The organism is Kribbella sp. NPDC020701 (assembly GCF_055562215.1).
Window position 1 is genome coordinate 114,396 of the sequence record NZ_JBVHFT010000001.1, and the last position, 55,782, is coordinate 170,177.

At 69.0% G+C, this 55,782-nt stretch carries 57 protein-coding genes (2 of these 57 running past the window's edge); 34 read left to right on the forward strand and 23 right to left on the reverse strand.

Annotation, left to right across the window (positions count from 1 at the left end; translation table 11 throughout):
• On the reverse strand, positions 1–287 hold the beginning of the coding sequence (locus tag ACZ3HV_RS00505; protein ID WP_465679558.1) for an AMP-dependent synthetase/ligase. The gene continues 1,513 nt to the left of window position 1, outside the view; 287 of the gene's 1,800 nt are visible here — the first part of the coding sequence; the start codon lies at positions 285–287; its stop codon lies beyond the left edge, outside the window.
• 107 nt (positions 288–394) lie between these two features.
• Here ACZ3HV_RS00505 and ACZ3HV_RS00510 point away from each other — a divergent pair, with 107 nt between their 5' ends.
• The 7 genes from ACZ3HV_RS00510 (at position 395) to ACZ3HV_RS00540 (ending at position 6,095) form a co-directional block, all read left to right on the forward strand.
• The gene (locus ACZ3HV_RS00510) at positions 395–853 is read left to right on the forward strand and encodes a hypothetical protein (RefSeq protein ID WP_465679559.1); all 459 of its coding nucleotides are present in this window, start codon (positions 395–397) and stop codon (positions 851–853) included.
• Between the two features lie 4 nt (positions 854–857).
• Positions 858–1,289, forward strand: a complete 432-nt coding sequence (locus ACZ3HV_RS00515; protein WP_360380475.1) for an SRPBCC family protein — start codon at positions 858–860, stop codon at positions 1,287–1,289.
• A 4-nt stretch (positions 1,290–1,293) separates the two neighbouring features.
• A complete protein-coding gene (locus tag ACZ3HV_RS00520) occupies positions 1,294–2,619 on the forward strand; it encodes an ArsA family ATPase (protein ID WP_465679561.1) in 1,326 nt (441 codons plus the stop codon).
• Between the two features lie 106 nt (positions 2,620–2,725).
• A complete protein-coding gene (locus ACZ3HV_RS00525) occupies positions 2,726–3,115 on the forward strand; it encodes a hypothetical protein (RefSeq protein ID WP_465679562.1) in 390 nt (129 codons plus the stop codon).
• Entirely contained in the window at positions 3,106–4,077 is a 972-nt protein-coding gene (locus ACZ3HV_RS00530) for an ROK family glucokinase (RefSeq protein WP_465679563.1), read from the forward strand. Before ACZ3HV_RS00525 ends, ACZ3HV_RS00530 begins: the two co-directional genes overlap by 10 nt.
• Before the next feature lie 67 nt (positions 4,078–4,144).
• Positions 4,145–5,269, forward strand: a complete 1,125-nt coding sequence (locus tag ACZ3HV_RS00535; protein ID WP_465679565.1) for an ROK family glucokinase — start codon at positions 4,145–4,147, stop codon at positions 5,267–5,269.
• Between the two features lie 118 nt (positions 5,270–5,387).
• The gene (locus ACZ3HV_RS00540; RefSeq protein WP_465679566.1) at positions 5,388–6,095 is read left to right on the forward strand and encodes an endonuclease/exonuclease/phosphatase family protein; all 708 of its coding nucleotides are present in this window, start codon (positions 5,388–5,390) and stop codon (positions 6,093–6,095) included.
• Between the two features lie 96 nt (positions 6,096–6,191).
• On the opposite strand, the gene ACZ3HV_RS00545 is transcribed toward ACZ3HV_RS00540, so the two are convergent.
• From ACZ3HV_RS00545 to ACZ3HV_RS00570, 6 genes are all read right to left on the reverse strand, one after another.
• Positions 6,192–6,941 carry an enoyl-CoA hydratase-related protein gene (locus ACZ3HV_RS00545; RefSeq protein ID WP_465679568.1) on the reverse strand — a complete coding sequence of 250 codons (750 nt, stop codon included), beginning with the start codon at positions 6,939–6,941 and terminating at the stop codon, positions 6,192–6,194.
• A 184-nt stretch (positions 6,942–7,125) separates the two neighbouring features.
• A complete protein-coding gene (locus ACZ3HV_RS00550; protein ID WP_465679569.1) occupies positions 7,126–7,851 on the reverse strand; it encodes an SDR family oxidoreductase in 726 nt (241 codons plus the stop codon).
• Positions 7,852–7,913: 62 nt separating this feature from the next.
• Positions 7,914–8,327, reverse strand: coding sequence for a YybH family protein (locus tag ACZ3HV_RS00555; RefSeq protein ID WP_360365797.1), 414 nt, complete (start codon positions 8,325–8,327; stop codon positions 7,914–7,916).
• A gap of 66 nt (positions 8,328–8,393) precedes the next feature.
• Positions 8,394–9,623, reverse strand: a complete 1,230-nt coding sequence (locus ACZ3HV_RS00560) for an ornithine cyclodeaminase, nickel-pincer nucleotide-dependent (RefSeq protein ID WP_465679571.1) — start codon at positions 9,621–9,623, stop codon at positions 8,394–8,396.
• Positions 9,624–9,673: 50 nt separating this feature from the next.
• On the reverse strand, positions 9,674–10,378 hold the full coding sequence (locus tag ACZ3HV_RS00565; protein WP_465679572.1) for a hypothetical protein: 705 nt from the start codon (positions 10,376–10,378) through the stop codon (positions 9,674–9,676).
• Positions 10,371–11,135 (reverse strand): alpha/beta hydrolase, encoded by a 765-nt coding sequence (locus ACZ3HV_RS00570; protein WP_465679574.1) that lies wholly within the window; start codon positions 11,133–11,135, stop codon positions 10,371–10,373. Before ACZ3HV_RS00570 ends, ACZ3HV_RS00565 begins: the two co-directional genes overlap by 8 nt.
• Positions 11,136–11,431: 296 nt before the next feature.
• On the opposite strand from ACZ3HV_RS00570, the gene ACZ3HV_RS00575 reads away from it, so the two are divergent.
• Complete coding sequence (locus tag ACZ3HV_RS00575; RefSeq protein WP_465679575.1) at positions 11,432–12,196, forward strand: lysophospholipid acyltransferase family protein; 765 nt, start codon at positions 11,432–11,434, stop codon at positions 12,194–12,196.
• Between the two features lie 36 nt (positions 12,197–12,232).
• Positions 12,233–12,625, forward strand: coding sequence for a DUF2237 family protein (locus tag ACZ3HV_RS00580; protein ID WP_360365787.1), 393 nt, complete (start codon positions 12,233–12,235; stop codon positions 12,623–12,625).
• Between the two features lie 66 nt (positions 12,626–12,691).
• Here the strand turns inward: ACZ3HV_RS00580 and ACZ3HV_RS00585 are convergent, their stop codons facing one another.
• A complete protein-coding gene (locus ACZ3HV_RS00585) occupies positions 12,692–13,675 on the reverse strand; it encodes a type IV toxin-antitoxin system AbiEi family antitoxin domain-containing protein (protein WP_465679577.1) in 984 nt (327 codons plus the stop codon).
• Between the two features lie 167 nt (positions 13,676–13,842).
• On the opposite strand from ACZ3HV_RS00585, the gene ACZ3HV_RS00590 reads away from it, so the two are divergent.
• The 6 genes from ACZ3HV_RS00590 to ACZ3HV_RS00615 all read left to right on the forward strand — a co-directional run bounded on the left by ACZ3HV_RS00590 (position 13,843) and on the right by ACZ3HV_RS00615 (position 20,067).
• Positions 13,843–15,216: a class II 3-deoxy-7-phosphoheptulonate synthase gene (locus ACZ3HV_RS00590; protein WP_360365783.1), complete on the forward strand. Its 1,374-nt coding sequence runs from the start codon at positions 13,843–13,845 to the stop codon at positions 15,214–15,216.
• Positions 15,213–16,235, forward strand: coding sequence for a threonine aldolase family protein (locus tag ACZ3HV_RS00595; protein ID WP_465679578.1), 1,023 nt, complete (start codon positions 15,213–15,215; stop codon positions 16,233–16,235). Before ACZ3HV_RS00590 ends, ACZ3HV_RS00595 begins: the two co-directional genes overlap by 4 nt.
• A 49-nt stretch (positions 16,236–16,284) precedes the next feature.
• The gene (locus tag ACZ3HV_RS00600) at positions 16,285–17,262 is read left to right on the forward strand and encodes a ribose-phosphate diphosphokinase (RefSeq protein WP_465679579.1); all 978 of its coding nucleotides are present in this window, start codon (positions 16,285–16,287) and stop codon (positions 17,260–17,262) included.
• Between the two features lie 137 nt (positions 17,263–17,399).
• On the forward strand, positions 17,400–18,452 hold the full coding sequence (locus ACZ3HV_RS00605) for a Gfo/Idh/MocA family protein (protein WP_465679581.1): 1,053 nt from the start codon (positions 17,400–17,402) through the stop codon (positions 18,450–18,452).
• Positions 18,453–18,542: 90 nt separating this feature from the next.
• A complete protein-coding gene (locus ACZ3HV_RS00610) occupies positions 18,543–18,887 on the forward strand; it encodes a TraR/DksA family transcriptional regulator (protein WP_465679582.1) in 345 nt (114 codons plus the stop codon).
• A 58-nt stretch (positions 18,888–18,945) separates the two neighbouring features.
• Complete coding sequence (locus tag ACZ3HV_RS00615) at positions 18,946–20,067, forward strand: Gfo/Idh/MocA family protein (protein WP_465679584.1); 1,122 nt, start codon at positions 18,946–18,948, stop codon at positions 20,065–20,067.
• A 17-nt stretch (positions 20,068–20,084) separates the two neighbouring features.
• On the opposite strand, the gene ACZ3HV_RS00620 is transcribed toward ACZ3HV_RS00615, so the two are convergent.
• On the reverse strand, positions 20,085–23,225 hold the full coding sequence (locus tag ACZ3HV_RS00620; protein ID WP_465679585.1) for an amidohydrolase family protein: 3,141 nt from the start codon (positions 23,223–23,225) through the stop codon (positions 20,085–20,087).
• A gap of 162 nt (positions 23,226–23,387) precedes the next feature.
• On the opposite strand from ACZ3HV_RS00620, the gene ACZ3HV_RS00625 reads away from it, so the two are divergent.
• Positions 23,388–23,915, forward strand: a complete 528-nt coding sequence (locus ACZ3HV_RS00625; RefSeq protein WP_465679587.1) for a hypothetical protein — start codon at positions 23,388–23,390, stop codon at positions 23,913–23,915.
• A gap of 59 nt (positions 23,916–23,974) precedes the next feature.
• Positions 23,975–25,045: a glycoside hydrolase family 172 protein gene (locus tag ACZ3HV_RS00630; protein WP_465679588.1), complete on the forward strand. Its 1,071-nt coding sequence runs from the start codon at positions 23,975–23,977 to the stop codon at positions 25,043–25,045.
• Here ACZ3HV_RS00630 and ACZ3HV_RS00635 read toward each other — a convergent pair.
• From ACZ3HV_RS00635 to thiO, 5 genes are all read right to left on the reverse strand, one after another.
• The gene (locus ACZ3HV_RS00635) at positions 25,042–26,259 is read right to left on the reverse strand and encodes a glycoside hydrolase family 15 protein (protein ID WP_465679590.1); all 1,218 of its coding nucleotides are present in this window, start codon (positions 26,257–26,259) and stop codon (positions 25,042–25,044) included. The two genes, ACZ3HV_RS00630 and ACZ3HV_RS00635, sit on opposite strands and share 4 nt — an antisense overlap.
• A gap of 18 nt (positions 26,260–26,277) precedes the next feature.
• A complete protein-coding gene (locus ACZ3HV_RS00640; protein WP_465679591.1) occupies positions 26,278–27,168 on the reverse strand; it encodes a DMT family transporter in 891 nt (296 codons plus the stop codon).
• Between the two features lie 34 nt (positions 27,169–27,202).
• A complete protein-coding gene (gene pknB / locus ACZ3HV_RS00645; protein ID WP_465679592.1) occupies positions 27,203–29,152 on the reverse strand; it encodes a Stk1 family PASTA domain-containing Ser/Thr kinase in 1,950 nt (649 codons plus the stop codon).
• 99 nt (positions 29,153–29,251) lie between these two features.
• Positions 29,252–30,202 (reverse strand): lytic transglycosylase, encoded by a 951-nt coding sequence (locus ACZ3HV_RS00650; RefSeq protein ID WP_465679593.1) that lies wholly within the window; start codon positions 30,200–30,202, stop codon positions 29,252–29,254.
• 160 nt (positions 30,203–30,362) lie between these two features.
• Complete coding sequence (gene thiO / locus ACZ3HV_RS00655; protein ID WP_465679595.1) at positions 30,363–31,511, reverse strand: glycine oxidase ThiO; 1,149 nt, start codon at positions 31,509–31,511, stop codon at positions 30,363–30,365.
• Between the two features lie 163 nt (positions 31,512–31,674).
• Here thiO and thiE point away from each other — a divergent pair, with 163 nt between their 5' ends.
• The 3 genes from thiE (at position 31,675) to ACZ3HV_RS00670 (ending at position 33,300) form a co-directional block, all read left to right on the forward strand.
• Positions 31,675–32,322 (forward strand): thiamine phosphate synthase, encoded by a 648-nt coding sequence (gene thiE / locus ACZ3HV_RS00660; protein ID WP_465679596.1) that lies wholly within the window; start codon positions 31,675–31,677, stop codon positions 32,320–32,322.
• On the forward strand, positions 32,319–32,747 hold the full coding sequence (locus ACZ3HV_RS00665) for a guanyl-specific ribonuclease (protein ID WP_465679597.1): 429 nt from the start codon (positions 32,319–32,321) through the stop codon (positions 32,745–32,747). The genes thiE and ACZ3HV_RS00665 overlap by 4 nt, the downstream gene beginning before the upstream one ends.
• 118 nt (positions 32,748–32,865) lie before the next feature.
• On the forward strand, positions 32,866–33,300 hold the full coding sequence (locus tag ACZ3HV_RS00670; protein WP_465679599.1) for a barstar family protein: 435 nt from the start codon (positions 32,866–32,868) through the stop codon (positions 33,298–33,300).
• Here the strand turns inward: ACZ3HV_RS00670 and ACZ3HV_RS00675 are convergent.
• Positions 33,283–33,639 carry a DUF4180 domain-containing protein gene (locus ACZ3HV_RS00675; protein WP_360365749.1) on the reverse strand — a complete coding sequence of 119 codons (357 nt, stop codon included), beginning with the start codon at positions 33,637–33,639 and terminating at the stop codon, positions 33,283–33,285. The two genes, ACZ3HV_RS00670 and ACZ3HV_RS00675, sit on opposite strands and share 18 nt — an antisense overlap.
• A 76-nt stretch (positions 33,640–33,715) precedes the next feature.
• On the opposite strand from ACZ3HV_RS00675, the gene ACZ3HV_RS00680 reads away from it, so the two are divergent.
• The gene (locus ACZ3HV_RS00680) at positions 33,716–34,135 is read left to right on the forward strand and encodes a helix-turn-helix domain-containing protein (protein ID WP_360365747.1); all 420 of its coding nucleotides are present in this window, start codon (positions 33,716–33,718) and stop codon (positions 34,133–34,135) included.
• On the opposite strand, the gene ACZ3HV_RS00685 is transcribed toward ACZ3HV_RS00680, so the two are convergent.
• Positions 34,132–35,202 carry a polyprenyl synthetase family protein gene (locus ACZ3HV_RS00685; protein ID WP_465679600.1) on the reverse strand — a complete coding sequence of 357 codons (1,071 nt, stop codon included), beginning with the start codon at positions 35,200–35,202 and terminating at the stop codon, positions 34,132–34,134. The genes ACZ3HV_RS00680 and ACZ3HV_RS00685 overlap by 4 nt on opposite strands.
• A 57-nt stretch (positions 35,203–35,259) precedes the next feature.
• Between ACZ3HV_RS00685 and metF the strand changes: the two genes are divergently transcribed.
• Positions 35,260–36,177 carry a methylenetetrahydrofolate reductase [NAD(P)H] gene (gene metF, locus ACZ3HV_RS00690; protein ID WP_465679602.1) on the forward strand — a complete coding sequence of 306 codons (918 nt, stop codon included), beginning with the start codon at positions 35,260–35,262 and terminating at the stop codon, positions 36,175–36,177.
• Positions 36,178–36,181: 4 nt separating this feature from the next.
• Positions 36,182–36,712, forward strand: a complete 531-nt coding sequence (locus ACZ3HV_RS00695; RefSeq protein WP_360365741.1) for a SixA phosphatase family protein — start codon at positions 36,182–36,184, stop codon at positions 36,710–36,712.
• Positions 36,713–36,762: 50 nt separating this feature from the next.
• On the opposite strand, the gene ACZ3HV_RS00700 is transcribed toward ACZ3HV_RS00695, so the two are convergent.
• From ACZ3HV_RS00700 to ACZ3HV_RS00710, 3 genes are all read right to left on the reverse strand, one after another.
• A complete protein-coding gene (locus ACZ3HV_RS00700) occupies positions 36,763–38,967 on the reverse strand; it encodes a HelD family protein (protein ID WP_465679603.1) in 2,205 nt (734 codons plus the stop codon).
• Positions 38,968–39,058: 91 nt separating this feature from the next.
• The gene (locus tag ACZ3HV_RS00705) at positions 39,059–40,366 is read right to left on the reverse strand and encodes a phytoene desaturase family protein (RefSeq protein ID WP_465679604.1); all 1,308 of its coding nucleotides are present in this window, start codon (positions 40,364–40,366) and stop codon (positions 39,059–39,061) included.
• Positions 40,366–40,977: a DUF4126 domain-containing protein gene (locus ACZ3HV_RS00710; protein WP_465679606.1), complete on the reverse strand. Its 612-nt coding sequence runs from the start codon at positions 40,975–40,977 to the stop codon at positions 40,366–40,368. Before ACZ3HV_RS00710 ends, ACZ3HV_RS00705 begins: the two co-directional genes overlap by 1 nt.
• A 172-nt stretch (positions 40,978–41,149) precedes the next feature.
• Here ACZ3HV_RS00710 and ACZ3HV_RS00715 point away from each other — a divergent pair, with 172 nt between their 5' ends.
• Together ACZ3HV_RS00715 and ACZ3HV_RS00720 are read left to right on the forward strand one after the other, a co-directional pair.
• Entirely contained in the window at positions 41,150–43,072 is a 1,923-nt protein-coding gene (locus tag ACZ3HV_RS00715; RefSeq protein ID WP_465679607.1) for an N-acetylmuramoyl-L-alanine amidase, read from the forward strand.
• Positions 43,073–43,082: 10 nt separating this feature from the next.
• Positions 43,083–43,814 (forward strand): nucleotidyltransferase domain-containing protein, encoded by a 732-nt coding sequence (locus ACZ3HV_RS00720; protein WP_465679608.1) that lies wholly within the window; start codon positions 43,083–43,085, stop codon positions 43,812–43,814.
• Here ACZ3HV_RS00720 and ACZ3HV_RS00725 read toward each other — a convergent pair.
• Both ACZ3HV_RS00725 and ACZ3HV_RS00730 read right to left on the reverse strand, forming a co-directional pair.
• On the reverse strand, positions 43,807–44,277 hold the full coding sequence (locus tag ACZ3HV_RS00725) for a YbaK/EbsC family protein (protein ID WP_465679609.1): 471 nt from the start codon (positions 44,275–44,277) through the stop codon (positions 43,807–43,809). The genes ACZ3HV_RS00720 and ACZ3HV_RS00725 overlap by 8 nt on opposite strands.
• A gap of 10 nt (positions 44,278–44,287) precedes the next feature.
• The gene (locus ACZ3HV_RS00730) at positions 44,288–44,836 is read right to left on the reverse strand and encodes a DM13 domain-containing protein (RefSeq protein ID WP_465679611.1); all 549 of its coding nucleotides are present in this window, start codon (positions 44,834–44,836) and stop codon (positions 44,288–44,290) included.
• A 361-nt stretch (positions 44,837–45,197) separates the two neighbouring features.
• Here ACZ3HV_RS00730 and ACZ3HV_RS00735 point away from each other — a divergent pair, with 361 nt between their 5' ends.
• From ACZ3HV_RS00735 to ACZ3HV_RS00775, 9 genes are all read left to right on the forward strand, one after another.
• The gene (locus tag ACZ3HV_RS00735) at positions 45,198–45,770 is read left to right on the forward strand and encodes a DUF6504 family protein (protein ID WP_465679612.1); all 573 of its coding nucleotides are present in this window, start codon (positions 45,198–45,200) and stop codon (positions 45,768–45,770) included.
• The gene (locus ACZ3HV_RS00740; protein WP_360365723.1) at positions 45,767–46,240 is read left to right on the forward strand and encodes an SAV_6107 family HEPN domain-containing protein; all 474 of its coding nucleotides are present in this window, start codon (positions 45,767–45,769) and stop codon (positions 46,238–46,240) included. The genes ACZ3HV_RS00735 and ACZ3HV_RS00740 overlap by 4 nt, the downstream gene beginning before the upstream one ends.
• A 110-nt stretch (positions 46,241–46,350) precedes the next feature.
• Entirely contained in the window at positions 46,351–46,605 is a 255-nt protein-coding gene (locus ACZ3HV_RS00745; RefSeq protein ID WP_465679614.1) for a hypothetical protein, read from the forward strand.
• A 200-nt stretch (positions 46,606–46,805) separates the two neighbouring features.
• Positions 46,806–48,017, forward strand: a complete 1,212-nt coding sequence (locus tag ACZ3HV_RS00750) for a DUF480 domain-containing protein (protein WP_465679615.1) — start codon at positions 46,806–46,808, stop codon at positions 48,015–48,017.
• 142 nt (positions 48,018–48,159) lie between these two features.
• Entirely contained in the window at positions 48,160–49,197 is a 1,038-nt protein-coding gene (locus ACZ3HV_RS00755) for an ABC transporter ATP-binding protein (protein WP_465679617.1), read from the forward strand.
• Positions 49,194–50,006: an ABC transporter permease gene (locus tag ACZ3HV_RS00760; protein ID WP_465679618.1), complete on the forward strand. Its 813-nt coding sequence runs from the start codon at positions 49,194–49,196 to the stop codon at positions 50,004–50,006. The genes ACZ3HV_RS00755 and ACZ3HV_RS00760 overlap by 4 nt, the downstream gene beginning before the upstream one ends.
• Positions 50,003–50,854 carry an ABC transporter permease gene (locus ACZ3HV_RS00765; protein WP_465679620.1) on the forward strand — a complete coding sequence of 284 codons (852 nt, stop codon included), beginning with the start codon at positions 50,003–50,005 and terminating at the stop codon, positions 50,852–50,854. Before ACZ3HV_RS00760 ends, ACZ3HV_RS00765 begins: the two co-directional genes overlap by 4 nt.
• Before the next feature lie 102 nt (positions 50,855–50,956).
• Positions 50,957–51,703, forward strand: coding sequence for a methyltransferase domain-containing protein (locus tag ACZ3HV_RS00770; RefSeq protein WP_360365712.1), 747 nt, complete (start codon positions 50,957–50,959; stop codon positions 51,701–51,703).
• A 256-nt stretch (positions 51,704–51,959) separates the two neighbouring features.
• The gene (locus tag ACZ3HV_RS00775; RefSeq protein ID WP_360365711.1) at positions 51,960–52,376 is read left to right on the forward strand and encodes a DUF3040 domain-containing protein; all 417 of its coding nucleotides are present in this window, start codon (positions 51,960–51,962) and stop codon (positions 52,374–52,376) included.
• 225 nt (positions 52,377–52,601) lie between these two features.
• Here the strand turns inward: ACZ3HV_RS00775 and ACZ3HV_RS00780 are convergent, their stop codons facing one another.
• Both ACZ3HV_RS00780 and ACZ3HV_RS00785 read right to left on the reverse strand, forming a co-directional pair.
• A complete protein-coding gene (locus ACZ3HV_RS00780) occupies positions 52,602–54,956 on the reverse strand; it encodes a transglutaminase TgpA family protein (protein WP_465679621.1) in 2,355 nt (784 codons plus the stop codon).
• A 118-nt stretch (positions 54,957–55,074) separates the two neighbouring features.
• On the reverse strand, positions 55,075–55,782 hold the 3' portion of the coding sequence (locus ACZ3HV_RS00785; RefSeq protein ID WP_360365708.1) for a DUF58 domain-containing protein. 579 nt of this gene lie beyond the right edge of the window; the window shows 708 of its 1,287 coding nt (coding positions 580–1,287); its start codon lies beyond the right edge, outside the window; it ends in the stop codon at positions 55,075–55,077.

Genomic DNA, 55,782 nt, shown 5'->3' on the forward strand with positions numbered 1-55,782 from the left:
ATGCTCCAGATCGCGTAGTCGATCAGGGTCCACTCGTAGCGGGTCGCGCTGAGCAGGGCGACCCGGTCGCCGTGCTGCACGCCGGCCGCGATCAGGCCCTTCGCGACGGCGGTGACCTGCCGGGCGAACTCGGCCGCGGACACGTCCAGCCAGCCGCCCCCTGAATCGGCCCCTACCCGCCGGCTGAACACGGCGGTGTCAGGATGAGAGGACGCGTTCGCCCACACGGGGTCGCTCAGGCTCCCGGTGGGTGGCTCGGTCACAGCAGGAACGGTGTACTCACGCATCCGCGTCTCCTCAGTCGGTCACGAATTGTCGACTTCCGGCGCACGCTACAGTCACCTACCCAGAAGTAGCCAGGTTCATGTGACCCAAGGAACAGGTGCCTTCAGCAATGCCCACGCTCGACATCAGTTGCGACGACTTGGTCGTTGCTGATCCAGCCTACGTCGCCGCGCGCCTCGGTTCGGACACCCTCTGGCGCGAGTGGTGGCCGGACCTCATCCTGACCGCGGCCGAGCGGCGCGGCCTGGAGGGCGTCCGCTGGACCGTGGCCGGCGCGGCGATCGGTACGGCGGAATGGTGGCTGGAGGTGGTCCGCGACGGCGTCGTCGTGCACTGGTACCTGCGCGTCGACCCGGTGAAACCGGTCCGCGGCCAGGCCCTCGCCAGACTCAAGGAGCGGTACGTCGCGTCGTACCGGGAGCACCTGTGGCGGTTCAAGGACGAAGCCGAAGCGGGCCGCGCGGCGGGCGAACGCCGTCCCGGGTCCGAACCCGCGATAGTCTCCGGGGAGGACGCCGGCGCAGCGCCCGACGGTCCGAGTACGACGAGTCCCACAGCTAAGAGGTGAATAGATGGCGGATCAGACCACCTCGACCATCGTGATGAACGCGACCCCCAAAGAGATCATGGCGGTGATCGCGGACTTCGCGGCGTACCCGGAATGGGCCGACTCGATGCGGGAGACCCAGGTGCTGTCCACCGACGAGGCGGGCCGGCCGAAGCAGGTCCGGTTCAAGGTCGACGCCGGTGCGATCTCCGACGAGTACACGCTGGACTACGTCTGGTCCCGCAACGAGGTGACCTGGACGCTGGTGCAGGCCAAGATGGTGAAGGGGATGGACGGCGCCTATGTGTTGCGCGACCTGGGCGCCGAGGGGACCGAGGTGACGTACCGGCTGGCCGTCGACGTGGCGATCCCGATGATCGGCATGCTGAAGCGCAAGGCCGAGAAGGTCATCATCGACACAGCCCTCAAGGGGCTCAAGAAGCGCGTCGAGTCCTGATTCAGTGACTCGGGTTCTGCTGTACACGGGTAAGGGCGGCGTAGGCAAGACGACCTCCGCGGCGGGTACTGCCACGCTCGCGGCGCTGCGCGGGCTGCGCACGCTGGTGCTGTCGACCGATGCCGCGCACTCGCTGTCGGACGCGTTCGACTCCGAGGTCGGACCGGAGCCGACCGAGATCGACGATCTGCTGTTCGTCCAGCAGATCGACGCCCAGCGCAAGTTCGAGCGGTCGTGGGGCGACATCCAGTCCTACCTGCGGTCGGTGCTGCACATGGTCGGGGTGGACCCGATCGAGGCCGAGGAGCTGACCGTGCTGCCGGGCGCGGAGGAAGTGCTCGCGCTGCTCGAGGTGCGCGACCACGTCCGGTCCGGGCGCTGGGACGTGATCGTGGTGGACTGCGCGCCGACCGCGGAGACGCTCCGGCTGCTCGCGTTGCCCGAGGCCCTGAACTGGTACATGGACCGGATCTTCAACGCCGAGCGCAAGGTGATGCGGACCTTCCGGCCGTTCCTGAGCCGGGGGCCGGGGATCCCGATGCCCGATGACACCGTTTTCGACGCGCTGCGACGGTTGCAGAGCGACCTCTCCGACATCCGCACGCTGCTGGCCGGCCCGGACGCCTCGGTGCGGCTGGTGCTGACGCCGGAAGCCGTGGTCGTCGCCGAGGCCCGGCGGTCGCTGACGCGCCTGTCGCTGTACGGCTACCGCGTCGACGGCGTGGTCGCGAACCGGGTGTTCCCGGCCGCCGGCGCGGACTCCTGGCGACGGCAGTGGGTCGCCGCGCAGCGCGGGATCCTCGAGGAGGTCGCGGACTCGTTCCGGCCGCTGCCGATCTGGGAGTCGCCGTACCGGGTCTGCGAGCCGGTCGGCGTCGAGGAGCTGGCCGCGTTCGCGGTCGAGATGTACGGCGGGGACGACCCGTTCGCCCGGGCCACGGCCGAGACGTCGCTGTGGGTGGATCGGCACATCGACACGGACGGCCGGACCTACACGCTGACGATGCCGTTGCCGCTGGCATCTGCGAGCGAGCTGGAGCTGGCGCGGCACGGTGACGAGCTGATCATCACAGTCGGGTCCTACCGGCGCGTGCTGCCGTTGCCGGCGGCGCTGGCCCGCGGCGTGGTCGCGGGTGCGCGGCTGGACGACGGACGGCTGCAGGTGCGGTTCGCGCCGCGGGAGACCACGCGGCCGGTGCCGTCCGAGCTGCCGAGCGGGAGCGGACCGCTCGAGTCCGCGCAGGAGCTGGCCCAGGAACTGACGGCCGAGTACCACGCCCAGCAGCTCGCCCACGGCGCCGCGATCGGAGAGGGCCGGCGACAAAGTTGATGCCACGCCTCCGGCGCGGCGGGTCATGGGGCTTTGACTCCCGGCCTTCCCTCGTCGCCCCAGTCGCTTCGCTCCCTGCGCTCCTCAGTCCAGGCCGGGAGGCCCCGTGACCAAGGAGCCCATCGGGTCCGTGGCGGAGGAGGCAGCGAAGCTGTTCGCCGTGCTGCAACAGGCGGCGACCGACCCCGGCGGTACGACGCACGCCGAGGAGCCGGCGCAAGCACACGAACACAAGCTCGGGCCGGACTGCGTTTGGTGTCCTGTCTGCCAGCTGATCCACAAAGTCCGGAACACCAGCCCCGAGACGATCGAGCAGCTGTCTGCGGCCGCGGCCCAGGTTCTCGGTTCGGTGAGATCTCTGCTCGAGGCTGCCAACGACGCAGCTCGGCAGCCGCGGGAGGACGCAGCGTCGCGCACCGCGCCCCAGGAAGAGCAGCCGGTCCGGTCCCGGGTGGACCGGATCGACGTGAGTGAGGACCCCGAACCATGGGACTGACGATCGGCATCGATGTCGGCGGTACGAAGATCGCGGCGGGTGTGGTCGGCCCGGACGGAACAATCGGCGCCCGTGCGGTGCGCGACACCCCGGCGAACTCGGTGGACGACACCGCCGCGGCGATCTGTGACGCGGCGGCCGAGCTGATCGCCGCGCACGAGGTGGAGGCGGTCGGGATCGGCGCCGCCGGGTTCGTCTCGTCGGACCGCTCGACCGTGCTGTTCGCGCCGAACCTCGCCTGGCGCGACGAGCCGCTGGGTACCCGGGTCGCGAAGGTGCTGAAGATCCCCGTGGTCGTGGAGAACGACGCGAACGCGGCCGCCTGGGGTGAGTTCGCCTTCGGCGCCGCGAAGGACGTCGAGGACATGGTCTGCATCACGGTCGGCACCGGGATCGGCGGCGGGGTCGTGAACGACGGCGAGTTGCTGCGCGGTGCCAATGGCGTCGCGGCCGAGCTCGGCCACATGCGCGTCGTACCCGGTGGACATCTGTGCGGGTGCGGGGCGCGCGGGTGCTGGGAGCAGTACGCGTCGGGGCGGGCGCTGGTGCGCGAAGGGCGGGCGCGAGCGGAGTCGGGCTCGCTGCTGGCCGCGCAGATGCTGAGCGTGTGCGGGATCACCGACCCGGCCGAGCTGACCGGGCCGATGATCACCCAGGCGGCCGCCGCCGGCGACCCGTGCGCGGTCGAGCTGCTGGAGGACCTCGGGCACTGGCTGGGCGAGGGCCTGGCCAGTATCGCGACGCTGTTCGACCCTTCCACGATCGTGATCGGCGGCGGGGTGAGCGCGGCGAAGCACCTGCTGATGAAGTCCGCGCAGGTCGCCTTCGAGCGGAACCTGCCGGCCAAGGCCAACCGCCCGCACCCGACGTTCGGCGTGGCCGAGCTGGGCAACGACGCCGGCCTGATCGGCGCCGCCGACCTGGCCCGCCGCCCCGCGCCCGCCCCGGAGAAGACCCGATGATTCCGCCGACCGGGGATACTGGAAGTAGTCCGGCGGGGGCTGGGGGTACGGCGAGGAGGGTCGTGCAGTGGCTCTGACGCAGGCTTTGACGATCGGGATCGACATCGGCGGGACCAAGGTCGCCGCCGGGGTGGTCGACCCGGAGGCCAACATCCTGGACCGGGTACGGCGGGACACGCCGACCACGGACCCCAAGGAGACCGAGGACGCGATCGCGGAGATCGTCCGCGACCTGGAGTCGCGGCACGACGTGATCGCGGTCGGCATCGGTGCCGCCGGATTCGTCGACGGGACGCGGTCATCGGTGCTGTTCGCGCCGCACCTCGCCTGGCGGCACGAGCCGCTGCGGGACGCGGTCGAGCGCCGGCTCGGGCTGCCGGTCGTCGTCGAGAACGACGCCAACGCGGCCGCCTGGTCGGAGTGGCGGTTCGGCGGCGGCCAGGGCGAGAGCCATCTGATCTGTGTGACGCTCGGGACCGGCATCGGTGGCGCGATCCTGAACGACGGCGCGCTGCAGCGCGGGAAGTTCGGCATCGCGGGGGAGTTCGGGCACATGCAGGTCGTGCCCGGCGGGCATCGCTGCGAGTGCGGCAACCGCGGTTGCTGGGAGCAGTACGCCTCTGGCAACGCCCTGACCCGGGAGGCGCGCGAGCTGGCGCTGTCCGGCTCACCGGTGGCGCACAATCTGCTGCGCGCGGCCGGTGGCGATCCGCGCAAGATCAACGGCCCGATGGTGACCGAGCTGGCCAAGGACGGCGACCCGGTCGCGGTCGAGCTGCTCGAGGACGTCGGCCGCTGGCTCGGGATCGGGCTGGCCAACCTCGCCGCCGCATTCGACCCCGGCACCTTCGTGATCGGTGGCGGTGTGTCCGACGCTGGTGAGCTCCTGCTCGCGCCGGCCCGGGAGGCGTTCAAGCGGACGCTGACCGGTCGCGGCTTCCGTCCGGAGGCGCGGATCGTCCGGGCCGTCCTCGGCCCGGAGGCGGGTCTCGTCGGTGCGGCCGACCTGGCGCGCGAAGAGGCCACCTGGTTGCGGCGGGTCAGGGTCAAGACGACCGCGGTCACCGCGAAGACGGCCGCCGCCCGGAGCCGGTCGACGCGCCTCGAGCGCGCGGCCCGCAAGTCGGCCGGCCGTCGTACGGGAATGCGCGCCGCAGCAGACTCCGACCTGCACCCCGCCGACGAGGCATGAGTGTGCTTTTGGCCGGGCCTTCGGCGCCGGCAGGGTCATGGGGCCTTGGCTCCCGGCCTTCCCTCGTCGCTCCGGTCGCTTCGCTCCCTGCGCTCCTCAGTCCAGGCCGGGAGGCCCCATGACCGTGGGTCCTCGTGACGAGGGCCTGCGGGTGCTGTCGTACAACGTGCATCGGTGGGGCGACGACCGTACGGCGCTCGCGCGGGTGGTGCAGGCGTGTGCGCCGGACGTGATGCTGGTGCAGGAGGCGCCGACCTGGTGGGGGACCCGGCGGAAGCGGCGCGCGATGGCGGCGAGCTTCGGGATGCGGTACGTCGTCGGCTCGGCCCGCAACGCGATCCTGGTTGCCGACGGCACCGACCTGACCGAGCCGCTGCACTGGCGGATCTGGCGTCCGTTCGTCCGCCGGCGACTGAAGTTCATCGCCACCCAACTCCCCGGCGGTGCCGTCGGCGGCCACGTCACCCTAGGGACCGCGCGGCTCGCCCTCGTCGTCTGCCACCTCGGCCTGCACATCCGTGGCCGCCGGCACGAACTCGAACAGGTCCTGAAAGGCTGCCGCTCCTTCAACCTCCCGTACCTCCTCACCGGCGACCTCAACGAGGAGCCCGACGGCCCCGTCTGGAAACGCCTGGCCGAGGAGGGCCTCACCGACCTGGGCGCCGACGCCGGGCCCACCTTCAGCTCCACCAACCCCCACAAACGTATCGACGGCGCGCACCTCTCACCTCAGCTGACCGGCCGCATCCTGAAGACCCCCGCATCCCGCGAAGACCTGGCCGCCGCCTCCGACCACCTCCCGATGCTGATCGAGCTCACGGCCTGACGCTCGGTCAGCGCTCGCGAGCGTTCACCTGAGGAAGCGGTCGACCTGCAGGCCAGGATCCAGCAGAGGGCGTGCGACAAGGTCCCGAAGTAGCCGTTACCTCTTCTTGCGGTTCAGGAAGGCGAGCATCGCTTCCTGAGCCGCGGGGGAGCCGAACAGGCTCGCCGACAGCTCGGCCAGGTCCTTGCCCCGGTCGTCGATGTCGGCGAGCAGTTCGCGGTTGAGCAGCTTCTTCGTCTCGCGCAGACCCTGCGGAGCACCCTTCAGCAACGACGCCAGCACGGTCTCGACCGCGGCGTCCAGGTCGTCGTCGGGGACGGTGAGAGTGACCAGCCCGAGCCGCGCGGCCTCCAGCCCGTCGAACCCGTTGCCGGTCAGGAAGGTGTACGCCGCCCCGCGGTCGGTGAGCCGGGGGAGCACGGTCAGCGAGATGGTCGCCGCGGCCAGGCCCAGCCGGACCTCGGTGAGCGCGAACGTCGACGCCGCACCGGCGACACTGATGTCGGCCGCCGCCACGATCCCGATTCCGCCGGCGCGGACCGGACCGGCCACCCGTGCGACCACCGGCTTCGGGTTCGCGACGATCGCCCGCTGGACATCGACCATCCGCTGCGCCCCGACCCCCATGCCGACCGTGGTCGCCTCGGACAGGTCGGCACCCGAGCAGAACACCTCGAGCGCCGACCGGATCACGATCACCCGGACGGCGTCGTCCGTACCCGCCGCCTCGAGCTGCTCCAGCAGTTCACCGGTGAGCTGCTGCGAGAGCGCATTCTTGTTATGCGGCGAGTCGAGCGTGACGGTAGCCACGCCATCAGCGGTCGCGAGGTGCACGAGTTCGGTCATGAGGCCCATCCAACACCCATGTCACGCCACCTGGTGTACCCGGTGCGGACCGCGTACGCGGCGTGGGGAGTGCAGTAGGTTCGATCCGTGGCACCGAGCCGGTTCCGCGGGGCGAACGTCAGCCAGACGCCGAACGTCAACTGGAACGCGGCGGAGATCACGAGCACCGTCCCGACGTACGTCCTTATCCGAGGTGCTCCGCGAAGGTGATCCGGCCGTACGCCGGTCCGTCGACCATCGCGTCACCGTTCGCGAAGGCGCGGAAGACCTTGCCGCCCAGCCGCAAGGGCACGATGGGCCGGTGCGAGCCCTTCGCCTGCTTCCAGATCCGGGCCAGGTCGCGCACCGTCCGGCGTTCGGGCCCGCCGATGTCCGGCGCGCGACCTTTCACCGGCGGCTGCCCGACCAGCTCGGTCAGCCGGGCGGCCACGTCCTCGACCGCGATCGGCTGCAGCGAGATCGTCGGCGCGACGACGACCGGGAGGTAGCGCTGGGCGCTGAAGACGCGGTCGATCAGGTCGTGGAACTGGGTCGCCCGCTGGATCGTGTACGGCACACCCGACTGCTCGATGACCTGCTCGACCTCGAGCTTGGTCTTGTAGTACGAGAGCGGGATGCGGTCGATGCCGGCGATCGACATCACCACGAGGTGCTGGACGCCCGCGGCGGCCTCGACCAGGCGGCGGGTCTGCTGCGCGTCCTGGCGGCCGAGGCTGGTGGCCAGGTGCACGATCACGGCGGCGCCTTCGACCGCGGCCTCCAGACCGGTGCCGGTGGTGAGGTCCGCGACGACACGGTCCGGACCGTGCTTCCGGCTCAGCACGCGGACCTGGTGCCCGGCCGCGCGCAGTTGGCTGACAGTGGGGCGACCGAGGTGGCCGGTCCCGCCGGTGACAAGGATGGAGTTCATGCTGGCGTCCTCTCTTTACCACTAGAGATTCGGCAGCCCTCCGATTTGTGACAGCGAGGACGTCAGGGGGTGGGTGGCGGGCTCAGCGGATCTGCGTGGCGGTGGACGATTTTCCAGTCGGTGGTTTCCCGGCGGAAGACCATGGTTGCCCGAAGCGCGTGTGGGTGGGTGCCAGGGCGGTCGACGTACTGGACCGTGCAGCGCTCGAAGGCCACCGAGTACGCCGTGTCCGCGCCCACATGCTTGTCCAAGTACTCGAACTCGACCTCCGCGCCGCTCGGCCGAAACTGCCCCGACGCCCACCGATACCGCGGCCCGATCTGCGACCATCCGACCTCATGCCCGCCGAAGCCGCCGAAGATCGACGTCTGCTCGCTCCGCGACACCAACGGCAGCCACAACGACGGATCGCCGTTCATGAACGCGGTATTGGCCTCCTCGAACCGGCGCAGGAACGATGCGAAGTCGTCGGTCATCCGCGGTGAACTCCTGTCCGTCAGGCGAGGCAACCAGCCTCACCCGCGGACCGGGTCACGCGCAACCTACTTGCTCTCGGCGTACGCCGGGGAGAGCTCGCGGGCCAGGTGTTCGATGAACAGGCCGACATCGGTGACGATGCCGCGGGCGTGGGACGAGCCGCGATCGGCCAGCTTGGTCACCGTCGCCGGGTTGATGTCCACGCAGGTGAGCGGGATCGACGCGGGCAGGATGTTGCCAGTGGCAACCGAGTGCAGCATGGTCGCGGCCATCAGGCAGTAGCCGACCCCGGGCAGCTCGGCCCGCATCGCCCGCTGGCCCTCGAGTACGTCGGTGTAGACGTCGGGCAGCGGCCCGTCGTCGCGGACCGACCCGACCAGGACGAAGGTCTTGTTCCCCTTCACCAGCGCGTGCATCACACCGGAGGTGAGTACGCCCTGGTCCACCGCGGCCTTGATCGAGCCGGCCTTGCGGATCGTGTTGATGGCGCGGATGTGGTGTTCGTGCCCGTGCTCCACCCCGCGTCCCCGGGCCAGGTCGACGCCCAGCGACGTACCGTAGAGCGACGACTCGATGTCGTGGGTGGCCAGCGCGTTCCCGGCGAACAGGACGTCGACGAAACCGGCCTCGACCAGCGCGACCATCGCCGGCGCGGCGCCCGTGTGCACGATGCCCGGGCCGCCGACCCACAGCACCTTCTGGCCGTTCGCCTTCGCCTCGCGCATGCCGTCCGCGACCTGCTTCACCAGCACCCGCTGCGGCTTCTCGCTGGATACCTCCGAGTCCATGAAGCCGAACGCGTCCTCGACGTCCTCGATCAGTGGAGGCGTGACCTTGACGCCCTGGGCGCTCGTGATGATCCGCATCCCCACCTTCACCTCGGACATCGGGATGGTCCGCACAGTCTCACCCTCGACCAGGAGGCCGCAGTCCATCTCGGGGTTGCGAACCGGAATCCAGTGACCGCCGAGCCGGACGCTGGTCGGCAGGTTGGTGGTGGAGTAGAAGCCGTCCGGGAAGACGCCGTCCTGGGTCACCTCAGTGATGTCCGGAGTCCCGGGGTTGACCAGGTTCGCGCCCTTGGTCTGGATCCGCATCAGCAGCCGCTGCAGGGACTCCTCGTCCTCGGCGCCGACCGTCATCCGGACCGTGGACGGGTCGTCCTTGTCGTAGCCGAGGTCGAACTTGTCCAGCGTGTACTCACCGCCGTACCCGCGGATGTCGTCGAGGACCCGGGACAGCAGCCCGGTGTCCATCAGGTGGCCGGTGATCTCGACGGTCTCGGTGACCTGCACGGGTACCTCCCTCGGAAGTCGTCGGATTGTCCGACGATCCGCACTCTAACTCACACCACGGCCCCGTCATCGGGCGTGTCATCTGGTGGCAACCGATCCTTCATCCGGATCACCAGGGTGAGGAAGCCGCCGATGAAACCGACCACCGCGAGCGTGGTGATCCGGCCGGTGCCGAAGTCGAGTACGGCGGCCGCGATCAGCAGCAGCGGGCCGCCGATCAGGCCGAGCCAGGCGATCCGGCTGATCCAGTCCAGCCGCGGGCCGCGCGGCGGCTCCGGCGGGACGTAGTGGTCGTGCGGGTCGTCGGTCTTCTTCGCCGGCTTGTCGTCCTCGTCCTCGTCGTCCGACTTGTCCTCGATGGCCAGCCCGGCGGGTACGTCGATCAGCGGTTCGTACTTCTCGTCGACGTCCTCACTCACCGGCCACCGCGGCACCGACGGCTCGCCGCCGTCGTGGCCGGGTGCGGACGGGGCGTTGAACTGCTCCACCAGCGACGCCCACTCGGCGTCCTCCGTGCTCCGCTCGACGATCGGCCGGGCCCGTTCCGCCGCCTCCGCATCCACGAAGATCTCGTCGTACCCGACCGGTAGGTGGATCGGCTCCTCGGCCTCTTCCGGTGTGCGGGCCTCGCTCTGGCTCTGGCAGTACGCCGCTATGCCCGCCTCGGCGAGCGCGGTCAGCACCGGCTCGGCGATCAGCGGGTCGATAGCACCGAGCGACGTGTAATCCGCGGCGGTCAGGCCGTTGTCACGCATCGGCCGCGACCCGGCGGATGAATGCTGTCGAGTCCGCGAAGATGCGCGGTGCGTCATTGTCCAGAGTTGCCACGTGATAGCTGTCCTCGAGCAGGGTCTCGGTCACGTCGCGGGACGAGATCGAGGCCAGTACGGTCCGGCCAGAGCTCGGTTCCACCACATGATCGACAGTACTGCGGAACATCAGCACCGGCTGTGTGACCTTCGCAAGATCGTCCCGGGTGACCTGCCACAGCTGCGACAACGAGTGCAGCGCGCGCAGCGGCATCCGGTCGTACGCGCCCTCGTCGGCACCCGGCTTCTTGATGTCGTTCGAGATGCCCGGGAACGACGGCACCAGCCGGGACAGCACCGGCAGCAGTAGCAGCCGCTTGTCGTCGGTCCGCACCGACGGGTTGATCAGGACCAGACCGGAAATATCCCCGCCGTGCTGCTCGGCCAGCCGCAGCACCAGGCAGCCGCCCATCGACAGTCCGGCCACGAAGACCTGGTCGTGCTCCTTGCGCAACCGCTCCAGCTCGTTGTCCAGGACGGCGTACCAGTCCGGCCAGCCGGTCTTGTTCATCTCCTGCCAGGTGGTGCCGTGACCAGGCAGGCGGGGCACGGCGACGCCGTACCCCTCGGCGGCCAGGTGTTCGCCGAACGGACGCATCGACTTCGGCGAACCGGTGAATCCGTGGCTGAGCAGGACTCCTACCGCGGCGTTCTCGCCGGTCCCGGGACTGCGGAACTCCTCCGCGTGGCCTTGCACTGGCACGTCGACTCCTCGCCGGTCACGGTCCTCACCGGCGGCCCCCGTTCACAGCCGGACCGCCGCAGGTCCCCATGGTCGCATCTGGGCTTCGTCCAGTCTGCATTCAGGTGACAACACGGTGAGCAACACCCGCATTCCTGGCGGTGACATTGCCTGAGGAGGAAGCTGGAACGTAGGGTCCTGCCGACGGGACGCGCGAGAACTGTCGCAACCGTCGCTACCGGCGGACACTGGTGCCCGGGTGAGAAGCATGCCGGAAAGTGCCGGCGAGTGCGCGGACGAGTGACGGAGGTAAGGCGATGCTGTACCTGTTCCTCAGGCGGTTCCTCGTCGCACCATTGGTGAAGCTGCTCTTCCGCCCTAAAGTCACCGGACTGGAGAACATCCCGGCCGACGGCCCGGCGCTCCTGGTCAGCAACCACCTGGCCTTCTGCGACTCGATCTTCCTCCCGGTCGCCGTCCCGCGGCAGATCGTCTTCCCGGCGAAGTCGGAGTACTTCACCGCGCCGGGGCTGAAGGGGAAGCTGGTCGCCACCTTCTTCCGGTCGGTCGGCCAGATCCCGATCGACCGCTCCGGCGGGCGGGCCTCGCTGGCCGCGCTGAACACCGGGCTGGACATCCTGAAGAAGGGTGAGCTGTTCGGGATCTACCCCGAAGGCACCCGGTCGCCCGACGGGCGGCTGTACAAGGGCAAGACCGGCGTCGCCCGGATGGCGATCGTGGCCGGCGTGCCGGTGATCCCGGTCGCGATGATCGACACCGAGAAGCTGCAGCCGCCCGGCACGCTCTGGCCGCAGTGGCTGATCCGGGAGCAGGGTCGCCGGCTGCCGCGCCTGGTCCGCCCGGGCGTCGCGATCGGCAAGCCGCTGGACTTCTCCCGCTACGAGGGGATGGAGCGCGACCGGTTCGTGCTGCGCTCGGTCACCGACGAGATCATGTACGCGATGATGGAGCTGTCCGGCCAGGAGTACGTCGACATGTACGCCGAGAAGGCCAAGGAGCTGATCAAGGCCGGCGAGTCGGTCGACGAGCACCTCCGCCTCGGCGACACCAAGGCGAGCTGACGGTCTTTCCGGGCCGGCCGGGTCAGGATTGTCGCCATGGACAGCGACCTGAACGTCCTCGGCGAACCGCTGGAGGAATGCGGGACCGACCCGGTCACCGGCTTCTACCGCGACGGCTGCTGCACGAGCGGCCCCGAGGACGTCGGTAGTCACACCGTCTGCGCCGTGATGACCGCGGAGTTCCTCGCCCACCAGGTCTCCGTCGGCAACGACCTCACCACCCCACGCCCCGAACTCAGCTTCCCCGGCTTGAAGCCAGGCGACCGCTGGTGCGTAGTCGCCGTCCGCTGGCTCCAGGCCTACCACGCCGGCGCCGCAGCTCCCGTAGTACTCGCGTCAACCCACGCCCGCTCCCTGGACACCATCCCCCTCACGGTGCTGCGCGAACACGCCGTCGACGTACCACCCGACCTCAGCGCCCTCACCTGACGCTTCGGCTTTCCGGTTCTAGGGGGGTTATCACCGAATAGCGCCAGAAACCCACCACGGAGGCGCTCAAAAGCCTCCTTTCACTGAGCAGGTCGGCGAGCACGGCGTGAGGATGCCGGGCCAGCCACGGAGGGTGAGCGCCGCGCCGATCTGGACGGCCGCGGCGCAGGGGTCGGAAACCAGTTGGTACCCGAAGCGGAGCGTGATTTTGCCTTGGAGCGTCGCAGCGTTGTCCCGGTGCATGTCCCGCCAGGTCGACGTGGCGTCAGCATGACCGGTACGACCGTCGAGCTCGGCGATCACGTCGTACGGAACGTACTCGACGTCGCGATAGTTGACCTGCTTGCCGTACGTCGCGCGGACTTGCCGGGTGGCAGCAGGCAGACTGTGGGCACGCTCGACCCGGATCAGGTAGGTCTGCTCGAGGAACGACTGCACACCGGACGCGGCATCCGAAAGAACCTGCAGCAGCATTGCCCGCCCACGGAGCCGCGGAAGGCGGGCCAACTCGGCGAGCAAGCGGTCCGGTGTCGTACGTCGTTGCCGGCAGACGTCGAGCACAAGCGAGGCCCGTCGATCCGGGGCAGCGCGACCGGCAGCCGCGGTCAGCACCGCGACCTCGAGCCGCACCACGCACGGCTCGCGCCCCTCCTGGAGCCACGCGGGGAAGTCTTGGTGACGAGTGATCCGGATGCCGGACCGACGCTCCAGCTTGCGGCTCTGCGGAACCGCGAGCTGGATCGTCCGGTCGTCCCAGTCGCCGCTGAGCCCGTGCCAGCGCAACGCGGTCTCACCGGTCAAGGCGGCTTCCGGGCCGCACGCCAGCCAAGCGGCCCATGCCTTGGTCGCCCACGGCAAGGGGCCGGTGAAGTCTACGTAGACACCCTGGTGGATCCGCCGGATCTGCCGATTCCGGCATCGCCGCGCCAGCGTGCTGTCGTCGATCCCGTTCGCTACCGCCTGGGCGCGGCTGAAAGCACCCTGCTGCCGACCGCGCAGCTCGACGAACCGCCGCACCAGGTCGTCGTCAGCCTGCTGTAATCCCTCCACACCGACAACATGCCCACGGCACCCCACCCGTTGGACGATGACTTGCACCCTGTGGACAGCCTCGCCGGACCTTGGTGGATTCTGCGGCGCTCAGGGGGTATTTCCCTCCTACATCGAGGGTGAGACGGGTTACTGAGGGGGTGGTGGGGCTGGCTTAGGCTGAGCGCATGCAATTTGCGACGTTGACTGCGGGGGAAGTGCCTGGGGTTCCGAGTCTGGACGAGTTGCGGGCTTTGAAGCCGCTGCAGCAGCCGGAGTGGCCGGATTCGGTGGTGCTGGACGAGGTGATCCGTGAGCTGCGGAAGCTGCCGCCACTGGTGTTCGCCGGTGAGTGCGACGACCTGACCACCAAGATCGGCGCGGTGACCCGCGGCGAGGCGTTCATCCTCCAGGGCGGGGACTGCGCGGAGACCTTCGACGGCGTGACCGCGGAGAACATCCGGGCCAAGCTCCGGGTGCTGCTGCAGATGGCCGTCGTCCTCCAGTACGCCGCCAGCGTGCCCGTCGTGAAGGTCGGCCGGATCGCCGGTCAGTACGCCAAGCCGCGGAGCTCCGGTGAGGAAACGCGGGACGGTGTGACGCTGCCGACGTACCGCGGGGACGCTGTCAACGGACTGGAGTTCACCCCCGAGGCGCGGATCCCGGACCCGCAGCGGCTGCGCGGCGTCTACAACGCGGCCGCCGCGACGCTGAACCTGACCCGCGCGTTCACCACCGGTGGGTACGCCGACCTGCACCAGGTGCACGCGTGGAACACGGACTTCGTGAAGTCGTCACCGGTCGGCCGGCGCTATGAGCAGCTGGCCTCCGAGATCGAGCGGGCACTCGCCTTCATGCGGGCCTGTGGTGCGACCTCGGACGAGTTCCGGACGGTCGACTTCTACGCGTCGCACGAGGCGCTCATCCTCGAGTACGAGCACGCCATGACCCGGATCGACTCGCGGACCGAGCAGCCGTACGACGTCTCCGGCCACCTGCTCTGGGTGGGCGAGCGGACCCGGCAGCTGGACGGCGCGCACGTGGAGTTCCTGGCCTCGCTGTCCAACCCGCTCGGTGTGAAGATCGGGCCGACGACGACTCCGGAGTACATCCGGACCCTGATCGACAAGCTGAACCCGAAGGGGATCGAGGGCCGGCTCACGTTCATCACCCGGATGGGCGCGGGCAAGATCCGCGCGGCGCTGCCGCCGCTGCTGGAGGCGGTCCGGGATCACGGTTCGCCGATCGCGTGGGTGTGCGACCCGATGCACGGGAACACCTACGAGACCCCGAACGGGTACAAGACCCGCAACTTCGACGACGTGATGGACGAGGTGCAGGGCTTCTTCGACGCGCACGAGCAGGTCGGGACGTGGCCGGGTGGTGTGCACATGGAGCTCACCGGCGACGACGTGACCGAGTGCCTCGGCGGCGGTGAGGAGCTGGTCGCGGAGGACCTCGTGAACCGGTACGAGACCGCCTGCGACCCACGGCTGAACCGGCACCAGTCGCTCGAGCTGGCGTTCCTGGTCGCCGAGCGGCTGCGCGCGGCGCAAGCATGATCGACCTGCGCTCGGACACGGTGACCCGCCCGTCGGCGGGGATGCTGGCGGCGATGACCTCGGCGCCGCTCGGCGACGACGTGTACGGCGAGGACCCGACGGTCAACCGGCTCGAGGAGACGGTCGCCGGGCTGCTCGGTCACGAGGCCGGGCTGTTCACCGTGACCGGTTCGCTCGCGAACATCCTCGGCGTACGGGCGCTTGTGCCGCCAGGCAGCGAGGTGCTGTGCGAGGCCAGCGCCCACATCGCCCGGGCCGAGCTCGGCGCACACGCCGCCGTCAGCGGGGTCACGACCCGGACCTGGTCCGCACCGGCCGGTCAGATCGACCTGGAGCAGATCCGCGCGTTGATCGCTGCGGACCTCGGGCCGTACTTCGTGCAGACGGCCGCCGTTTCGGTCGAGAACACGCACAACTTCGGCGGCGGCGCGATCCAGCACCAGTACGACGCTCTCGCCGACGAGCTGGACGCCCGTGGCCTGCCGCTTCACCTCGACGGCGCTCGGCTGTGGAACGCGTCCGTGGCGTCCGGTGTGCCGGTCGCGTCGTACGCCTCCCGGGCGGCGGCTGCCAGCGTCTGCCTGTCCAAGGGCCTTGGTGCCCCGGTCGGCTCGGTGCTCGTGGGTTCTGTCGAGCTGATCCGTGAGGCCAGGGTCTGGCGCAAGCGTCTCGGTGCGGGTTGGCGTCAGGCCGGCGTCTTGGCCGCAGCCGGTCTCTACGCCTTGGACCACAACATCGACCGTCTGGCCGAAGACCACGCGAACGCGCGCCTGATCGCGGAGACGCTGGCCGACGCCGCGCCCGGCTCGGTCAAGCCCGACCAGGTCGAGACCAACATCGTGGTCGCGGACCTGGCCGCCACCGGAAAGTCCGTAGCGGAGATCGTGGCAGCCGCGAAGGACCAGGGTGTCCTGGTCGGAGGCGTCGGCGCGACCCAGCTCCGCGTTGTGACACATCTCGACGCGTCGACATCAGATTGCCGCAAAGCCGCCGAAGCCCTCGCCCGCTTGATCAGCTGAGCACCGAGATAGGGTGCAGGTGTCGGGGTCGCAGCGTTCGGGGAGAGCCGTGCGAGAGATCGTCGTGTTCAGCGGAAGTGCCCACATTGGTTTGGCGGAGCGGATCTGCGCCGATCTCGGCGTACCGCTCTCACCGGTCGAAGTCCATCGTTTCAGCAACGACTGCCTGCAGGTGCAATTGCAGGAGAACTGCCGGCAACGCGACGTGTACATCGTGCAACCGCTGGTGCCGCCGACGCAGGAGCACCTGATGGAGCTGCTGCTGATGATCGACGCCGCGCGGGGTGCCTCCGCGCAGCAGATCACCGCGGTGATGCCGCACTACGCGTACGCGCGATCGGACAAGAAGGACGCCTCCCGGATCTCGATCGGCGGTCGCCTGGTCGCCGACCTCCTGGCCACCGCCGGCGTCGACCGCGTCCTGACCATGGCCTTGCACGCACCCCAGGTGCACGGCTTCTTCTCGGTCCCGGTCGACCACCTGACCGCGATCGGCGTACTCGCGGATCACTTCCGCAGCCGTGATCTCAGCGACACGGTCGTGGTCAGCCCGGACCTGGGCAACGCGAAGACGGCGACCCAGTTCGCCCGGCTGCTCGGCCTGCCGGTCGCGGCGGGCAGCAAGCAGCGGATGGCGGACGACCGCGTCGTGATCGACGCGATCGTCGGCGACGTCGCCGGCAAGCGGGCGATCATCCTCGACGACGAGATCGCGACCGGCGGCTCGATCATCGAACTGCTCGACCGCCTGAAGGACCGCGGCTGCACGCAGGCCGCGGTCGCCTGCACCCACGGCCTCTTCGCGGGCTCCGCAGTCGAGCGCCTCCGCTCCCACCCGTCCATCACCGAGGTCATCAGCACCGACACGGTCCCGCGCGCGGCCGGCTTCCCCGAACTCCAGGTCAGCTCGGTCGCCGGCCTGTTCGCCGAAGCCATCAAGCGCATCCACGAGGGCGAATCCGTCAGCAGCCTCTTCGACGGCGTAGACCCGACCCACGCCCCACCCCAACCCAAACTCCCCTTCTAGCAGCGGGTTCCCGCTCCTCTGACCGTCCGCTCCGCCACGGAGGCTGGCCGGAGGCGACTCGCGAGAGGTTGGCAAGCGCTTGCCACTCTGGCATAGGGTGAGTTGGTCGAGACGTTTTCCGAGTCGGGAGGATACGGGTGAGTTCCACTCAACCGGTCAGGTTCGCCGCCGTCGGGCTTGATCACGCGCACATCTTCGGTCAGATCGCGGGCCTCGTCGGGGCCGGTGCGGAACTCGTCGGGATGGCGACCGACGATCCGTCGGCCGCGATCGCGACCACGGTCCGGGAGCGGTATCCGGAGGTTCCGGTGGCTGAGAGTCCGGACGACCTGATCGGACGGGACGGGATCGACTTGATCGTGACCGCCGCCGTACCGGATCGACGGGGGCCGATCGCCGTCGCGGCATTGCGGGCCGGCAAGGACGTCGTGACGGACAAGCCCGGCTGTGTCAGTTTCGAGCAGCTGGAGGAGATCGAGAAGGCGGTCGGTCAGAGCGGGCGGTTCTGGTCGGTGACGTTCTCCGAGCGGTTGGAGGTGCCCAGCGTCATCAAGGCCGGTGAACTGGTTCGCGCGGGCCGGATCGGGACCGTGGTGCAGACTCTCGGGATCGGGCCGCACCGGATCGGGGACAGGGGTCACCTGGGCGGCGGGGCAGGCCGCCCGGATTGGTTCTACGACAAGAACCGGTACGGCGGAATCCTCACCGATATCGCCTCCCACCAGATCGACCAGTTCCTTTGGTTCACCGGCGCGCGGACCGCCGAGGTCGTGGCCAGCACGGTGGGGAACTTCGCCAACCCCGATAAGCCTGGCCTGCAGGACTTCGGTGAGATCCTGCTGCGCAGTGACCACGCCCAGGGGTACATCCGGGTCGACTGGTACACGCCGGCCGGTCTGCCGACCTGGGGCGACGGCCGCCTGATGATCCTCGGCACGGACGGCTACATCGAGTTGCGCAAGTACGTCGACATCGCGGGCCGGGATGGTGGCGACCACCTTTTCCTGGTCAACCAGGAGGGTACGCAGTACGTCGACTGCTCGCAGGTCGAGACCACCTACTACCCCGACCTGGTCCGCGACGTGCGGGAACGGACCACCTCGGCCGTGCCGCAGGAGCACACCTTCGAAACCATGCGCCTGGCGTTGACTGCCCAGCAGCGGGCAACTGTCCGCGGGGCGGCCCAATGATCTAGTGTCCTGAGTCGGAAGTTCGACGGCGCCTTCGGACTCAGGACACTAGTTGCCTTCCTGGGCGGCAAGCGGTGTCAGGATTGACGGATGGATGAGGCTCGCGAACTGCTCGAGGTGGAACGTCAGCAGGCGCTCCGGCGGCTTGCGGATCTGACCGGTGAATTCGATGAGGTGGTGGCGGCCTCACGCGATGCGAACGCCGACGACGAGCACGATCCTGAGGGTGCGACGATCGCGTTCGAGAGGTCGCAGGTCGCCGCACTGGTCTTGCAGGTCCAGCATCAGTTGGCAGAGGTCGAGGCGGCCATCGAGCGGTTGGCGGCCGGCACCTACGGGGTCTGTGAGCAGTGCGGACAACCGATCGCCCCTGCCCGGCTGGAGGCAAGACCGGCAGCACGCACCTGCATCAGCTGCGCCTCAGCAGCACGTTGAGCCGTCGGCATGCCGACGGCCGCCGAAGGTGTTCATCCCGCGTGGAAGGATCAGGAGTATGGCGGATACGGTGCGGATGGGTGTTGTTGGGGCGGGGAGTATCTCGGTTCGGGGGATTCTTCCGCATTTGGGGCAAGGGGATCTGGCGGGCCGGGTGAAGTTGGCCGCGGTGTGTGATCCGGTGCCGGGGCGGGCGGAGGCGGCGGCTGCGAAGTTCGGGGTGGAGCAGGGGTTCACGGAGTACGAGGACCTGTTGGCGCGTGGGGATGTCGACGCTGTCACGATCGCTTCGCCGATCGGATTGCACTACGAGCAGGGCAAGCTGGCTTTGCAGGCCGGCAAGCATGTGCACTTCAACAAGACGATGACGGTCACCGTTGCGGAGGCGACCGAGCTCATTGAGCTTGCCGCGGCCAACGATCTGCGGATCGTTGCCTCGCCCGGGGAGATGCTGCGGCCGCATCACGTGCGGACGCGCGAGCTGATTGCCGAGGGCGCCGTCGGCACGCTGTCCTGGGTGAGTTGTGGCGCGGCGTTCGGCACGTACCACGAGGACGAGTCCGTGCGCGGCGGCAGCGACGTACTGACGAACATCGATCCGTCGTGGTACTTCCGCAAGCCCGGTGGCGGACCGATGTACGACATGACGGTGTACGCGCTGCACTCGGTGACCGGGATCCTCGGTCCGGCCAAGCGAGTGACGGCGATGTCCGGCGTCCGGGTTCCCGTGCGCACGAGCGGAGGCGTGGACGTCCGTACGGACGCCGACGACAACACCATCGTGCTGATCGACTTCGGCGACAACCTGTTCTGCGTCGCGACCGGTACCGCCGCCGGCGGGATGCGGGGCGGCTTCAGCGGGACCTACTACGGAACGAAGGGCACGATCGACGGCCTGCTGGTCAACGACGAGCCGTTCGACTTCCCGAACCGCAACCCGGCCGAACTCTCGCCTCGCGGTCCGGGCAACCAGGCCCTCCTTCCGCACGTCACGGGTGTGCATCGCGACATCGAAGAGCAGCATGTGTACGAGGACGTCATGCAGCTGGTCGACTGGGTTCGCGAAGGCAAGCCCTCGATCGTCACCGCCGAACACGCGCGCCACGTGATCGACATCATCGAGTCCGCCTACCGAGCCTCCGCAACCGGCCAGACCCAGGACCTCACGACCACCTTCTGACAGACCTCAAGGGATCATCACCCCTCGCAGCACGCTCTGTGGAGCCACTCGGGCTCGTGCCACCAGAACTTGTCGTCGTGGGCGTGGGCTTGTTCTCGGGTAAGTGGTTGCGGGGCACTGGAGGAGTGGACCGCGGGTTGGGCTTGGGTGCCGGTGGCGTACGGGGCGAGGAGGTTGTCGACGGTGTGCAGCCGACCCGCGACCATGACGCGGTCGACCGCCGCCGCGACCCGGATATCCGCGAGCGGGTCGCCGTCGACGAACGACAGATCGGCTTGCGCGCCCGGTTCGACGACGCCGATCTTGTCCTCGAGGTTGAGCCAGCGCGCCGGGTTGTGGGTTGCCGTGGTGAGTGCCTCGTACGGCGTGAACCCGCCGGCCACCATCGATCGCAGATTGGCGTGCAGTGAGACCGCGATGTTGTCCAGTGGACTGTCCGTGCCGGAGATGACCAGTCCGCCACCGCGATGGATCCGCAGCACCATGTCGACGTTCCCGCGCAGCAACTCCCGGGTCGTCACACCCGCCGGGCCCTTCGCGGTGTTCACCTCGGCCTGCAGAGCGGCGTACTCCCAGGACGGGTAGAGCGTCGTCGTACGCCGGTCGGTGAGCAGCGACGGATCGTCGACATGCGCCATCGTCGAGTTGAACAGCGTCGGCGTCACCGACAATCCCGCCTTCGTGAACAGCGCGACGACATCTGCGTACGCGCGGCCGAGCCGGCTGACCGTGTGTGAGTATCCCAGCCGGTTCGTCGCGCCGGTGTGCTCCATCCCGTCCATGCCGAGGTGCTCGGCCGGGTAGAGGTAGTGCGACGACAGCTGCAGCCCGAGCCGGTGAACGGCGGCGATCGCGCGGCGCTGGAACTCGATCGGCAACCGTACGTACGTCTTCACCAGGTCGTACGCGAGCCCTTCGACCCGGTCGAGCTCGAGGCCGAGCTGCCGCACCGAGAGCGTCGGCCGCATGAAGTTGTAATAGACCCGCGACCCGTCGATCGCCTCACCGGTCGCGAAGTACCGCGGACCAGTCAGAGAACCGTGCGAGAGCGCTTCCCGGGTTTCCTGCATCTGGTAGACGGGATCGCCCGGTGATCGCGTGGTCGTGATCCCGTACGACAACCAGAGGTTGCCCTGCCGCGCGCCCCACGCCCGCCCGCGCAGGTGCCAGTGATTGTGCGCGTCGATCAATCCCGGCATCACCGTGAGCCGGGATGCGTCGATATCCGCTCGCCCCTGATGCGGCCGTACGGCGGCGATCCGCGACCCGTCGAGTACGACGTCGACGTCGCGGCGCAGCGTGGTCGCGCGGCCGTCCCACAGCGCGCCGGCGTGGATCGTCACGTGCTGGTTGATCGTTGCCCTGCGCCACTGCAGGTCGAGCTTGATCGTCTGCGGACGGGAGCCACTGATCGTTGTCCGGCGCAACCGTCCGTTGTTGAGGTAGAGCAGCGTCCCGGCGTCCTGCCAGACCGGTGAGTCCGTGACCTCGTCGGTGACCGCTCTCGGCTCGGCGGTGAAGCGACCGCGTTCGTCGACGGGTACGACGTACAGGAGGCTCTCGACGACGAAGGCGAGCCACTTGCCGTCGGGGGAGAAGACCGGGCCGTCGTCGCCGCGGGTGGCGAGTGAGCGGAACGGCATGGGTTCGACATACTCGAGCGCGGTGGTCGCGACGTCGACGTACAGGAGTTGGCTGGTGCCTTCGCGGAACCGCTTGGAGAACGGCTTGACCGCGGCGAGGACGAGCGTCTTCCCGTCCCGGGACCAGCTGACCCGACCGGGCTGGAAGAGCGTCGGGGTCAGCCGACGGACCTGACCGGAAGCGAGGTCGAGTACCGAGGCGATGCCGTCCTGGTCCTGGTACGCGACCTGCTTCCCGTCGGGTGAGAACCTTGGTGCGGTCTGTGCTCCGGGCAGCGACGAGAGCTTGCTGTCGGCGCCGGTGGCGAGATCACGCAGCCAGAGATCCGCGGTGCCGTCGCGATCGCTTGCGTAGAGCAACTTCTTGCCATCGGGGGAGAAGTCGGGATCGGAGTTGAAGTAGCCGTCGGCGACCAGTTCACGTGGTTGCCCTCGGCCACTCGTTGCCGCCAGCCACAAGGCGTTCAGGGCCCGGAACGCGATCCATCGACCGTCCGGTGACACCGTCGGACTCGCGATCCCGAGGACTGGCCTCCGGGCGGTCGACTCGAGGTCCGGCACCTTCGGCCGCGGCCGCTTCGCCGTGACCGGAACGGTCGCCGCGAACGGTACGACGGTGTGCGCGCCACCGACCCGGTGACGCATAACCTGCCCGTCGGCGGTGTAGAAGACGTCGGTTGCCGACGCCCACGACGGCGGGACGGCGAAGATGTCCTTCCCTTCGGTGACTTTCTGATTGTCGACAATCAGATCGCAGGTCGGGCCGGTGAGCCGGACATAGGCCAGCCGGCCGGCGGGGGAGTAGGCGGGGCCGAAGAGGCTGATGCCGGTCTGGGCGGCGACGAGCGTCGTGCGTACGCCGGTGGTGAGGTCGAGTTCGACGATCGACGTGGTGTCGACGGTGCAGGCGAGTTTGGTGCCGTCCGGCGAGACCGCGGGCTCGGCCTCCTCGGTGGTGTCGTCGGTGAGGGCGATGATCGTGCCGTCGGCGAGGCTGAGCCGGTGGATGCCGTAGCTGCCGTTCCGACCGCGGTCCGAGGAGAAGACGACCGACCCGCCGTCCGGGGTGAAGTGCGGCTCGCGATGGTCGTAGCGGCCGGTGGTCAACTGACGGAGGTCGCTGCCGTCAGGATTGATCGACCACAGGTGGAAGTTGCCGTCGCGGTACGACTGGAACACGATCCGGCGGCCGTCCGGGGACCAGCGTGGCCGGGTCGCGTCCTGCAGGTCGTCGGTCAGCCGGCGTGAGGTTCCACCCGCGGCCGGTGTCACCCAGATCGCCGTGACCAGGTCGAACGCCAGCCACTTCCCGTCCGGCGAGACCGACACCATCAGGTTCGTGCCCTCGGAGAGAACAGCTTGGTTGACGGTGCCGGTCTGTGCTGCCGTGCCGGCGGAGGCGTGAGGTGCGGTGGTCTGGACGGCGCCGGCTGCGGCGACACCGCCGCTGAGTTGGAGTGCGCGGCGCCGCGAGATGCTCCACGAACCGGGCGCTTCGGATTCGGTGTGGTCCACGGTGGGATCCAATCCCTCGGGGGCGGTGGGACGTGGGGTCGAATCTGCCAGGAGCGTCCGCGCTACACGATCCTGACCGGCGCGCCGATCGCTCAACGGGCGCTCCAGTGCGACGAACGGCGTACCGGCGGTGGCAGGGGTGCGGGCGTTATCGTCTGCGCCATGCAATCCGTGTCGCCGCGCGCCCGTGCCCTGCTCGCCGCCGGACTCTGCGTCGTGATCGCCCTCGGTGCGGCGCTGGCGGTGGACTCCCGGCTCGACCGGCACTGGATCCTGCGTGGGCTCACCTTGTTCCTCGCGCTGTGCTGCGCCGCGTTGCTGCTCACCGATCAGAGCCGGCAGTTCCGGCTGATCATCACCGGGATCGGCCTGCTGATGTTCGGTGTGGTCTTCCCGGTCACGACGACCACGTGGGCGACCCCGCCGGAGATCGACTTCGCCCTCGCCGTCGCCACCGACGCGAAGAACGCGGCCACCAAGGACGCGCGTAGCGCCGTCACGGTCAACGACGTGAAGGCAGCCGTCGCGGCCCGCGGTGGTGCGGTCGGCTCACTCAAAACGGAAAGAAGCCCGCAAGTCCGTGGCGCCGACGCCTTCCCGCTCATCCTCCGCGCCGACCCCACTCAAGGCCGGCCCCGAGCCTGCCTCTCCTTCCCCCACGGCCTGGACGCCAGGGTCCGCACCTGCTGAGTCCCAGCTGGTGGGCAATCGATTTCTCATGGACACGCCCCCGGCTTAAGGTCGCGGGTATGACTCTTGGGAATCTGTCCGGCATCAGCGCGCTCGCCGACGTCGAGTCGCGGTCCATCAGTCCGGAGAATCCGGCCGGCGAGCCTGGTCAGGGCGGGCGGCGGACCGAGGGGACCGGTGCGAAAGCGGCCCGGGATCTCGGTCAGGGCTGGAAGGTGTCGCCGTCGATCGAGATCGGCCCGGGGGAGACCGCCACGCTCGCCGACATCGCCGGCTCCGGCTGCATCACGCACATCTGGCTCACCACGCACGTCGACAACTGGCGGCGGCTCGTGCTGCGGACGTTCTGGGACGGCGACGAGGCTCCGGCGATCGAGGCGCCGGTCGGTGACTTCTTCTGCTCCGGCTGGGGCAAGTTCGCCCAGGTGAACTCGCTCCCGGTCGCGGTCAACCCGAACGGCGGCTTCAACAGCTACTGGGAGATGCCGTTCCAGACCCAGGCCACGGTGACGCTGGAGAACACCCGCGACGAGCCCGTGATCGTCTACTTCCAGGTGGACTACTGGCTGGGCGCCGTACCGGACAACTCGGCGTACCTGCACACGCAGTGGCGGCGGAGCAATCCGCTGCCGGCCAAGACCGTGCACACGCTGCTGGACGGTGTCGAAGGCCCGGGCCACTATGTCGGCACCTACATCGCGTGGGGCGTCAACAGCACCGGCTGGTGGGGTGAGGGCGAGATCAAGTTCTACCTCGACGGCGACGACGAGTTCCCGACCATCTGCGGCACCGGGACCGAGGACTACTTCGGTGGCGCGTGGAACTTCGACGTAGCCCACCTGGGCGGCTACACCGAGTTCAGTACGCCGTACCTCGGCATGCCGCAGGTGATCCGGCCGGACGGGCAGTATGCGAGCCAGCAGCGATTCGGGATGTACCGGTTCCACCTCCCAGACCCGGTCCGCTTCAAGGAGAAGCTCCGCGTCGACATCCAGGCCCTGGGCTGGCGCTCGGGCGGCCGCTACCTGCCGCTGCAGGACGACATCGCGTCGACCGCCTTCTTCTACTCGTCCAGGACCAGTACGAGGCGACCGGACGCGCCGACGCACGACGTGATGGAGATCTGCTAGCCGGGAGTCGGTAGCGCGTTCTGCAGAGCCGTGCCGGCGAGGACGACCAGGGCTGCGGTCCAGCTCAGCGGCGCCTCGCCGGCCGGCTCCAGGTCCCGATTGACCTTCTCGGGCAAGGCTCCGGTGCTGGTGCGATGGCGGTCGAGCCAGGTCAGCAAGTTGTCGGCGGTCGCGTGATCGCCTCGGGCCGCCGCACTCAGTGCGAACAATGCGGTCTGCGGTGTCCAGGAAACGCCGTCCGCACGCCAATCCTCACCAGGCGTCACGCCACCGTTCGGCTGGGTGAGTACGGCGAGCGCCCGGTCGATCGCCGTGGACACGACCGCCCGGGCCGGAGCGAACGGCGGGCCCAGGATCGTGACGATCGCGTCGGCGCCGGCGCCGAGCTGGATCGGGTCGACGCCGGGCTCCACGAAGCTCGTCGCTCGGCCCGGAGTGCGGGGATAGTCCGGCCCGAACACGCGATCAGTTGCCTGGGTCAACTTGTCGAGGGCGGACCGCCAGCGCGCGGCCTCGGCCTGCCGGTTCTGTTCGGTGGCCATCAGGACCGCGCAGCGGAGGCCGGTCAACAGTGGGGCGACGGTCCCGAGCGTCACCTGCGTCTCCGGCCGCTCCCAGTAGTCGGACGACGGCCCGGGCAGGCCGTCCGGGCCGAGCTCGGCGACGATCTGGTCGGCCGACTCGCGGACCAGCTCCCAGTACCTGCTGCCCGCCCGGCAGAACCAGGTTGCCCAGAGCACCCATCCGGAGCCGTCGAGCTGAGGCTGCCGGCCGTCGTCGACGAGCGCGCCGGTCTCGCTGTACCGGGCTTCCCACCGCCCCGTCGCCGGTCGCACGCGGTCGAGGAAGGACAGCACCTTGAGGGCTTCGTCGTACTGACCGATCGAACAGCGGGCCGCGGCGACGAACGACGCGTCTCGCGGCCACACGTACCGCCACGGGCCGTCCCAGCCCGCCAGCGTCGCGCCGCTCGGCAGGGTGAGGGCGTCGAGGTCGGCGAGGGCGTGGCCGATCAGGTCGTCGTACTGTTCGCCACCGCCACTCAGTGACGAGGCGGTGTGCTGCGCAGAGTGGCCGGGGACACCGTCCGCGACCAGTCGGGGCTGGGGGTTGCGGACCAGGTTGTTCGCCGCACCGGCGGCCAGGAACGCGAGCAGCACGACGATGACGACGGCCGGATACCACCGGCCGCGCCCCCCAGCGCTTTCCCGCATCGTCCCTCCCTGTCCCGCCTATTGTGCGAGGTGTTGCACCTCGGCCTCGAACTTGCGCCGCGGTGCGAGCTCCACCAGGTACATCGCCGACAGCACCAGTGCGCCACCGACCAGCATCCTCCACGTCACGCTCTCGGACCCGAACAGCACCGCGAAGGCCGACGCGAACACCGGTTCCATTGTCATCGCGATCGCCGCCCGCGTCGGGTTGAGGTGCGCCTGCGCCCAGGTCTGCACGATCAGCGCGAGCGCACCGGCGATCAGGGCCATGTAGATGACGCTGGCCCAGTCTGCACCGGAGCCCGGGACTGTGAACCCGCCGGGCAGCGCGCCGATCGCGCAGACCACGGTGATGACGAGCATCTGCAGGGACGAGAGACCGAAGGCGTTCTGCGGGGTGGACCAGGCGCCCAGACCGATGATGTGCAGCGCGTACAGGCCGGCCGACGCGAGTGTGAGCAGCTCGCCGGTGCCCATGCTGAGGCCCTGCAGGGACAGTACGCCGAGGCCGACCGTGGCGAGAATCACGGCGACCCAGGCCCAGCGGCCGATCTTGTGGCGCAGGATCACGGCGGCCAGCAGCGGGGTGAAGACGACGTACATGCCGGTGACGAAGCCCGACACGCTGGCCGATGTGTGCCGCAGGCCCTCGGTCTGGACCAGCTGGGCGACGCCGTAGGTGATGCCCAGGGCAGCGGCCCGGCCGCGGTCCAGGCGGCTCAGCCGGGAGATCGCCGGCGGGTGGACCAGGATGAGCGCGATCGAGGCGATCAGGAACCGCAACGCCAGGTAGTCGGCGACGTCCATCCTGGTGAGCAGGTCCTTGGTCAGGAAGAACGTCGATCCCCACGCCGCCGCCACCGCGAGCAGAGCGAGTACGGCGATGCGCGGGCGGTTCACGCCGGACATCTCATCAGACGTCCGGCGTAAGCACCAAAACGAGCTACAGGACTGTGATCGTGACAGTGCTGCCCGGTTGGGCCTTCTTGCCGGCCCCCGGGTTCTGCGCCGCGACGATGTTCAGCCCGAGGTTGAACGGTGCTTTCTCGACCTTCACGATGAAACCCGCGTCGGTGAGGATCTTCTGCGCGTCCGCGGTGCTCTTCTTCTTCACGTTCGGTACGTCGACCAGCGGCGGACCCTTCGACAGCACCAGCTGGACCTTGTCCTTGGCGAACAGCGTGCCGCTGTTGGGTGTCTGGCTGATCACATTGCCTTCGGGCACCTTCTCGTCGTACTGCTCGGAGCGGTCGACGACGAAACCGAGTTTGCGCAGGGCCTTGTTGGCGTCCTTGTAGCTCTTGCCGGTCATATCCGGGACGTTGATCGGCCGCTTGCCCTTGCTGACCGCGAAGTTGACCGCGCTGCCCGGCTTCACGACCGTGTTGAACCTCGGGCTGATCGCGAGCACCTTGCCCTGTGGCACGGTCTCGCTGTACTGCTCGTTGATCTGCCCGGTGTTCAGCTTGATCGGTGCGAGCGCCTGCTGCGCGGCATCCAGGTCCAGCCCGACCAGCTGCGGCACCCGGTAGCGCTCCGGGCCCTTGGAGACGGTGAGACCGATCTCACCCTTCTTCCGGATCCGATCACCCGGTGCGGGATCGGTCCCCATCACTTCACCCTTGGGGACGTCCTCGGAGAAGTTCTGATTGTCCAGCGTGGTCCGCAGACCCGACTCCTCGGCTTTTGCGGCCGCAACGGCGGGAGCCATGTTCACCAGGTCCGGCGTGGTCGTGTAGCGGTGGATGCCGTAGTACCAGGCCGCGGTGCCAATCCCGATGGCAGCAGCGAGGATGACGATCAACGCGATCGGCCCACGCCCACGCCGCTGTTGCGGAGGTGCTTTCGCCGGTGTTCCGGTCGGTCGGCCCTTCTCCACCGGTACGACGATCGTGTCGTGGCGCAGGGCGGGTTGTTCGGCCAACTGAGGGACTCCGCGCGTATAGCCGTCGTCGTACCCGCTGTCCTGCCGGATCTGCTGGATCGGCACGGTCAGGTCGCCAGTGAGCTCCGGGTCGTCCGGCAGCCCCTCATCGAGCGCACTGCGCACCCGGTGGACTTGACGGCTGAACACCCGCGCATCGGCCGGCCGCAGGTCCCGGTCCCGCGCGGTCGCGCGCTGCACGAGCGCATCGACGTACGGCGGGATGCCCTGCTGCTCCGACGACGGGGGAGGCACGTCGGCGTGGACATGTGCGTACGCGACCTGGATCGGGGTGTCACCGGAGTGCGGTTTGTTGCCGGTGAGCATCTCGTAGAGCAGGATGCCGGCCGAGTACACGTCCGAGCGGGCGTCGGCACTGCCGTCGATGACGAGCTCGGGTGCCAGATACGACACTGTGCCCATCAGGAGGCCCTGGGTGGCGGTATTTCCGGTCGCGCTGACCGCCCGGGCCAGACCGAAGTCGGCGACCTTCACCACGTTCTTGTCGGAGATCAGCACATTCTCAGGCTTGATGTCGCGGTGGACGATGCCCGCGTCGTGGGCGGCCGAGAGCGCGGACAGGATCGGCGCGAGCAGGTCGAGTGCCCGCGCGGGGGACAGCGGGGCCTGCTCGCGAATCACGTCACGCAGCGTGCGGCCCGGGATGTACTCCATCGCCAGGAACAAGGTTCCGTCGTCGTCACCCTGGTCGAAAACGGCCACCACGTTCGGGTGCGAGAGGCGGGCGGCGGCCCGGGCCTCGGCCACGAACCGGCGGGCGAACTGGGCGTCGTCACCGAGCCCGTCGTGCATCACCTTGAGCGCGACGGTCCGGTCCAACCGCATGTCGAGGGCCTGGTAGACGGTGGCCATGCCACCCCTGGCGACGCGCGCGCCGACGCGGTACCGTCCGTCGAGCACTCGCCCGACAAGGCGGTCGCTGACCTCCGTGTCCACGTCGTCCGTCACCTGCGGTGAGCCGCCTCTCCAAGCCGTTCTGCTCTGAGAGTGTAGATAACGCCTCAGCGTGACCGTGCCAGGCGCACCGCAACGGGGCTCACCGGCCGGTTACCGGAGTGGGTCCCAGCCGCGTTCCAGCTGAGCCTTGATCCGGAGCACGTTCTTCACATAGAGCTTCGTGTCCGGGTACATCCCGTTCTTCTTCACCCCGCCGAGGCCCTGGTAGTAGCCCGCCACCGCGATATCCAGCCGCGCGGCGCCAGTCAGGCGGCTCAGCAGCACCACGCCGGCGGTGACGTTGTCCTGCGGCTTGAGCAGGTCCAGATTCCGGCCGACGATGCTCGAGGTGAACTTGCCGGTCGACGGGATCACCTGCATCGCGCCGACCGCGTTGGCGGGGGAGACCACTCGCTGCTTCCAGCCGGACTCCTGCCAGCTCACCGCGAGCGCTAGCTCCGGGTCGACGCCGTACCGCTTCGAGGTGCTGGCGATCAGGCTGCGCATCTGGGCCCGGGTCGGCAGCTTGCGCTTCTTCAGCGCGGCGCGGTTGCGGTCGGCCTGCGCGACGATGTGGTCGGCGTACGTACGACCGGCGAAGGTGTTGTTCTTCTTGGCCGGCTTGGGCTTGGGCTTGATCTTGACCGGCACTTGCAAGGGCTTGCCGGCGTAGATGCGTGAGCTCGCGCGCAAGCCGTTGGCGGCGAGCAGGTTCGCCTGGGAGCACTTGAAGCGCTTGGCGATCTTGGTGATGGTGTCGCCGGGCTTCACGACGTACGTGACCCGGCCCAGCTGGGGGCGCTTGGCCGCGCTGGTGGTCTTCATGCCGGGGAGCTTGAGCACCTCGCCGGCGTAGATCGCGTTGCCGTTGCCGGGCAGGTTGTTCAGGGCAACCAGTGTCTTGACGCTGGTGCCGTAGCGGCTGGCGATGTGGCTGAGGGTGTCGCCGCTCTTCACCGTGTATGCGCCGAAGCCGGGCGAGCCGGCGGTGATCACCGCCGCGGTCAGCACCGGTACGGCGACTCCGGTCACTATTCGTACGACGTTACGCATCGCATCCATCTCCCCGTGTGAACGTCACTTGACCGTAAGTGTTGCTACGGATGTGACAACAGGGGTTGATGGGGTGCTTGTTACGCCTGTAACTCAATGTTTACAATTCAAGGCTGAACTACACGGATGTGGTTCACAAGCTGCCGTTGCTCACGGCAACCGGCAGGCCTCAGTGAGCGGACTGGCCGAACCGGCTGCCCAGGAAGGGCTTCCCCAGGTCGGGCAGGTCGCCGGTACGCACGGTGTCGGCCAGGATCTGTGCGGTGATCGGCGTCAGCAGTACGCCGTTGCGGTAGTGCCCTGTTGCCCACAGCAACCGATCCAGGCCGGACGGCCCGAGGATCGGCGCGTTGTCGGGAGTGGCGGGCCGGAGTCCGGCGATCGTCTCCACCAGTTCGAGCTCGTCCATCACCGGCAGTACGGTCCGGGCATCTCGCAGCAACGAGAACACCCCGCCTGCGAGCACTCGAGTGTCGTAGCCGAGCTCACTGGTGGTGGCGCCGACGACCAGTTCGCCACCCGGCCGCGGGACCAGGTACACCGAGAAGCCTCGCGCGGTCGCTCGTACGGTGTGCCGCAGCGCGGGCCGGTACGCCTCAGGCACTCGCAGTCGCAGCACCTCACCCTTGACGGGTCGCACTGGTGGCCGCAGCTCGTCGGGAACGCCTTCCAACTGCGATGACCACGGCCCAGCGGCACCGATCACGTGTCCGGCATGCACCGTGTCTCCGTTGTCCAGCAGTACGCCGACAGCCGTCGTACCGGAGGTGATCACGCGCCCCACGTGCTGGCGGATGAGCTGGACACCGGATAGGTCGATAGCCCGGAGGAGCGCCGCGACTGCTTGCCGGTTATCGACGGAGTGGTCATTCGGGACCCAGACGCCACCGGAGACCCCTGTGGCGAGCAAAGGCTCGCGTCGGCGGGCGTCGCGACCGGACAGCTCCTCGACCTCGAGTCCGAGCCGGCGCTGGTAGTCAGCAAGTCGACGGAGGGCTGCCGCGTCGTCGACGTCGTACGCGACCGACAGAGTGCCGGTCTGGTGCAGACCCGCCGACAGTCCGGTCAGCTCCTCCAGCTCTGCGGCGAAGGCCGGCCAGGCGTTGACGCCGGCCAGGTTGAGGGCCAGCAGGTCGTCCTCGCCGTACTCCACCTCGGTCACCGGGGCGAGCATGCCGGCGGCGACCCGGGAGGTCTGCGCGCCCGGCGTCGGGTCACATACCGTCACCTGGATACCGTCTGCAGCCAACCGCCAGGCGGTCGCCAGACCAATCAGCCCGGCGCCCACCACCACCACATCGGACGTGTGCTCGGTCATGGGGCCACCCGGTCTGGACTGAGGAGCGGAGGGAGCGCAGCGACCGGAGTGACGAGGGGAGACCGGGAGTCAAAGCCCCATGACCGCGCCGGCGCCGGAGGCCCGGCCATCAACAGAGCCATGCCGTAAGCCTACTTCTGGCGGGACATGGGAGGCTTTGGGTGTGACTGACTACACCGACCAGCTGGCCGACGCCCGCCTCTACCTGTGCACGGATGCGCGCGAGAAGCAGGGTGACCTCGAACAGTTCCTGGACGCCGCACTGGCCGGTGGCGTGGACATCGTGCAGCTTCGCCAGAAGGAGCTGGAGGCTGCGGACGAGCTGGCCGCGTTGGAGGTCTTCGCGGACGCCTGCAAGCGGCACGGCAAGCTGCTCGCGGTCAACGACCGGGCGGACATCGCCTTCGCCGCGGGTGCCGACGTACTGCATCTGGGCCAGCGGGACCTGCCCGTGCACGCTGCTCGGGCCATCACCGGTCCGGCGCCCATCATCGGTCGTTCGACGCACACGTTCAGCCAGGTGAACGCCGCGGTGGCCGAGCAGGGATCGGACTACTTCTGCGTCGGCCCGACCTGGGAGACGCCGACGAAGCCCGGCCGCCAGGCGGCCGGCCTGGAGCTGGTCTCGTACGCCGCGAGTCGCCAGCAATCGAAGCCATGGTTCGCGATCGGCGGTATCGATCTCGGCCGGCTGGACCAGGTGCTCGAGGCGGGTGCCACCCGGGTGGTCGTCGTTCGCGCGATCACGGACGCGGACGACCCGGCCGCGGCGGCCGCGGAGTTCAGCCGGCGGTTGCGGGAGGCCGGGTGATCAACAACCCGAAGACCGCGCGGATCGTCGCGATCGTGGTGATCGCCATGCTGGTGATCACGCTGGCGGCGTCGTTGTTCGGCTGTGCCGCTGCCAAGCCGGCGGCGACAACAACCGCCGGCGCCGATCCGGAGAGCGGTCTGAAGGTCGTCGCCGTCGCGGACCTGCCGAAGGAGGCACAGAACACGCTGAAGCTGATCGACCAGCGCGGACCGTATCCGTACAGCCGCGACGGAGTGGTGTTCGGCAACCTCGAGAAGCTCCTGCCGAAGCACGACCGCGGGTACTACCACGAGTACACGGTGAAGACGCCGGGCGAGAACGACCGTGGTGCCCGCCGGCTCGTGACCGGCAACGCCGGCGAGCGTTACTACACGGACGACCACTACAAGTCCTTCCGCCGAGTAGCGGGGGAGGCCCCGTGACCGTGTTTTTGGCCGGGCCTTCGGCGCCGGCAGGGTCATGGGGCTGGAACTCCCGGCCTTCCCTCGTCGCTCCGGTCGCTTCGCTCCCTCCGCTCCTCAGTCCAGGCCGGGAGGCCCCGTGACCGACCTGCGCACGCTGCTGACCAAAGGGCTGCGTCCGGGCGTCTATCGGTGGCAGTCCGACAGTACGACGGAGCAAGCGCGCCGTGATGTCGTCAGTGCGGGCTGGGACTTCGTACTGCTCGACACCACCGCGATCCACGACAAGACCGGGTTCCTCGATCTCTGTGCGACCGCCTTCGACCTGCCGCGGTGGTTCGGCCGGAACTGGGACGCACTGGCTGACTCACTCAGTGACCGCTCCACCGGCGAGCCGGAGATCGTCCTCTGGGCCGGTCTGCAGCATCTGCTCGAGCACGACCACGACACGGTTGACGTGGCCCTGCAGATCTTCACCGAAGACATCACGAACTCCGGCCAGCTCCGCGTCCTCGTCCACGAACCCACGGACGCCGAGACGCCGGGCTTGCTCAGCTCACTGCCCGTTCTGTAGCCGACCAGCCAGCGTGTCCAGGTCGGGCACGAACCACAGGTTCCGACCGCGGTTGGTCTCCCGGACCCAGTCCGCCAGGGACGTGCTCGTCGCGACCCTGTCCGCGATGTCCCCGACCACAGCCAGCCCCATCCGGTAGTCCACGAACTTCTGCGCGATCGCCCCGGCCCGCCCGGTCCGCAGCTCGAAGAAGTCGTCTCCGAGGTGCTCGGTGCGCAGGGCGACCCACTCCGCCTGGTGCTCGTAGTGCGCCGTCGCCATGAGCTGCACGGCGTCGCGATCGTCGCCCACCGGCGCTTCACTCACGAACACGCGCACCCCACTCAGCTCCTCAACCATGCCCATAAAGTACCCCAAAGTACCCTATCTGGCGATTTATAGGGAATTCTAAGGAAGCTGCCGTAGTCTGATCGGCATGCCCCAGGAGCTGTACTCGGTCGAGCAGGTGGCGAACCGGCTCGGTCTGCACGTCCGGACGATCCGGAACTACGTGCGTGACGGCCGACTCAAGGCCGTCCGGATCGGGAAGCAGTACCGGATCGCTCGCGAGGACCTGGAGGAGTTCACCGGCACCACCGTGGCCGCGCTCGAGGTGGACGAGACCGCACGGCACGTGGAGGCGTCGAGCATCGTGCACATCGACGCGATCGACCGGGCCGGCGCCGACCGGATCAGCACGCACGTGATCGGCTCACTCAACCAGAGCGGCATCGGCCGCCTCCGCGTCGAAACCGTCTACGACGAGGACCGCGCCGTACTCAAGGTCATCATCCTCGGCGACCTGGCCCCCACCGCCGAACTCCTCCGCCTCATCGACATGATGACGGCGCCCTAGAGCTGCCTGGAGGTAGCTGCAATCGCTAGGTCGGCCAGGGCTTTTCGGGCGGTGTCGTCGGCGAGGGGGGCGCGGTCGAGGGCGTCGAGGGCGTCTTCGGTGCGTTCGGTGATCAGGTCCTCGCAGGCCTGGACCGCGCGGGAGTCCTGCAGGATCTCGCGGAGCAATTGGATCTCGTCGTCATCCAGATCCGGCCGCCCGAACAACCGATCGAATTCGGCCAGCTGGACCTCCGACGCGTGATCGACCGCGTACGCGACGAGCACCGTCCGCTTGCCCTCACGAAGATCGTCACCGGCCGGCTTCCCGGTCAGCGCGGGATCGCCGAACACCCCGAGCAGATCGTCGCGCAGCTGGAACGCCTCACCGACCGGCAGTCCGTACGCCGACAACGACTCGACCAACCGTTGATCCGCCCCGGCCAACGCCGCGCCGACGTGCAGCGGCCGCTCGACCGTGTACGTCGCCGACTTGTACCGCAGGACGCGCAGGGCCAGGTCCATCTCGGACTCACCACTCGCCTGCGCGACCAGATCGAGGTACTGCCCGGCCGTCACCTCGACCCGGACCGCGTCGAAGAACCGCGATGCCCGAGCCAGTGCGGCCGCGTCGAAGCCGGAGGTGTGCAGTAGCTCGTCCGCCCAGATCAGGCAGAGATCGCCGAGCAGGATGGCCGCACCGATCCCGAAGCTGACCGGATCGCCACCGCGGCCGGACGCCTCCGAGCGCGCCCGCTGCAGGGCCTCGAACCGGCGATGGGCAGCCGGTGCGCCCCGGCGTACGTCGGAGGAGTCCATCACGTCGTCGTGCACCAGCGCGCTGACGTGCAGCATCTCCAGGCTGGCCGCGGCCTTGAGGATCGGCTGTACCGGATCACCGCCGGCGGCCCGGAAACCCCAGTAGCAGAAGGACGGCCGCAGTCGCTTGCCGCCGCTGGTCGCGTCTCGCGCGGCCTGCACCTGCTCGGTCAGCTCCGGCCCGATCGCCGCGAGTCGCTGCTCCTGCAGGTCGAGGAAACCGGTCAGTGCGCGCTGAACCTCGGCCGGGATGTCCACATCGGCATACACGTCTCGGAGCGTAGTCGGTACGAGCGCAGCGGTGGACACCGCGGGTAACCTGTCGCCATGGCGAACGGACTTCCCTCGACGCTTCCCGGCAACACGCCGATGATCCGCGAGCTCCTGGCCTCCGGGAGTCGGTCGTTCTCGTTCGAGTTCTTCCCACCGAAGACGCCCGAGGCCGAGGAGGTGCTGTGGCGTTCGATCCGGGAGATCGAGCAGCTGCACCCGACCTTCGTCTCGATCACGTACGGCGCCGGCGGGACGACCCGGGACGGGACGATCCGGGTCACCGAGCGGGTCGCGCAGGACACGTCGCTCACGCCGCTCGGCCACCTGACCTGTGTCGCGCACTCGCGAGACGAGCTGCGGTCGGTGATCGGTGCTTACGCGGGGTCCGGCGTACGCAACATGCTGGCGCTGCGCGGTGACCCGCCGGGCGGTCCGAACCAGCCGTGGGTCGCGCACCCCGAGGGACTGAACCACGCGATCGAGCTGGTCGAGCTGATCCGGTCGCTCGGCGACTTCTGCGTCGGTGTGGCGGCGTTCCCGGACAAGCACCCGGAGGCGACGTCGCTGGAGGAGGACGCGCAGGTGCTCGCGGCGAAGGCCGCGGCCGGCGCCGACTACGCGATCACGCAGATGTTCTTCGGTGCCGACGACTACTTCCGGCTGGTCGAGCGGGCTGCCGCGCTGGGCTGCGACATCCCGGTGCTGCCCGGCATCATGCCGGTCACCAACATCAAGCAGATCCAGCGGATGGCCGAGCTGACCGGGATGGCGCTGCCGACCGCGGTCACCGACCGGCTGCTCGCGGTCGAGGACGAGCCGGCCGCGGTCCGCGAGGTCGGCATCGAGATCGCCACCGAGCTGTCCGAAGCGTTGCTGGCCGGAGGAGCCCCCGGCATCCACTTCATCACTCTGAACAGGTCCACGGCGACCCGTCAGGTCTTCCTGAACCTGAGGTCGTCGGTCGTATCCTGACCTGATGGCTGACCCGTCGGATCTGCTCATCGACCGTACGCTCGTCCTGCTTCGGCACGCCAAGTCGGTGCCGCCCGAGACGATGGAGGACTTCGAACGCCCGCTGGCCGACCGCGGCCGCGCCGACGCCCAGGCGGCCGGTCGCTATCTCGTTGCCCAGGGCATCGAAGCTGACCTGGTCCTGTGCTCGCCGTCGAAGCGCACCCGGGAGACCTGGAAGTGCGCCACTCAGGGCGGGGCGACGGCGACCGACGTCTGGTACGACCGGCGCATCTACAACGCCGACACCGACGAGCTCTTGGACGTCATCCACGAGGCCCCGGCCGAGGTCCGCACGGTGATCATGATCGGCCACGGACCGGGCATCCCGTGGCTCGCCGACGAGCTCGCCCTGGACGGCACCAGCCCCGAGCGCACCGAGCTCACCCGGAAGTACCCGACCTCGGGCCTCGCCGTCCTCCACCTCACCTGCCGCTGGGCAGACCTCGGCCCCAACGACGCCGACCTCGTCTCGTACGTCGTACCCCGCGGTTAAGGTCGTGTCTGACGGTCCCCCGCCTACTGCGCGGGACCATCAGACACGACCTAAGGCAACCAGTTGGTGGTGCTGTTGACCGTGATCAGGCGCTGGGTCGCGCGGGTCAGGACGACGTACAACGCTCGGACGCCGCCCAGGGTGTCGGTGACGATGCGGTCGGGTTCGACCACTACGACGGCGTCGTACTCGAGGCCCTTGGAGTCCAGTGGGCTGACCGCGACGACGCGGGGGTCGCCGAGCTCGGCCAGGACCGGGTCGACGATCGGGCGCAGCTTCGGCGGCACGATCACGCCGACGGTGCCCTCGACCAGCTGGAGCAGCTCGACCGCCGCGTCGCCCGCGGCCTCGGCGACCTTGCCGTCGTCGACGATCCGGTGCTCGGGTTCGACGCCCGTACTTCGGACCGCGTTGGGCAGATCCGCGTCCGGGAGGGTCCGGCGGATCACCTCGCCGGCGAACGCGTAGATCTCGGCCGAGTTCCGGTAGTTGGTGGACAGCCGGAACGAGTGCCGCTGGAGGTGCGACAGCATCGAGTCCATCGCCGCGCGGGCCTCGTCCGGATCGGGCCACGAGCTCTGGGCGGGGTCGCCGACGACAGTCCAGCTTGCCTGCGGGCCGCGCCGAGTCACCATCCGCCACTGCATGGGGGAGAGGTCCTGTGCCTCGTCCACCAGCACGTGCGCGTACTCCTCCGGCTCCTCGGCCTCACGGGCCGCTGCGGCCCTCGCTCGGCGCTCAGAGGTGGTGAGCACCTCGTTGACGCCGTCGGACAGGCCCTCCAGCCAGTCGAACTCGTCGTCCTTGGCCTCCGTGATCGGTGCACGCCCCAGGAACGCACTCAGCTCGTCCAGCAACGCCACGTCGGCAATGGTGAACTCGTCCGTGCTGCGGATCGCCCTGGCGAGTGCATCGACCTCTCTGGGGGTCAGCTCGTTCCGTGCCCAGCGCTGCAACCGACGTGGGTCACCGAGCCAGCGCAGCACGGCCTCTGGCGTCAGCACCGGCCACCACTGGCTGAAGAACGTCCTGAACGCCGGCGTGTCGGTCACCCGGTCGCCAAACGCCTCACGGTCGCCGTAGACCCCGGTCCGCAGGTCTTCCGGGAACCGCTGCCACAGTGCGGCAACCAGACCCTTGCGAGCCTCGGCAGCGGCCTTGTTGCGAGGCGTCCGGCGCAGAGCGTTCCGGCGTACGTTGTCGAGCTGGTTGGCATCCACCTCGATCGTGGCGCCGCCGATGAACACCCGCAGGGTGGTCGGAGCGGTCGGCACGCGGTCGCGCGCGGCCCGCAACAGTACGCCGCGCATCCGCAGCGAGCCCTTGACCGCGGCTACGTCGGCCTCGTCGACCGCAGTGGCCTTGATGCCGTCCACCAGCTCGCCCACTGCCCGCAGGGACACGGTGTTCTCGCCGAGGCTCGGCAGTACGCGCTCGATGTAGGCCATGAACGCGGCGGACGGCCCGACGACCAGGACGCCGCCACGCTCGAACCGCCTGCGATCGCTATAGAGCAGGTACGCCGCCCGGTGCAGAGCGACCACCGTCTTGCCAGTACCCGGTCCGCCGCCGATGACGGTGACACCACGGGCCGGCGCCCGGATCGCCTCGTCCTGCTCGGCCTGGATCGTGGCCACGATGTCGCGCATCGTGTGACCGCGAGCCCGTGACAGGGACGCCATCAGCGCGCCTTCGCCCATCACGGGCAGGTCCTCGGGCGCACGCTCCGGCGCCAGCAGGTCGTCCTCGAGCCCGACGATCCGCGGGCCCTTGTTGCGCAACACCCGACGCCGGACGACCTTCAGCCGGTCCGTCGAGGTGGCGCGGTAGAACGGCTCGGCCGCCGGTGCGCGCCAGTCGATCACCAGCGGTTCGTACTCCGCGTCCCGGACACCGATGCGGCCGACGTACAACCTCTCGAGGTCCGCTGCGGCCTCGGCGGCCGGCTCGTCGTCACCATGGTCGGAGTCGAGCCGGCCGAAGACCAGGCCTTCGTGCTCGGCGTCCAGCTCAGCGATCCGGCGGGCCGCGGCGAACACCAGCACGTCGCGCTCGTACAGGCCGGTCTGCTCTTCCTCGCGGACCCGGCCGACGTTCTGCGCCTGTGCGCGCTGGTGCCCTTCGACGGCGATACGTGACGCCGATCGGGCGGCCTCCGCGACCCGGTCGTACACCCGGTCGACATGTTGTTGCTCAGCCGCCAGCTCAGCCCGCTCGACGTTCTCATGATCGGCCGGCGTGGGGGTTTGATCCACCGAGGTCCTCTCTACTGCCGGGCACCTTCCCGACACGGAACACAGGAACGATCAATCTTAGTGCGCCTGGTAACTCAACCCCAGACCGGTCTCAGGCCTTCCCGATGGCGTCGGCCACGATCGCGGCGCCGAGCGTCGTCGCGGGGACGCCGGAACCGGGGTGAGCCCCCGCGCCGACGCAGTACAGGCCCTTGATCGGGGACACGTTGGACGCGCGGCGGCGCGCGGTCCGGTAGCCCTCCCAGGCCACACCGGCCCACCAGGACGGCGACGTCTGCCGCGACACCACCTTGTCCCGGACAGGCAGTCCACGCGCGACCAGCAGGTCCAGTACGTCGTTTGTCGGGTAGCCGTGGACCAGTACGGACCACGCCTGGTGCCCGGCCGGTGCCAGTCCACCGGTCCTGACGACGACTGTCGGCGTACCGTGCAGCACTGTCTCGAACGGCAGGCTCGGCACCGGCTCCTGGAGTCCCAGGTGTACGACGTACGCCGCCTGCGCCTGGTGTGTCGCCTGGATCCGCTTACGCACCTTCTTGGCCGCGGGGTCATCCACGAGGTGCTCATAGAGCTCACGCGGGTCGATGTCACTCACGACGATGTCCGCGGGCAACTCTGTCCCGTCGGCCAGCCGTATGCCGGTCACACTGCCATCGGCTGTGGTGACTGCGACCACCTCGGCGCCGGTGTGGACGGTGACCTTCCGCTCGCTCGCCCGCTGCACCAGAGCGTCCGCCAAGGCGCCGAAACCGCCTTCAATCGTCCAGCGGCCGAACGTGCGCTCCAGGTACGACCAGACACCGACGTACCCGGGGGTGAGCTTCGCGTCGGATCCACTTTGAGCGGCGAAATGCCGCAGTACGGCGCGAGCTCTGTCGTCGGTCAGCTCGCGCTGCGCGACCTTCTCGAGCGACTGCCAGGGCTTGAGCGACCGGATGGTCTTGAGCGGCAGCTTGTCCTGCAGCGGTGGTTCGAGCGACGTCTTCCGCAGGATCTGCCAGGTCTCGCTGTACCCGTCGACCAGGGCAGTCCACCGCTCCGCAGCGGTCTCGCCGATCAGATCGGTCCAGGCCTCCTGCTGTGCACCGCGATCACTGATCGGCAGGTCGAGCACCGAGCCGTCACCGAACATGTGCCGTCGTGGCTCGGTCACTGGCTCCAGCAGGACCAGACTCTCGATCGGGCGACCGCTCTTGCGGAACAGGTCCCGCAGTGCGGCCGGAAGCGTCGTACTGGCTGCTCCGGCGTCCCAGGTGAACCCGTCCGCCTCGACCCGGCCAAGCACACCGCCAAGGTGCTCGTCTCGCTCGCAGATGGTGACCTGGTGGCCGAGCTTGGCCAGGCGGACTGCACTGGCGAGACCGGCCAGGCCGGACCCGATGACGATCACGGTGGCCATCAGACTGCACTGATCCCCGTCGCCGGGTCGCGCCGTTTCTCCCGCCACGCCTTGAACCGGAGGTAGCCACGCCGGATGAAGCGGAACGCGAAGTACACCCCGATCAGGCCGAGGAACAGCAGGATGCCGGCGATGATCAGCGCGGCCTCCGGATGGAACGCGGCCAGCGACACCACGCCGACGACGGCGATGTCCTCGGCGGACGACGCGGCGATGTTGGTGGCCGGCTCGGGGGAGGTATTGATCGCCAGTCGCAGGCTCGATTTCACCGAGTGCGGGAGCAGGGCGACCAGTCCGCCGGTGGTCGCGATGACGGCCTGGTGCAGCGTGGTCGCCTCACCGGCCAGCATCGCGGCCAGGATCGCGCCGATGGTCGGGCGGATCACCGTCGAGATCGCGTCCCACGCGGAGTCGACATACGGAATCTTGTCCGCGACGAACTCGAACGCGAAGAGAACACCCGCTGCGATCAGTACGGGTGTCGTGGTCAGTGCGGCCGGTACGTCGTCGGCCCCGGCGAAGCGGCCGAGCAGACCGAGAATCAGCACGCAGGCATAGGCATTGATGCCACTGGCCCAGCCCGTCGTGAACGCCAACGGCAACGCTTCCATCGTCGTGCTCCGTAACCCTCAGTCGCCGTCGCGTGCGCGGCATGGTTTCGTCAGTATCGAACCCTTCGTGGTGAGTTTTGGTTAACCGTTGACATCCGGCTCGCCTCGACTCACAGTGACTAGGCTGCCAGTCTTTGTGACCGGCACCCGCCCTTGGGTTCAGGAGAACAACATGCTGCGTCGTCCGAAGATTCTCGCCGCACTGGCTGCGGTAGCGCTGCCCATCACCATGACCGGCGTGTCGTCGGGAGGTCCGCCCGCCGCCGCGGCACCTCCGCCGGCACCGGCCGCCGTCGCGGCTACGGCGTACAGCGCGGCCGCTGCGAAGTACGGCGTACCGGAGTCCGTCCTGCTGGCAGTGTCGTACGCGGAGTCCCGCTGGGACGACCACGGTGGCGCGCCGAGTACGTCAGGCGGCTACGGCCCGATGCACCTCACCGCGCTCGGCGCGTCGGAGGTCGCGGACCTGTCCGGCAAGCAGAAGGTCGCCACCGCCGACTCACTGCAGACGCTGGACAAGGCCGCCAAGTTGACCGGCCTCGACGCGTCCGCGCTGCGCACCGACACGACCGCCAACATCAACGGTGGTGCCGCGGTGCTGGCGTCGTACCAGAAGTCCCTCGGCCTGCCGGTCGGCGCCGAGACCTCTCCGGCCGAGTGGTACGGCGCAGTGGCGTCGTACGCCGAGGCCGGGGACAAGGTGGCCGCGGCCGGCTTCGCCGACGACGTCTACTCGATCATGGCCCGCGGTGCGGCCCGTACGACGAACACCGGCCAGCAGGTCGTGATGCCTGCCGTCGCGGTCACGCCGGACAAGGCCCAGGTCAGCAAGCTGTCGCTGCCCGCGGGCGTGCAGCCGTCCACCTCCAATGTGGAGTGCCCGCCGTCGCTGGGTTGCGAGTGGCTGCCGGCGCCGTACTCGGAGTTCGGTACGGCCGGTGACTACGGCAACCATGACCTCGCGAACCGGCCGAAGACCGGGAAGATCGACTACATCGTCATCCACGACACCGAGGGCACCTGGCAGGGTGTGCTGAACCTGGTGCAGGACCCGACGTACGTGAGCTGGCAGTACACGATGCGGTCGTCCGACGGCCACACGTGGCAGCACGTGAAGGCGAACGACGTCGCCTGGCACGCCGGCAACTGGTACGTGAACATGCACAGCATCGGCATCGAGCACGAGGGCTTCGCGCCTCAGGGTGCGACCTGGTTCACCGAGTCGCTGTACCGCAACTCGGCCAAGCTGGTGAAGTACCTGGCCGCCAAGAACAACATCCCGCTCGACCGGGCGCACATCATCGGCCACGACCAGGTGCCGGGCACGGTCCCGTCGACGGTGCGCGGCATGCACTGGGACCCGGGACCGTACTGGGACTGGGAGCACTACTTCGACCTGCTGGGCGCGCCGATCTACGGGCACAACGTCTTCCCGGTGAAGGCCGGCTCGATCGTGACCATCAAGCCCGGCTTCCAGGGCAACGTGCAGGTAGTCAACAACTGCGACGCTCCGGGCACTCCGTGCACGCCGCAGGGCACCAACTTCGTCTACCTGCGCCAGGCGCCGGACGACAACGCTCCGCTGGTCAAGGACATCGGACTGCACCCGGACGGGAGCGATGGCACCACTGACGTCTCCGACATGGGTTCACGGGCCGCTGCGGGCTCGCAGTACGTCGTAGCGCAGCGTCAAGGGGACTGGGTTGCGGTCTGGTACCTGGGCGCGATGGGCTGGTTCAAGAGCCCGGCCAGCACTCCGGATGCGTTCGCCAAGCCGGGTCTCGTGGTGAAGCCGAAGGCGGGCAAGGCCTCGGTGCCGGTGTACGGGCGTGCCTACCCCGAGCAGGCGGCGTACCCGGCGAACATCCCGTACCAGACGGTCACGCCCCTGCAGTACTCGATCGGCGCGGGCCAGGCGTACCCGGTCAGCGACCTGGACATCGAGACGGACTACTACCGCGCCGTGACGTTCGCGGAGCAGCCGCCGGCCGACCATGTCCAGGTGATCGGCAAGGACCGGTACTACCAGATCTGGTTCGGACACCGCATGGCGTACGTACGCGCCGCCGACGTGGACGTCCGCCCCGCCATCTAGATTGGCCGTTGTGATCAACGAAGCCGTCCAGCAACTGCTGGACGGCTTCGTCACATCTGTACGCCAGGTCGCTGCGGTCGAGGCGGTCTGGCTGCACGGATCACTGGCGCTGGGGGACTACCAGTTGGGGCGAAGTGACCTGGATGTCGTCGCGGTGGTCTCGTCGCCTCCATCGCCTGCTGTTGCGGAGGTGCATCGGCAGTTGATCGCAGCCTCGCCGCTGGCCGCCAAACTGCACTGCTCCTACATGGTGGCCGGCCAGCTCGCCGACCCGTCGATCAGGCATGTGACCTTCGCCCAGGAGCGGTACTTCGACCGTCCGGTGACGCCGGTGACCCGTCGAGAGCTCGCCTTGAGCAACGTTGCGCTCTACGGCCCGCCGCCGTTGTCATTGCTACCGGCAACCAGCGATGACGAGCTCTTCGCCTTCATCCGGCGCGACTTACGCGACTTCTGGCTGCCGGTGACCCGCAAGCGGACTCCCTGGTACGCCGACATCTGGGTCGATCTGAGCCTGCTCACCTTGGCTCGCGCCCATGTCGCCCTCACAACCGGCGTCCTCATCACCAAACGAGCCGCACTTGATGTCCTCGCATCTCTTGGCGCCCCGCCCGCGGTGATCGCGGACATCACCCAGCGCCGCTACGGCGCCCCACGCCGCACGTGGCCATGGTGGCGCCACCGCCGTGGTGTCCTGACGCGGCGGTTCCTCCGGACGGCGATCCCGTCGGTGCTCAGTTGACGGTGATCGGGGTGCCGTTGGTGAGGCTGAGCAGTTCGGCGTACGTGGTGGGGAAGACCGAGTGCGGGATACCGGCGGCTGCCCAGACGACGGCGTACTGCTCGAGGGTGGTGTCGGCGTACGTCGGGACCTGGCCGGGGTGACCGACCGGGGCGACGCCGCCGATCGACTGACCGGTGTGGTCCTTGACGAACTCCGGGGTGGCGCGGCGGAGCTTGCCGATTCCGAGCTCGGCGGCGACCTTCGCGGTGTCGACGCGGTGCGCACCTGACGTCAGGATCAGCACCGGGGTGCCGTCGCCGTCGAAGATCAGGCTGTTCGCGATCGCGCCGACCTCGCACCCGAGCTCGGCCGCCGCGGCCGCGGCCGTCGGGACCGCCTCGTCGAGGATGACGATCTCACCGGTGGCGCCGGCCGCGCGGAGTGCGTCGGCCACCTTCTGCACGTTGGGATGACTGCTCACCCTTGGCACCTTATGCGAGCCGAGCGGCACCGAACGACACGTCAAATCGATCGCACCAGATCACTACACTGCGGAAGTCCTCGAGCTTCACGTCGGTGGGGATCGGGTAGTTCTGGTTGCCGTGGTTGCCCTTCAGGCTGCCGAGACTGCGGTACTGCCCGTCGTCGAACACATGCCATCCCGCCCTGCCGGCGACCGTCCTGGCGTCACTCAGCCACACCTTGAGGTCGGGGCCATCGGAGGTGTCCAGGTTTTCCAGGCGGAGCACGCGGGTGCCGTCCGGCAGTTCCAGTACTGCGACTGTGCCGGAGGTCTCGTGTTCGTGCGTGATCAGCTTCCCGGTCAGGAGGATCTGCGGAGCTGCTGATCGCCGTACGGAAACTGTCGGTGGCGTCGTCGACGATGAGTGCGTGGAGATCGGAGCAGCGCCGGGGAGTGCCTCGTCGACGACTTTGTCGGTGACGAGCCGCCACGGCTGGAAGAGCGGCAACGCGACCGCGGTGACCACGACGGCCACCGCCGCCGCGGCGATCACCGCTGCCCGCCATCGCTTCGCCATCGTTCCCTCCATTGCTCGCGTGTCACCAGTCTGCGGGCTCTCGCGGTCGCGGGACGGCGCGCCGGGCTTACGGGCCGTTGACGATTGTCGGCGGGCGACGATACGCTTCCAGTGTTCGAACAGATGTTCGATTACCTCAGATCCGGTTTCGTCGGGAGGCCGGGCTGAGGTGCGGCGGACAGCTGGACGGCTCCGGTGCGGAGTTGCGGCCGCATCGGAAACCGGTGGTCCCGGCGGGCCGCGCACCGGGGTGGACCTCGACCCCCACCTCGTGCCGACCCGCCGGGCCTCCGACCCAGCCGTCAATCAGGGACTAGCGCTCGATCAAGTGCGGTCGTTCGTACACAGGAGGCGATGGAGCATGTGGGAGTTCGACGAGGCCGTCGAAGTGCACTCGGTGGTTGTGGACGGCACCGAGACCCCGGACCAGTTCCTCTGGCGCGGCCGCCTGTGGCGCGTCTGCTCCGTCCAGTCCCACTGGACCGAAACCGCCGCCTGGTGGGAACGCGGCATCATCGGCGCCGGCCTGACGTACGACGGCCACGCCGACCACTGGACCCACGCCGAGCGAGCCCACATCACCGCTCCGGCTCGCGGCGCCGCCCACTCCGGTCGCCCGCTCGCGGCTGCGTCGGCGAGCCCCCGTTCCCTCGCCGACTGTGTCGCCGCGCTCGCTCCCGGCGGGAGTGCGGCGCTCGCGCCCGCCGGGAGCGCCACCGCGGAGTTGTGCGCGGACACGGCAGGCGGGGAGCCGGCTCGTGGGCTGTCGGGGAGTCCGGCGGCAGTCGGCGTACTGGATGCGGACTGGGGACCGCGGCGCTCGGTGTACCGGGTGGAGGCGGGGTGTGGCCGGCACGGTCGGCAAGAGCTGTTCGATCTCGCGCATGACCCGGACTCCGGCCGCTGGCAACTGGAAAGGGTGACGGACCGATGACAGTTTCACCGGTTTCCCCGGCGGCTGCGGGCGCGGCGAGCCGGGAGCTGTCCCGGGCGCGGGCCGCGCTGGCCGAGGCGATGGAGACGAGCGACCACCTGATCCGCTACTCGAGCGCCCACGTCGCGGGGCTCCGGGTCGCGGCCGCGGTCCTCGCCGTCCGCGCCCGCCCGGTCCGCTCAGGCAGCCGCCGGCGGGTCCAGCGCAACGCGTGGGTGCTGCTGGCCGAGGTCGCGCCGGAGTTCGGCGAGTGGGCCACGTTCTTCGCCGCCGGCGCCTCCCAGCGCGCAGCGGCCGAGGCGGGTCTGGAGCGTGCCGTCACGACCCGCGAGGCCGACGACCTGGTCCGAGCCGTCGACACCTTCTACACCCAGGTAGAAGCCAGCCTTCGCCTCTCCACCACCCCCGCCCTCACCGCCACCACCGACCCCCAGTCCGTCCTCACCCAACCCTGGATGCAAGCCAGCTAACCCAGCCGGCGGACACCCACCCCGCATGCCAGCCGATCCCAGCGGCACGTAGGACACCAACCCCCGGACGCAAGTCAGCTGACCCAGTCGGCGAGCAGGAGACCCACCCCGTGACAGAACTCCCCAGAGGCATCGGCAAAGACCTGTGTGGTCGGGTCCACGCCATCACCGGCGCCGAGTGCTACCTCCCCGACACCCACTACCCACGCCCCCACCACTCCCTGACCGAAGAGTCCTGGCACGACGGACTCTGCACCACCTGCGCCGGCTCCGGCACCCAAGCCGACACCCCTTGCCCGAGCTGCAACGGCACCGCCTTCGAACCCCTCACCCCCACAGACCCAACCACCCCCCACCCCGGCTAGCCCACCCGGCTCCCCGGCCTGTCCACCTGCGCGGGCACCCGGCTGCCCCGCCCAGGTTCTTGCTCCTCGCGCGGCCTCGGCTCCGTCGGCGGGTGAGCTGTGCGTACGCGAGCCAGCCGCGTGCTGCGGCATCCAACCGGGTGTTCGGTGGCTGGTTTCTTCTTGGCTGGGTGGGCCTGGGGGGCTTTAGGGTCTGGAGGGTGAGTGAACTTCCTGTGCTTGGGGCTGAGGATCAGCGGGTGCTGGGCAGCTTGATGGAGAAGCAGGCGACGGTGCCGGCGTCGTACCCCCTCACCGCCAACGCGTTGCGGACGGCGTGTAATCAGGCGAGCAACCGGGACCCCGTCGTCGAGTACGACCAAGCGACGGTCGAGCAGACGGCGCGGTCGCTCCGGGATCGGGAGCTGGTCCGGATTGTGTGGGTGGACACGGGTCGGCGAACCCTGAAGTACCACCAGATCCTCGACGAGCGGCTCGGGCTCGAGGCCGACGAGCGGGCGTTGCTGACGGTGTTGCTGCTGCGGGGTGAGCAGGCGCCGGGGGAATTGCGTACGCGGACCGAGCGGCTGCACACGTTCGCCGACCGGTCTGATGTCGAGGCTTGTCTGCGTCGGATGGCGGCGCGACCCGAGCCACTGGTGCGTGAGCTCGAACGGCGGGTTGGGCAGCATGACCGGCGTTGGGTGCACCTCCTCGGGCCGGTGCCGGAGGTAGCCGCGCAGGTTGCCGCCGAGACGGTCGACAGGGACGCGGTGATCGCCGACGGGACGGATTCGCGTGATGCTCGGGTGCGGTCGTCGTACGACGCCGTCGCCACGACGTACGCCGATCAGTTGGTGGATGAGCTCGACGGGCTGCCGTTCGAGACGTGGCTGCTGGACCGGGTGGTTGCGCACGCCGCCGGACGTCCGGTGGTGGAGGTCGGCTCGGGGCCGGGGCACGTCACCGCGTACCTGGCCGATCACGGCGCCGATGCCACCGGGATCGACTTCTCGCCCGAGATGGTGGCCGAGGCTCGCCGGCGCTTTCCCGATCGGACCTTCGAAGTTGGAGACCTGCGGCGGCTCGGTCGTCCGCCGACGAGCTCTGGCTGGTCAGCCGTCCTGGCGTGGTACTCCCTGATCCACCTGGCCGCGTCCGAGCTCGCAGACGCCGTCGCGGCCCTGGTTCGCCCGCTCGATCCAGGCGGGTGGCTCGTCCTCGGTCTGCACGCTGGGGCAGAGATTCGCCACGTCGATTCGTTCTTCGGCCAAGAGGTCGACCTCGACTTCGTTCTGTACGACGCCGCCTCCGTGGTCGGAGCCGTCGAAGCCGCGGGTCTCGTCGACGTCGAGTGGTATCTCCGCGGCCCCATCGCCACCAGGCAAGAAACGACCCAACGCCTGTACGTCGTCGCCCGCACCGCGCCCTGATCGCAAAATAGGTTGGACATCGCTTTCCTGCCCCGCTTAGCTTGTCGCGGCAGCCGTATGTCGGATGGACCAGAGACTCCTGTGCTCTGCGCTGACGTTGCCCGGTCCGATCTCTCCCGACTCTCGAAAGCGGTGCTTCACCGTGACGAACGCATCCTTTGACGACCCCTCGACCCGGCCGCCGGTGATCGCGGCGACCGATCTCACCAAGACCTACACGTTCCACAAGCAGCAGGCCGGCCTCAAAGGCGCAGTCAAGAGCCTCGTCCGGCGTACGTACGAGACCAGGCTCGCCGTCGACAAGATCACCTTCAGCATCAACCGCGGCGAGGTCGTCGGCCTGCTCGGCCCGAATGGCGCCGGCAAGACCACCACGCTCAAGATGCTCTCCGGCCTGCTGTACACCACGGCCGGCGACCTGGAGGTCCTCGGCTTCACCCCATCGGACCGCAAGCACGACTACCTGCGGCGGATCGCGCTCGTCATGGGCCAGAAGACCATGCTCTGGTGGGACGTCCCGGCGATGGAAAGTCTCCTGCTGCACAAGGACATGTACGGCCTCACGAAGCAGGAGTTCGACAGCAACGTCGCCGAGCTGGCCGAGTTGCTCGACGTCCAGGACCTGCTGAACGTCCAGGTCCGCAAGGTGTCCCTCGGCGAGCGGATGAAGCTCGAGCTGATGGCGGCGCTCGTGCACGGACCGGAGATCCTGTTCCTCGACGAGCCGACGATCGGCCTCGACGTCGTCGCGAAGGCGCGCGTACGAACGTTCCTCGCCGACGTCAACAAGGTCCGCGGCACCACGATTCTCGTGACCAGCCACGACATGGACGACATCGAGGCGCTCTGCTCGCGGGTGATGATCATCGACCACGGGCGCCTGCAGTACGACGGGGGCCTCGGCGAGCTCGTGCACACGGCTCGCCCGCGCAAACTCGTGCAGGCGACCTACGCGACGACCGTCGACGGGAGCCGCCTCGCTGCCCTCGAGGGCGTGACCGCGGTCGACGGTTCCGGCCAGACGGTCAAGCTCGAGGTGGACCGCGAGCGGGCCGGCGACGTCCTCGGACAGCTGACCCAGATCGGTCCGCTGGTCGACCTGGACGTCGCGGACGCGGACATCGAGGAGATCATGCGCGACCTGTTCCTGCGCCGCAGCACGTTGGGGGACGGCTCGTGAACACCCTCGTGCGCAACCTCCGGGTGCTGCGCCGGATGACGGTGGCGCAGGTCGTCCAGCAGTCCATCTACCGCGGTTCGTGGATCATCTTCATGGCGGCCAACGTCTGCGTGCCGATCATCTCGCTGCTGATCTGGCGCACCGCGATCGCGAACGGGGCACAACTCCCGATCGACGAGCGGTTCGTCACCACCTACTTCGTGCTGCTCAGCTTCGTCACGATGGCCACGTCGTCGTGGCTGACCGGCTTCCTGGCGAACGACATCAGGCTCGGCAAGCTGTCCAGCTGGATGGTGCGCCCGGCGTCGCTGCTGCTGGGCTTCGTGGCCAACAACCTGTCGGAGAAGTTCCTGAAGCTGTTCGCACTGGTGCCGATGATCGGTGTGCTGTGGTGGATCTTCCGCGACTCGATGGACATCCCGGCCGGTCCGGGTCGCTGGGCGGTGTTCGCGGTCAGCCTCGTGCTCGGGGCGATCCTGGTGTTCACGATCGACATCCTGATCGCGTCGCTCGCGTTCTGGATGGACGACGTGTCCGCGCTGGCGCAGGCCCGGCTGATCATCGCGAGTGTGCTGTCCGGCGCCGTCGTACCGCTCGCGCTGATGCCGGACTGGTCGCGCGGGTTCATCGACAACCAGCCGTTCAGGTTCACGGTGTCGTTCCCGGTCGAGGTCGTCGCCGGCAACCTCTCCGGTCAGGATCTCCTGGTGGGCTTGGGTCTCCAGGCGGCGTACGTGGTCGTGTTCGGAACCATCGCCCGGGTGGTCTGGGCATCCGGCATCCGCGCGTACTCGGCGGTGGGCGCATGACCGACCTGCGTACGTACGCCGACCACCGGCAACCGCTCGACCGGCACTGGCTGGCCAAGCAGCGGCGTCACCTCCGGCTGTGGCGGCGGTTCCTCGCACAGGCGGTGGTCCGCGAGACGCACTACCGCGCGCACTTCTTCACCACGTTGCTCGTCGGCCTGGTCCAGCTCGGGCTCGGGATCGTGCCGATCCTGCTGTTGTTCGGTTTCACCCAGGAGGTGCACGGCTGGTCGCGGGCCGAGGTGATCACGCTCGTCGGGGCCTACCAGATCATCACCGGGCTGATGGCGGCGTTCGTCGCGCCCAACCTGCAACGGATGACGGCGTACATCACCGAAGGCGAACTCGACAGTGTGCTGCTGCGGCCGGTGTCGAGCCAGTTCTACCTGACCCTGCGGTGGATCGACATCGCGGAGCTCAGCAACGTTGCGAGCGGCATCGTCGTGCTGGTGATCGGCCTCGTGCAGTCGGGTGTCAGCCCGAACCCGTTGGACGTCCTGCAGGCGCTGGTGCTCGCGGCCTGCGGATTGGTGCTGCTCGCGACCGTGTGGAGCGCGATGTCGTTCCTCGCGTTCTGGCTGCAGTCGGTGAATCCGATCGGGGCCATCTACCTCAACCTGGTCGAAGCCGGCCGGTATCCGCTGGTGTTCTTCCCGGTGGCGGTGCGGACGTTCCTGACCTTCGCGTTCCCGGTGGCGTTCGCGACCACGTTCCCGGTTCAGGCGCTGGCCGGCGATCTCGGCTGGACGCCGGTCGCCGGCGGGATCGCGCTGGCGGTGGTCGCGATGACGCTCGTCCGGATGCTGTGGCGCCGCGGGCTGCGTTCGTACGCGAGCGCGAGCTCGTAGCGCGGATCTGTGGAACCGGGTGGCTGACGGGGGAGGGGGTGGGGTGGAAGTAGGGTGTGGCGCGGCGGGTGGGTGTCGGGGGACTGGCTTGGAGGGTTCAGGATGGCGGATCGGCGGCGGCGGGGCGTGCGGACGGCGCTGGTGGGTGAGGCGCTGCGGGTCGCGTTGGCCGGGCGGGCGCGAACCGATCCGGGTGCCGGGCTGGACATCGTCGACCTCGGAGGTGGGACCGGTGGTTTCGCGGTGCCGCTGGCTGTCGAGGGCCACCGGGTGACGGTTGTCGACCCGAGTCCGGACGCGCTCGCGTCACTGGAACGGCGGGCCAGCGATGAAGGCGTGAGCGACCTGGTCCGCGGTGTCCTGGGTGACGCTGCCGAGCTCCCGGGACTGGCCGGTGAGTCGAGCGCGGACGCCGTCCTGTGCCATGGCGTGCTCGAGGTCGTCGACGACCCGGTGCAGGCGTTGCAGGCGATGGCCTCGGTGCTGCGGGAGGGCGGCGTACTGAGTCTGCTTGTTGCCCAGCGCAACGCTGTCGTCCTGGCTCGCGCGCTGGCCGGGCACCTGGCCGAGGCGCGGGTCGCGCTGCAGGATCCGGACGGGCGGTGGGGGCCTACCGACCCGACGCCGCGCCGGTTCGACGAGGCCGGGATCATCGCGCAGCTGGCCGACGCCGGGTTCATGGTGCACACGGTGCACGGCGTACGGACGTTCGCCGACCTCGTCCCGTCCGCGTTCGTCGACTCCGAGCCGGGCGCCGCCGACTCGCTCGCCGAACTCGAGCGCGCCGCCAGCCAGCACCCCGCCTTCCGCGCCCTCGCCACCCAGCTCCACATCCTCGCCACCCGCTGATCGCGGACGGCGTGTGCCCCCGATCACAACTGGAACGGCGGCGACGGAGGGTGATCACGGCGTAACCTGCGGCGTCAGCGACCGTGGATGCCGGTGAAGCTGTGAGCGAGCTGTGTGCGACGCGCCTGAATGGGCAGGTTTGAACCCGGTGTTGTAGGGCAGTTGCCGGACCGTGACGCGCTGGACAGGCGGTCAGGGTTTCGTGCGGGGCATGCTCGGCCTAGACTGAAGGCGGCCTATCGAGATCGCGCTCATCATGGAGGGATCGACGGTGCCCCTCTCAGAAGAAGAGCAGCGCCAGTTCGAGCAGCTCGAACGTGCCCTTGCTGCGGAAGACCCGAAGTTCGTTTCCGCCATGCGTGGGACCAATGTGCGCTTGTATTACAAGCGCCGGGCAGTGCTTGCCGGCGTCGGATTCGTGCTGGGCATCGTGGTGCTGATGGCCGGTGCGATCATCCCCAACACCATCATCGGAGTCATCGGCTTCGTGATGATGGTCGCCTGTTTGTACATCGCGGCGCTGAGCATGAAGCGGATCAGCAACGCCGGGGACGCCGACGACATCCCGCCGCCCCCGCCGACCAAGCGGCACCGGACCAAGCACGACTCGTCCGGCAGCTTCATGGAGCGCATGGAGGACCGCTGGCGGCGCCGGCGCGACGAAGACCTCTGACGACGGTGGGGCCTGGCGCCTGAGCGCGCGACCAGTCCTTCAACCACACCCGTGCCCTGGTGGGGCGGGTGTGGTTGTTTTTTGTGCGGGTAGCTCCCGTTCGGCGCTGTGCGGGTTGGCGGTCGGGTGACCGTCGGTGGCTGGGCACAGCGCCGAGCGGGAGCGGTTGGGTACAGGTGGCACTTCAGGCGTTGGGCTAGCAGGCGGGCTAGCCCAGGCGGTGGACTAGCCGGCGTGGCGGCGTCTTAGGGCTAGGGAGCGGAGGCGGGCCAGGAGGAGGTCGAACTCGTCCAGGAGGTCGGAGGCCTCGGTGCTGCCCCGGTTGAGGTACCAGCGCCAGGACGGCGGCAGGAGTCGCGCCCGCCAGCGGCGGAGTCGTGGTGCCTGGGTCCAGAGGGCCTTGCGTACGGCGAACGCCTCGGTCCGGAGGTCCACGGTCGGATTCGCGTCACCGGCGTACCGGAGGGCCTCGATGCCGCGGGCCAGGCGGATCGCCTGGGGCTGCGTGTCAGCGGGCAGCTTCGAGACGAGCCACTCGCCGGTCTGCCGCGGCGTGGAGATGTCGGACCAGTCCAGTCCGAGGTCCCGGGAGGTGTCCCGGATCTCGGCCCACAGGCCCTCGGCCGAAGCGCGTCCCGGCTCTCGGGTGAACCGCCGGCGCCGGGTCAGGCTGCGGATCAGCCACGGGATGCAGAGCAGCAGGAGAACACCACCGCCGATCCCGATCAGTTTCCCGCCGCCGTTGGTGAACCAGTTGCCGCCGCCGGTGACGGCGACTCCGGTGTCGGTCGGCAGGTTGCGGTCGCCGTTCGGCCGGTTGAGCTCCGGGTCGTCGGTCGCGCCCGGCGTGATCGGCGCGGTGCTCGGTGCCGTGCTCGGGTTGGTCGGGTCGGGGCTCGCGGGGACCGTCCAGTTCGGCGTGGTCGCCACGCGCGCGGACGGGGTCGGCTCGAACCGGACCCAGCCGGTGCCCTGGAAGTACAGCTCGGGCCAGGCGTGCATGTCGTGCATCCGCACCGTGTACTGACCGTCCTTGCCGGCTGTCCCGGGCAGGAACCCGATACCGACCCGGGAGGGGATGCCGACGATGCGCGCCATCAGCGCCATCCCGGTGGCGAACTGCTCGCAGTACCCGGTCTTGTTCCGCAGCAGGAAGTCGCTGATCGCGCGCATCCCGCTGCCGCGCGCGTTCTCGGTGCTGTAGGTGAAACCGCCGCCACTGCGGAACCACTGCTGGAGCAGCACGGCCGCCTCGAACTGGTTGCCCTTGGCACTGGCCGTGATCTGGTCGGTGAGGGTCTTGATCTCGGTCGGGGTGCGCGTCGGAACGCTGCTGGTGTACTGGTCCGGACGGCCGTTGACCGAGCTGGCCAACTGCTCCGGTGTCGGCTGCAGGTCGTACGACGTCACGTTGTACTTCTTGCCGCCGACCACCTGTCCGCCCGAGGACACCACGTCGAGCGTGGAGCCGTCGTACCGCCAGTCCCGCTTGAGGGAGATCGAGTGCAGCGGGTAGGGGACCGGCGCGAACTGCGACCGGAAGCTCCGGCTGACGTCGATCTCCATCTTGGACTGCGGGACCTTGTTCAGGTCGCCGATGAAGCCCGGCGGCGGGGTCAGGTCGCCGTCGATCTTGCTGCCCTCCGGCCGGGGCGCGATCCGCCAGGTGTTGCCGTCGAAGAGGTCGAGCGCGGTCAGCCGCAGATAGGTTCCGTCTTTCGGGCCGCCCTTGTAGGTGAGCGCGACCACGTTGTCGCCGCGGGTCAGGTTCTTGCCCATGTCGAGCATCGGGTCGGTCGACGAGATCGACGCGCCGATCCCGCTCCCACTACCACCGCCGGCCAGACCGTTGCCGATGACACCTTCCGGCAGGGCCGGCAGCAGCGCGGGAAGCAGCGCGGCCAGGGCGACCACCGACAGACCGATCCGTCGACCTGCCTGGCCGAGCGCGGACGCCTCGACCGGCTCGGCCGCGTCCAGGTGCGAGACGCCGGAGATGCGGCGGCCCCAACGGCTCAGCCGGCTCCGGCCCTCCGCCGACAGCAGCAGGATGTACCCGAGCGCGGGCGGGATGAACAGCAGCGCCGGCAGTCCGCCGTGCACGGTCGCGGCCGGCACCGTGTACATGATCAGCAGCAGCAACCCGGCCCACGCGGCCTGCCGGAGCTGAACGGCGATGACGTGGATGAGCAACCCGGTCGCCGAGATCACCGAGACCGCGAACAGGGTGAGGTGTGAGTCCGGGGGCAGCGGTGCGCTGAACCGATTGATCGAGTCCATCGCGTTGACCATCTGCTGGTTGAACTCGAGCGCGGTCGCCTTCACCGGGATCAGCCCGAACTTCAGCGTGTCCTGCAGGAAGAACAGCGAGAGCAGTTCCACCAGCACGACCAGCTGAACCAGCGGTACGACGACGCGCGGGGTGCGCAGGTTCTGCAGCAGGACCCCGATGCCGGTGATCGCGGCGCACAGCAGAGCGCTGACGAACAGGAACGGCCCGGAGAACACCGGCGTGAGCACGAGCGCCCCGAGAACAGTCGCTCCCCAAGCAGCTATCGAGATTCTGGCGTGACCGGTCATCGGGCCTCCCGGCCTGGACTGAGGAGTGCAGGGAGCGAAGCGACTGGAGCGACGGGGGAAGGCCGGCAGGTGAAGCCCGATGACCTTGCCGCCGCCGAAGGCCCGGCCAAAAGCACAGTCATGCGATCCTTCCGCTCCTTAGGCCGAGGGTGGACCAGACGGTGGGTAGGTGGTCACCGCGCTGGACCCTGGCGACTCGCCAGCCGTTGATGCGCAATTCGTTCTCGGTGGCGGCCGTGGCGGCGCTCAGGCGGGCGGCCTTCTCGGTCGCTTCGGCGCCGACCGCCCAGCTGGCCGCGTCCAGCAGCAGCGCGACACCCGTCGCCTGGCTGGTCCGCCACCGGTTCAGTGCGACGACGTCATCGCTGCTGCAGGCGCCGACGATCGCGACGACCAGGCTCGGCTCCTGCGCGTGCCGGTCGACCGTCAGCAGCGGACCGACCTCGGCGTACCGGTGTTCCTCGACGGTCGCGCACTCGGTCAGCAACTCCTGCGGATTCAACGGCTGGTGTACGGCGGCCGACGTGCGATGCGCGATCGCCGACAGGGTCGTCGGCCCGCCGAGCAAGGTGGTGACGTAGCCGCGGCGGATCCGGTCGATGCCGATCGAGGCGGCCGCGCTGACCGCCCATTCCAGGCTGGACGACGGTCCGTGCCCGTGGTGCGAGATCGTCCGTGCGTCCAGGAACATCGCGCACCGGCTCTGCCAGGGCTGCTCCTCGCGCCGGACCATCAGCTCGCCGCGGCGGGCCGTCGAACGCCAGTGCACCCGGCGCAGGTCGTCGCCATCGCGGTACTCGCGGACTGTCGCGTCCTCTTCACCGGC

Excerpts from the sequence above, each read along its gene's own strand:
- ACZ3HV_RS00510 (WP_465679559.1), top strand. The coding sequence starts at position 395 with ATGCCCACGCTCGACATCAGTTGCGACGACTTGGTCGTTGCTGATCCA.
- ACZ3HV_RS00515 (WP_360380475.1), top strand. The coding sequence starts at position 858 with ATGGCGGATCAGACCACCTCGACCATCGTGATGAACGCGACCCCCAAA.
- ACZ3HV_RS00530 (WP_465679563.1), top strand. The coding sequence starts at position 3,106 with ATGGGACTGACGATCGGCATCGATGTCGGCGGTACGAAGATCGCGGCG.
- ACZ3HV_RS00540 (WP_465679566.1), top strand. The coding sequence starts at position 5,388 with ATGACCGTGGGTCCTCGTGACGAGGGCCTGCGGGTGCTGTCGTACAAC.
- ACZ3HV_RS00545 (WP_465679568.1), bottom strand. The coding sequence starts at position 6,941 with ATGACCGAACTCGTGCACCTCGCGACCGCTGATGGCGTGGCTACCGTC.
- ACZ3HV_RS00550 (WP_465679569.1), bottom strand. The coding sequence starts at position 7,851 with ATGAACTCCATCCTTGTCACCGGCGGGACCGGCCACCTCGGTCGCCCC.
- ACZ3HV_RS00555 (WP_360365797.1), bottom strand. The coding sequence starts at position 8,327 with ATGACCGACGACTTCGCATCGTTCCTGCGCCGGTTCGAGGAGGCCAAT.
- ACZ3HV_RS00565 (WP_465679572.1), bottom strand. The coding sequence starts at position 10,378 with ATGCGTGACAACGGCCTGACCGCCGCGGATTACACGTCGCTCGGTGCT.
- ACZ3HV_RS00575 (WP_465679575.1), top strand. The coding sequence starts at position 11,432 with ATGCTGTACCTGTTCCTCAGGCGGTTCCTCGTCGCACCATTGGTGAAG.
- ACZ3HV_RS00580 (WP_360365787.1), top strand. The coding sequence starts at position 12,233 with ATGGACAGCGACCTGAACGTCCTCGGCGAACCGCTGGAGGAATGCGGG.
- ACZ3HV_RS00590 (WP_360365783.1), top strand. The coding sequence starts at position 13,843 with ATGCAATTTGCGACGTTGACTGCGGGGGAAGTGCCTGGGGTTCCGAGT.
- ACZ3HV_RS00595 (WP_465679578.1), top strand. The coding sequence starts at position 15,213 with ATGATCGACCTGCGCTCGGACACGGTGACCCGCCCGTCGGCGGGGATG.
- ACZ3HV_RS00610 (WP_465679582.1), top strand. The coding sequence starts at position 18,543 with ATGGATGAGGCTCGCGAACTGCTCGAGGTGGAACGTCAGCAGGCGCTC.
- ACZ3HV_RS00615 (WP_465679584.1), top strand. The coding sequence starts at position 18,946 with ATGGCGGATACGGTGCGGATGGGTGTTGTTGGGGCGGGGAGTATCTCG.
- ACZ3HV_RS00625 (WP_465679587.1), top strand. The coding sequence starts at position 23,388 with ATGCAATCCGTGTCGCCGCGCGCCCGTGCCCTGCTCGCCGCCGGACTC.
- ACZ3HV_RS00630 (WP_465679588.1), top strand. The coding sequence starts at position 23,975 with ATGACTCTTGGGAATCTGTCCGGCATCAGCGCGCTCGCCGACGTCGAG.
- ACZ3HV_RS00635 (WP_465679590.1), bottom strand. The coding sequence starts at position 26,259 with ATGCGGGAAAGCGCTGGGGGGCGCGGCCGGTGGTATCCGGCCGTCGTC.
- ACZ3HV_RS00640 (WP_465679591.1), bottom strand. The coding sequence starts at position 27,168 with ATGTCCGGCGTGAACCGCCCGCGCATCGCCGTACTCGCTCTGCTCGCG.
- ACZ3HV_RS00650 (WP_465679593.1), bottom strand. The coding sequence starts at position 30,202 with ATGGATGCGATGCGTAACGTCGTACGAATAGTGACCGGAGTCGCCGTA.
- thiO (WP_465679595.1), bottom strand. The coding sequence starts at position 31,511 with ATGACCGAGCACACGTCCGATGTGGTGGTGGTGGGCGCCGGGCTGATT.
- ACZ3HV_RS00675 (WP_360365749.1), bottom strand. The coding sequence starts at position 33,639 with ATGGTTGAGGAGCTGAGTGGGGTGCGCGTGTTCGTGAGTGAAGCGCCG.
- ACZ3HV_RS00680 (WP_360365747.1), top strand. The coding sequence starts at position 33,716 with ATGCCCCAGGAGCTGTACTCGGTCGAGCAGGTGGCGAACCGGCTCGGT.
- metF (WP_465679602.1), top strand. The coding sequence starts at position 35,260 with ATGGCGAACGGACTTCCCTCGACGCTTCCCGGCAACACGCCGATGATC.
- ACZ3HV_RS00695 (WP_360365741.1), top strand. The coding sequence starts at position 36,182 with ATGGCTGACCCGTCGGATCTGCTCATCGACCGTACGCTCGTCCTGCTT.
- ACZ3HV_RS00705 (WP_465679604.1), bottom strand. The coding sequence starts at position 40,366 with ATGGCCACCGTGATCGTCATCGGGTCCGGCCTGGCCGGTCTCGCCAGT.
- ACZ3HV_RS00710 (WP_465679606.1), bottom strand. The coding sequence starts at position 40,977 with ATGGAAGCGTTGCCGTTGGCGTTCACGACGGGCTGGGCCAGTGGCATC.
- ACZ3HV_RS00715 (WP_465679607.1), top strand. The coding sequence starts at position 41,150 with ATGCTGCGTCGTCCGAAGATTCTCGCCGCACTGGCTGCGGTAGCGCTG.
- ACZ3HV_RS00730 (WP_465679611.1), bottom strand. The coding sequence starts at position 44,836 with ATGGCGAAGCGATGGCGGGCAGCGGTGATCGCCGCGGCGGCGGTGGCC.
- ACZ3HV_RS00735 (WP_465679612.1), top strand. The coding sequence starts at position 45,198 with ATGTGGGAGTTCGACGAGGCCGTCGAAGTGCACTCGGTGGTTGTGGAC.
- ACZ3HV_RS00740 (WP_360365723.1), top strand. The coding sequence starts at position 45,767 with ATGACAGTTTCACCGGTTTCCCCGGCGGCTGCGGGCGCGGCGAGCCGG.
- ACZ3HV_RS00765 (WP_465679620.1), top strand. The coding sequence starts at position 50,003 with ATGACCGACCTGCGTACGTACGCCGACCACCGGCAACCGCTCGACCGG.
- ACZ3HV_RS00770 (WP_360365712.1), top strand. The coding sequence starts at position 50,957 with ATGGCGGATCGGCGGCGGCGGGGCGTGCGGACGGCGCTGGTGGGTGAG.
- ACZ3HV_RS00775 (WP_360365711.1), top strand. The coding sequence starts at position 51,960 with ATGGAGGGATCGACGGTGCCCCTCTCAGAAGAAGAGCAGCGCCAGTTC.
- ACZ3HV_RS00780 (WP_465679621.1), bottom strand. The coding sequence starts at position 54,956 with ATGACCGGTCACGCCAGAATCTCGATAGCTGCTTGGGGAGCGACTGTT.